The organism is Stagnihabitans sp., assembly GCF_964946895.1.
The window spans coordinates 1-44181 of record NZ_CBBQHX010000035.1 but is presented as its reverse complement, the minus strand read 5'-3'; the positions used below and the strand labels follow the sequence as shown (position 1 = coordinate 44181).

The window sequence follows — 44181 nt, the reverse complement described above, 5'->3', positions numbered from 1 at the left end:
TTCGATGGGGCGCGGCGGTTTGACGGGCTGGTGCCGGACCTTGACAAGCATTGCGCGCGGGTCAACCGATCCGCCGAGGCGCTGATGATCACGCCGACCTGTGCGACCGAGGACATGATGGCCATCATCCGCGAGGGGCTGTCGGATTTTGCGCCGGGGCGGGCGGTGTATATCCGGCCGATGTACTGGGCGCTGCATGGGTCTGATCTGGGCGTTTCGCCGGAAGCCGGGGCGACGGGATTTGCGATTGCGCTGGAGGAATGTGCGATGCCGCATGCCTCTTATGCCACGACGCTGACCCGGACGCGGTTTCGCCGTCCGGTGCTGGAGGACGCGGTCTGCAACGCCAAGGCCGGCTGTCTGTACCCCAACAACGCCCGCATGCTGACCGAGGCCAAGGCCAAGGGCTTTGGCAACGCGCTGGTCGCCGATGCGCTTGGCAATCTGGCGGAAAGTGCGACGGCGAATGTGTTTGTGGTGAAGGATGGCGTGGTGTTCACGCCGGTGGCCAATGGCACCTTCCTGTCGGGCATCACCCGCGCCCGCCACATTGCCAACCTGCGCGCCGATGGGGTGGAGGTTGTGGAGACCGTGCTGACCTTCGAGGATGCGCACCGGGCCGACGAGATCTTCCTGTCGGGCAATTTCGCCAAGGTGACGGCGGTGGCGGAGTTTGACGGGACCTTGTATCCGCACCGCCCGATGACGGAGCGGGCGCGGGCGCTGTACATGGACTGGGCCGCCGGCACGCGGCTTTAGGCGTCGGAGCGGGGGTTTCACACCCCCGCGCCCCCGTGGGATACTTGGACCTGGATGAAATGGGGGCGTTCGGCAAGGCTTGTCTAAAGGCTGGCCCTTGGGCGATAAGGGCCGCGAAGGAGACGAACATGCGCAAGTTTCTGGTCGTGCTGGATGACACGCGGGAGTGTCTGAATGCGATGCGGTTTGCCGCGCTTCGGGCCGCGCATACCGGGGGCGGGGTGCAGATCTTGTCGATCATCTCTCCAGACGAGTTTCAGGGCTGGATCGGGGTGGCCGATCTGATGCGGGCCGAGGCGCGCGAGCGGATCGAGGCGCATTTCGAGGTCTATGCCAAATGGATGCGGGACCGGCAGGGGGTGAACCCCGAGCTGGTGATCCGCGAGGGCGATCCGGAGACCGAGATTCTGGCGCAGGTGCGCGAGGACTCGGAGGTGGGCGTGCTGGTGCTGGGCGCCAGCCATGAGAAATCCGGGCCGGGGCCGCTGGTGACCGCGCTGACCCGCAGCGCGGGGACGCTGCCGGTGCCGATCACGATCGTGCCGGGCGACATGAGCAAGGAGCGGCTGGAGAGCATCACCTGAGGTGGCCCGCGCGCCAGCCGGTCTGGGCCTGGCAGTTCCAACCGTGCCGCGGGTTCGGGCGCCTGTCCCGCAGGCCAGCACAGCGTTTTCAGCAGGGCGGCCATGCGCGTTTGGCGGTTTTGCACCGGCCGCATCAGGCGCATATCCCCGGCGGGAGGAAGGACAAAAGGAACCATCATGTCCGACCTGAAGCATCGCAAATCCGCCGTGGTTGACGTCCCCGGCCTGGCCTATTTCACCCGGGACGCCGAGAAGCCCGCACCGGCGGCAGGGGCCCTGCCCGCTGCCCCACTGACGGCGCTGGAGCAGATGTACGGGTATTTCGAAGGCTGAGGTCCAGTTTGGAATCGGTCCAACCTTGACTCGGCGGCCCCCGAAGCGCATATCCGACAGGAACAGTCAGGAGTTTGCCATGTTCATCCAGACCGAATCCACGCCCAACCCGGCGACCCTGAAATTCCTGCCCGGCCTTGCCGTTCTGGAGGTGGGGACCGCCGATTTCCCGACCGCCGAGGCTGCGGGCAAGTCGCCGCTGGCCAAGCGGATCTTTGCGGTGAACGGCGTGACCGGGGTCTTCATGGGCCTTGATTTCGTCACCGTCACCAAGGCTGAAGGCATTGACTGGCAGCACATCAAGCCGGCCATTCTGGGGGCCGTGATGGAGCATTACCAGTCGGGCGCCCCGGTGATTGAGGGCGAGCAGGCGCAGGCCCATGTGGAAACCGATGGGCCGGATGGCGATATCATCAACCAGATCAAGGAATTGCTGGACACGCGGGTGCGTCCGGCCGTGGCGCAGGATGGCGGCGACATCACCTTCCACGGCTTTGACCGGGGCGTTGTATACTTGCACATGAAGGGCGCTTGCGCCGGATGCCCCTCGTCCACGCTGACGCTGAAGATGGGGATCGAGAACCTGCTGCGCCACTATATCCCGGAAGTGACCGAGGTGCGCCCGGTTGCCGCCTGATCCCATCGTTCTGGCGTTCGACTCATCGGCGGCACATTGTGCCGCCGCTTTGGTGTCTGGCGGCACGGTTCTGGCGCATCAGGTCGAGGCGATGGAGGTGGGTCAGGCCGAGCGTCTGATGCCGATGCTGGAAGAGATGCTGGCCAAGGCCGGGGTGGGCTGGCGCGACCTGGCCTGTCTTGGCGTGGGCACCGGGCCGGGGAATTTCACCGGGGTGCGGATTTCGGTTGCGGCGGCGCGCGGGCTGGCTTTGGGGCTTGGCGTGCCGGCGGTGGGGGTGACCGCGCTGGAGGCCATGGCCTATGGCCGTGCCGGTCCAAGGCTGGTGACGCTGGATGCCCGGCGCGGCGCGGTCTATGCGCAGGTGTTTGACGGCGGCGCGGCCGTGGCCTGCACGCTGGACACCTTGCCACAGGCCGCGCCGGGGGTGATCTGCATCGGCCATCGCGCGGCAGAGGTCGCGGCTTTGGTCGAAGGTGTGGTGGCAGAGCCTGCCCTGCCGCTGACCGTGGCGATGGCGCGGATCGCCGTGGCGCGGCGCGGGACGGCGGACCGCCCTGCCCCGTTCTACCTGCGGGGGGCCGATGCGGCACCGCCGACAGACCCGCCGCCGGTGATCCTGCCGTGACGCCGGCCCAGATGGCCCGGTTGCATGCGGCAAGCTTCGTGCTGCCGGCACCCTGGTCAGAGGGGGAAATCGCCTCGACCCTGGCCAGCCCGTTCAGCTTTGCGCTAACCCGCGACACCGGCTTCCTGCTGGGGCAGGTGGTGGCCGGAGAGGCCGAACTGCTGACCATCGCCGTCGATCCCGCCGCCCGCCGCCAAGGCACCGGGCGCGCGTTGGTGGCGGCGTTTGTGACCGAAGCCAAGGCGCGCGGGGCCGAAACCGCGTTTCTGGAGGTGGCCGAGACCAACGCCGCCGCGCGGTCGGTCTATGCCGCGGCAGGTTTCACGCAAACCGGCCGCCGCAAAGGGTATTACCGGGGTGCGGGGCAGATCGTCGATGCCATCCTGATGGGCCGCAGTCTGTAGCCCTTTGCCGTTTCGCCTTCTCCAAATATCCCCGGGGAGGTCTGGAGGGGCAGGCAGCCCCTCCAGCCTTGGCCAAGCGGGCCAACCGCTCAAGGCTTGAACTTATGATCAAAAATGCGACAGCGGCGACGCAGATTCCTGTTGACCGCCAGCACCCCATCGGACCTAAATCAGCCACGACCGCCCGCGATTGGCCATGTTGAGTCTGGCCATGGACAGGGTGCACGCATTTGACAACCGGGAGACTGACATGACCCTGATGAAACGCTTGCTGGGCGCTTCGGCCGCACTGGCGCTGAGCGCCGTGGCTGCCTTGGCAGAGCCCGCCATCATCTATGACCTTGGCGGCAAGAACGACAAGAGCTTCAACGAAGCCGCCTTCAACGGGGCGCAGCGTTGGGCCAAGGAAACCGGCGGCACCTTCAAAGAGCTGGAAATGCAGAACGAAGCCCAGCGCGAACAGGCTTTGCGCCAGCTGGCCGAAGCCGGGGCCAACCCGATCGTGATGACCGGCTTTGCCTTCGGTGACGTTCTGAACACCGTGGCGCCGGACTATCCGAAAACCAAGTTCGCGATCATCGACATGGTGGTGGATCAGCCGAACGTGAAATCGGTGGTCTTCACCGAAGAGCAAGGCTCGTATCTGGCGGGCGTGATGGCGGGCATGGCGTCGAAGTCGGGCGTCGTGGGCTTCATCGGCGGCATGGACATTCCCTTGATCCGTCGCTTTGGCTGCGGCTATGCGCAGGGTGTCAAGGCTGTGAAGCCGGATGCGACCGTGATCCTGAACATGACCGGCACCGATCCGTCGGCGTGGAACAACCCGGTCAAGGGTGGCGAGATTGCCAAGTCGCAGATCAGCCAGAAGGCTGACGTGATCTATGCGGCGGCGGGCGGCACCGGTGTGGGCGTTCTGCAGGCGGCGGCCGATGGCGGCATCCTGTCGATTGGCGTCGACAGCAACCAGAACTACCTGCACCCCGGCCAAGTGCTGACCTCGATGGTCAAGCGCGTCGACAACGCGGTCTATGAAGCCTTCAAGGAAGGCGCTGACCTGAAGCCGGGCGTCAATGTCATGGACCTCAAGGCCGGTGGCGTGGACGTGGCGATGGACGACAACAACGCCAAGCTGGTCACCCCCGAGATGAAGGCCGCCGTCGATGACGCCGCTGCCAAGATCAAGTCGGGCGACCTGAAGGTGCACGACTACATGGCCGACAACACCTGCCCGGCAGGCACGTTCTAATGGCCGAACAGGCATTCGGGGGGCGGCAGGCAACTGCCGCCCCTTCTTCGACTTACGCCATTGAACTGAAGGGCGTGTCGAAGTCTTTCGGTTCGGTGCAGGCCAACCGCGACATCAACATCGCCGTGCCGCGCGGAACGATCCACGGCATCATCGGCGAGAATGGCGCGGGCAAGTCGACGCTGATGTCGATCCTGTATGGATTTTACAAAGCCGACGCCGGTGAGATTTTCATCAACGGCCAACTGACCGCCATCCCCGACAGCCAGAGCGCCATCCGCGCCGGCATCGGCATGGTTTTCCAGCATTTCAAGCTGGTGCAGAATTTCACGGTGCTGGAGAATGTGATTCTTGGCGCCGAAGATGGGCCGCTGCTCAAGGCGTCTTTGGTGCGGGCGCGGGCCGAACTGGAGGCGCTGAGCCGGGAATATGACCTGGATGTGCATCCCGATGCGGTGATTGAAGAGCTTTCGGTCGGCCACCAGCAGCGGGTGGAGATCTTGAAGGCGCTGTACCGGCAGGCCGAGATCCTGATCCTGGATGAGCCGACCGGGGTGCTGACGCCGGAAGAGGCGGACCATCTGTTCCGCATTCTGGCAGGCCTCAAGGCGCGGGGGCGGACGGTGATCCTGATCACCCACAAGCTGCGCGAGATCATGGAGACGACGGACAACGTCAGCGTCATGCGGCGCGGCACGATGGTGGGGACGGTGCAGACGGCGCAGACGTCTCCGGAAGCGCTGGCGGAGCTGATGGTGGGGCGCAAGGTTCTGCTGGAGGTCGAGAAGACACCGGCCACGCCGGGGCGCGAGGTGCTGCGGGTGGAAAACCTGTCGGTGCGCGCCGATGGGGTGGACCGTTTGAAGGGCGTCAGCTTTGCCATCCGGGCGGGCGAGATTTTGGGCATCGCGGGGGTGGCGGGCAATGGCCAGTCGCAACTGCTGGAGGCTTTGGGCGGGATCGCTGCGGCCTCGGGCCGGATCGTGATGAACGGGGTGGACCTGCCCCTGAAGGGCCACAAGGCCAATGGCCAAAGCCGCCGGGCGGCCGGGATTGCCCATGTGCCGGAGGATCGGCAGGCTTTGGGGCTGATCATGGATTTCGCGGCTTGGGAGAACGTGGCCTTTGGCTATCACAACGCGCCGGAATACCAGATCAACGCGGTGTTCATGGACAACGCGGCGCTGAAGGCGGACACCGAAAAGAAGATGGCGACGTTTGACGTGCGGCCACCAATCCCGACGCTGCCGGCCAAGAGTTTCTCGGGCGGGAACCAGCAGAAGATCGTGGTGGCGCGCGAGATCGAGCGCAACCCGGACCTGCTGCTGGTTGGCCAGCCAACGCGGGGCGTGGACATTGGCGCGATTGAGTTCATTCACAAGCAGATCGTGGCGTTGCGCGATGCCGGCAAGGCGGTGCTGCTGGTGTCGGTGGAGCTGGACGAGATCATGAGCCTGTCAGACCGGATTCTGGTGATGTTTGACGGCAGGATCATGGGCGAGCGCGACCCGGAGACGACGAACGAGCGCGAGTTGGGCCTGTTGATGGCTGGCATGACCGGAAAGAAGGACGCCTGAGATGGAGAAGTTGCCGCGTTGGGCGGATGTGGTGCTGGTGCCACTGATCTGCCTGATCATCGCCTTCCTGATCTCGGGTCTGCTGATCTGGTTCATCGGGCAAGATCCGGCGCAGGCGTTGCAGATCATGGTGCAGGGATCGCTTGGGTCGACCTATGCCTGGGGATACACGCTGTATTACGCGACGAACTTCATGTTCACCGGGCTGGCCGTGTCGATTGCCTTTCAGGCGAGCCTGTTCAACATCGGGGGCGAGGGGCAGGCGACGCTGGGCGGGTTGGGTGTGACGCTGTGCTGTCTGTTCATTCCCTGGCCGCATTGGACGCTGGCGCTGCTGGGCTCGATTGCCGCCTCGGCGCTGTTCGGGGCGGCCTGGGCCTTCCTTCCGGCGTGGCTGCAGGCCAAGCGCGGCAGTCATATCGTGATCACCACGATGATGTTCAACTTCATCGCCTATGCCTTGATGAACTATGTGCTGGTCAATCTGCTGCGGCCCTTGGGCAGCATGGACCCGGCCTCGGCCCGGTTTCCCGCCGTGGTGAACCTGCCCAAGCTGGGGGAGATATTGGGGCTGGTGGGGATTCCGTTTTCCACCAAGAACCCGGCCAATATCAGCCTGCTGATCGCCTTGGCGAGTGCGGTGGGGATCTGGGCGCTGATGTGGCACACGCGGCTGGGCTATGCGCTGCGGGCGTTTGGCAAGTCTGAGAAGGCGGCGGTTTATGCCGGGATTGATCCGGTGAAGATCACGCTTTACGCGCTGGCCTTGTCGGGCGGGCTGTCGGGCATGATGGCGATCAACGCGGTGCAGGGGGAAGCGCACCGGCTGTTGCTGAATTCGGTCGAGGGGGCGGGGTTCATCGGGATTGCGGTGGCGCTGATGGGGCGCAACCATCCGTTCGGGATTGTGCTGGCCTCGATCCTGTTCGGGTTCCTGTATGAGGGCGGGTCGCAGCTGGCGCTGGGGACCTCCATTCCGCGTGAGGTGATCACCGTTCTGCAGGCCTTGGTGATCCTGTTCACCGGGGCGCTGCCGTATATGGTGCAAAAGCCGCTTGAGAAGCTGTTTGCCAAGCGGGGGGGCAAGTGATGGATCTTTCCAGTTTCCTGCAAATTCTGGACTCGACGATCCGACTGGCGACGCCCCTGCTGTTCGCCTGTCTGGCCGGGCTGTATTCCGAGCGGTCCGGGGTGTTTGACATCGGGCTGGAGGGCAAGATGCTGGTGGCGGCCTTTGCGGCGGCGGCGGCGTCTTATGCGACCGGGTCGGTCTGGGTCGGCGTGGCGGCGGGGATTGGCGCCTCGCTGCTGTTTGCCGCGATCCACGGGCTGGCGAGCATCACCTTCCGGGGCAATCAGCTGATTTCGGGGGTGGCGATCAATTTTCTGGCCTCGGGGTTGACGGTGGTTCTGGGGACCAGCTGGTTCAATCTGGGCGGGCAATCGCCGCCCTTGGTGGGCGGCATGCGGTTCGAGGAAGCGCCGATCATGACCGCGCTGGGTCTGCCGCCGAACCCCTGGGTGGAGCTGGTGCTGGGCCATTCGGTGCTGGTCTATGTGGCGTTGGCGATGGTGCCGTTGACCTGGTGGATCTTGTACCGGACGCGCTTTGGTCTGCGGCTGCGGGCCGTGGGCGAAAATCCGGCGGCGGTGGATACGGCCGGCGTGTCGGTGACGGGGCTGCGCTATTCGGCGGTGGCGATCACCGGGGTGCTGTGCGGGCTGGCCGGGGCTTACATGTCGATGGGGCTTTCGGCAGGGTTTTTGAAAGAGATGACGGCGGGGCGGGGGTATATTGCCCTTGCCGCGTTGATATTTGCCAAGTGGCGGCCGTGGTATGCGCTGGCGGCCTGCATGCTGTTTGGCTTGCTGGACGCGGTGGCGATCCGGTTTCAGAACATTGATCTGGGGTTTGTCGTCATTCCGGTGCAGTTCACCCAGGCGCTGCCCTATATCCTGACGGTGATCATTCTGGCGGGCTTCGTCGGCAAGGCCGTGCCGCCCCGGGCCGGAGGAGAGGCTTATGTCAAAGAGCGTTGAGATCATCCGGGAACGGGCCGGGTCCGAACCTGTCAAGCTGGCGCTGATCCTGGGATCTGGCCTGGGGCATCTGGCGCATGCGGTGGAGGGGGTGGCCATTCCCTACGGCGATCTGCCAGGCTTTCCGCATGTGTCCGTCTCGGGGCACAACCCAAGCCTTCATGTTGGAAAACTGGAAGGTGTCAGGGTTGCCGTGTTGGGTGCGCGGGAACATTATTACGAAAAAGGCAACCCGGCGGCGATGCGGGTGGCGTTGGAGACGGTGAAGGCGCTGGGGGCAGAGACGCTGATTGCCACCAACGCGGCCGGGTCGATGCGCGAGGATATCCGGCCGGGCGATCTGATGCTGCTGTCGGATCACATCAACTTCTCAGGCCTCAATCCGCTGATCGGAGAGCCGACGGATGCGCGCTTTGTGCCGATGAAGGATGCGCATGATCCGGGGGTGCGGGCGGCGCTGAGGGCTGCGGCGCAGGCGGTGGGCGTGGCGCTGCCGGAAGGGGTTTACGCCTGGTACTCGGGCCCCAGTTTCGAGACGCCGGCGGAGATCCGGGCGATCCGGATTCTGGGCGGGGATGCGGTGGGGATGTCGACGGTGCCGGAGGTGATCCTGGCGCGGTTTCTGGGCCTGAAGGTGGCGGCGATTTCCACCATCACCAACATGGCGGCGGGTCTGTCGGACGAGAAGATCAGCCACGAACACACCAAGGCCATGGCACCGCTGGGGGCTGCCAAGCTGGAGCGGATCTTGCGGGATTATCTGCGGCAACTGGGCTGACACCGGACCTGTGCGGCGCGCTTAAACCCGACCGGGTTATTCGTGATTTCCTCAAAGATTTGAGGGACATGCGAGGCTTTTGGGTGCAAAATGCGCCCGATTGGATAGCTTGGGCGAAAAGCGGTGCGGAAGCGTTTGACTTAGGCCGAAAACCTGCGCAAGCGTGAGGGAAACAGGCACCCTCTCCTTCAGCAGCTTTCCCGGGCACAATGCAGCTTTACCTTCCCATCGCCGAAGTCTCGGTGAACATCTTTGTCCTTTTGGGGCTGGGTGGGCTGGTCGGCTTTCTGTCGGGCATGTTCGGCGTGGGCGGCGGGTTTCTGATCACGCCTTTGCTGATGCTGATCGGCGTGCCGCCGGCGGTGGCGGTGGCGACCGGGGCCAATCAGGTGGTGGCCTCTTCGATTTCCGGCGTTCTGGCGCAGTTCAAGCGGCGGGCGGTGGATGTGCGGATGGGGATCGTGCTGACGGTGGGGGGGCTGTGCGGGTCAACCTTCGGCGGCTGGGTCTTTGACCTGATGAACCGGCTGGGGCAGATCGACCTTTTTGTGCAATTGTCCTACGTGCTGTTTCTGGGCCTGATTGGCGGGATGATGCTGGTGGAAAGCGTGCGCGCGCTGCGCCGCACCGGCAAGGCCCCCGTGCGGCGCGGCCGGGTGCATGGCTGGGTGCATGGCATGCCGATCAAGATGAAGTTCCGCGCGTCGGGGCTGTATATCTCGGTGCTGCCGCCGCTGCTGGTGGGGGGCGCGGTGGGCTTCTTGTCGGCCATCATGGGGGTTGGCGGCGGGTTCATCATGGTGCCCGCGATGATCTATCTTCTGGGGATGCAGACCAAGGTGGTGATTGGCACCTCGTTGTTCCAGATCACCTTCGTGACGGCCTATACCACGCTGGTCCATGCGGTGACGCACCATACGGTGGACATGATGCTGGCGCTGCTGCTGATTGTCGGCGGGGTGATCGGCGCGCAGATTGGCGCGCGGGTGGGCGTGAAGCTGAAGGCAGAACAGTTGCGGATCCTGTTGTCGCTGCTGGTGCTGGCGGTGGCGGTGAAGATTGCCTTTGACCTGCTGCTGACGCCGAGCGAGTTGTATTCGATCACGAAGGTGGTGGGATGATCCGGGTTCTGCTGGCCCTTGTGGTGCTGCTGGCCGGGCCGGTCCGGGCGGAAGAGATCGTCTCTGGGGTCAGCCAGTCGGGGGTGTCGATCACCACGAATTTCGACGGCACGGCGATTTTGGTCTATGGCGCCGCGATCCGCGATGCGCCGGCACCGGAGTGGCCGCTGTTGCAGGTGATCATCACGGTCGAGGGCCCCTCGGCCCCCTTGGTGGTGCGGCGCAAGGAGCGGGTGGCGGGGATATGGCTGAACCGGGGCGCGGTGCAGATCGCCTCGGCGCCCAGTTTCTATGCGGTGGCGACGACCGGGGATATCGGTGACATCCTGTCGCCGGAAGAGGACGCCAAATACCACGTGTCGATCCCGCAGACGATCAAGGCGGCGGATCAGGGCGGCGGGTCCGCCGAAGATCAGGGCCAGTACATCGCGGCCTTGCAGCGCATCCGGGCGGTGGCGGGGTCCTATCGGCTGTCGCAGGATTCGGTGCTGCTGCTGCGGCAGTCGCTGTTTCGCACCGACATCACCCTGCCGGCCAATCTGGTGGAAGGCCTGTACAAGGTGCGGATCTTCCTGACGCGGGGCGGCAAGGTCGTGGACATGCAGGACAGCCAGATCGACGTGGAAAAGACCGGGCTGGAGCGGATGCTGTACAAGCTGGCGATGGAGCAGCCGCTGGCCTATGGCGTGCTGTCGCTGCTGATGGCGCTGCTGGCGGGGTGGGGCGCGTCAGAGCTGTTCAAGCGGGTCAGGCTGTGAGGCATGGCGCCCGCCTTGGGACCTTTTTCAACGCGGATCCGGGGTGGCCCGGGCAAGGACCTGCGGGAAGGCGCGGTTGAGGGTGATGCCGCGGGCGGCGTTCATCAGCATGAGGGCGGCCCACAGGCCCTGATTGCCGAAGGTGGGGACCAGAAGGGCTAAGGCCGTGGCATAGCAGCCGGCCACCAGCAGGGCCGCATTGCGCATGATGTGGGTCATCAGGGCGCCGATGAAGATACCGTCATAGATCCAGCAAGCCGCACCGATCAGCGGGGCTGCGATCAGCCAGGGCAGAAGCTGCAGCGCCTGGGCCTGCACGTCGGGCGCGTTGGTCATCAGCTGGATGGCGAGGTAGCCGCCCAGCGCGAAGCTGAGCGACAGCAGGACTGCGCCACCGTAGCCCCATTGCATGGCCATGCGCGCGGCGCGGTTCAGGGCCTTGGGGTCTTTGGCGCCCATGGCCTGACCGATCAGCGACTCGGCCGCGAAGGCGAACCCGTCAAGCGCGAAGGCCATGATTGACAGGAATTGCAGCAGGATGGCGTTGGCGGCGAGGGTGGTGTCACCGAACCGGGCACCAAGGAAGACGAAGGTGGTGAAGGAGAGTTGCAGGATCACCGTGCGGATCAGGATGTCGCGGCTGGCCGAGAAGGTGCGGCGCAGCGCCTCGGGGTTGGCGAGGCGTTTCAGTGCGGCGCGCAGGGGGGCCAGCGCCGCCCGCGCGAGGTAGAGGCCCAGCGCAAGGCCGGTCAGTTCGGCGATCAGGCTGGCGGTCGCCACTCCGCCGACGCCCCAGCCGAGGCCGATGACGAAGGTCAGGTCAAGCGCCATGTTGAGGCCGTTTTGCCAAAGCTGCAGCAGGAGGACGGCGCGGGTCCGCTCGGTTCCCACGAAGTAGCCGGTCAGGGCATAAAGGCCGATGGTGGCGGGGGCGGCCCAGATGCGGATGTTCAGGAAGGTGAGGGCGAGACCTTCAACCTGCGGCGAGGCGGGGGAAATCTGGAAGGCGAGGGCGAACAGCGGGGCGTGGAAGGCGATCAGGGTCAGGCCAACCAGGCCCGCGATCAGGAGGGCGCGCAGCAGGGTGGCGGAGAGGTCCACCGCGTCACCCGCGCCCTTGGCTTGGGCGGCGAGACCGGACGTGCTCATCCTGAGGAAGCCGAAGGCCCAGTAAAGGGTGGAGAGGATGGTGGCACCAAGGCCCACGGCGCCGATGGGGGCCGCCTGGCCGAGGTGGCCGATGACAGCGGTGTCGACCGCGCCCAGAACGGGCACGGTCGCGTTGGACAGCACGATGGGAATGGCGATGGTCAGGATGCGGCGGTGGGTCAGCTGCATCAGGGTTCGGGCATCAGGAAATGCGCGGTGGCGGCGGCGAAGGGTTTGGCGTGGTTGTCCTGCCAGGCCGCGATATGGACCGAGGCGTAGCGGCGGCCGGAACGGGTGACGGTGGCGCGGGCATAGGCATCGCGCGGCAGGCCGGAGCGCAGGTAATCCACCGTGAAGGTGATGGTCTTGGGCAGGGCGGGAAAGGTTTCCGAGGCGGGGTCGATGCGGCCCGCCTCCATATCCTCCCACTGCGAGGTCCAGGCGAGGGTGATGATGGCGGTCACCTCAAGGAAGGCGGCCGTGGCGCCGCCGTGCAGGGCCGGGATCAGCGGATTGCCGATCAACGAGGGGTGGAAGGGCAGGATCGCGGTCAGTTCATCCCCGCGCCGATCAAAGCGGGCGCCGAGGAAGTTGATGTAGGGCACACCGGCGACAAGACGGGCAAGAGCGGCCTCGCGCCGGGATTTGACGACCTCGATCGGCTCGGGGGGGCGGCGGGTCATGGCGCGACCTCGGCCCGGGGGCGTTCCAGCGAGAAGGTGCCGGTGCCCATGGCGACGGGGCGGCTTTCATCGGCATCGGTGGCCACGACGCGGATGAAGGCGACGGTGCGGGTGACGTGGTGGCATTCGGCGCGGGCGGTGATCGCCTGACCGGGGGTGGCGGGGCGCATGTAGTCGATGCGCAGGTCCAGCGTGGCGGTGGAGGCGGGGGCCGAGGGGTGGCACATCACCGAAGCGCCCGAGGCCGTGTCCATCAGGGCGGAAATCGCACCGCCGTGCAGGACACCGGTGGAGGGGTCACCGACAAGGCGCAGGTCATAAGGCATGGTGATGGTGGCCCTGCCCTCTCCCATGTCCAGCAGTTGCATGCCAAGGCTTTGCGCATGGGGCAGGGTTTGCATGAAGGCCTTGGCCAGGGTCAGTCTGTCACTTGGGATTTCGGGCATGTCCGCCTCCGGTTGCGCCATTTTCCCCGGGGCGCGGGCAAGCGCAAGGGGCGATTGTTGCGCAGGGCGGCGCTTGACCTTAGGGTAGGGGCAAGGAGGCCAAAGGTGACGGAAACCCGGCTGAGCTTCAAGGACATGTGCACGCGGTTCGGGGTCACGCCCCGGACGCTGCGGTATTACGAGTATATCGAGCTTCTGGCCCCCGAGAAGGTCGGCCGACAGCGCTTTTACGGCCAGCGCGAGGTGGCGCGGATGGTGCTGATCCTGCGCGGGCGGCGCTTTGGCTTCAGCCTTGAGGAAATCCGGCAATGGCTGGAGATCTACGCGGCCGAGGGCACCAAGGTGCAGCTGGAAACCTGGCTGCAGATGGCCGACCGCCAATTGGGCGCGCTGGAGGCGCAGGCGGTGGAACTGGTTCATACCATTGAAGATTTGCGCAACCTGCGGCAAACAGCGGCCGAGGAACTGGCCCGGATGAAGTGACGCGACGTTACGTTGACGTTCACGTCAACCGCTCTGGCATTCGCCGGACGCTGAGGCCAGTTTAGGCAAAACAACCCGGACCACAGGCCGATGACAGACACATTTTCCATTCGCCAGATGTGCGATACCTTCGACGTGACCCCGCGCACCCTGCGGTTTTACGAACAGAAGGAACTGCTGAGCCCCCAACGCCAGGGCACGCGGCGCCTGTACGCCAAGCGGGATCGCGCACGGCTGACGCTGATCCTGCGCGGCAAGCGGTTTGGCTTCAGCCTTGAGGATATCCGGCAGCTGCTGGAGATGTATGACCGCGACGGCAGCGAAAGCCAGATGCAGCGGACCTATGCGCTGGCGCAGGATCGTCTGGCGCAGATGCAGGCCCAGCGCGCGGAACTGGACGTGGCAATCGAGGAATTGCAGGCCGAGATTGCCAAGGGGGCGGCGATGATCGCGGGTTTCCGTCAGGCGGCGGAATAGGAGGGGCGATGACCTACACGGCGCCGCTGCAAGACTATGCGTTTTTGCTGCATCAGGTGCTGAAGGTGCAAAGCCTGCAGAGTCCGGGCTATGCCGATCTGGACCCGGGCTTTACCGGTGCGGTGCTGGAGGAAGCGGGCAAGCTGGCGGCCGAAGTGCTGGCGCCGCTGAACGCGGTGGGCGACCGCGAGGGCTGCCGGCTGGAGACTGGCGTGGTGCGCACGCCGGCGGGGTTCAAGGCGGCGTTTGACACGCTGCGGAGCGGCGGCTGGACCGCGCTGGACTGCGGGGTTGAATTTGGCGGGCAGGGTTTGCCCTATCTGATGCACACCGTGGTGAACGAGCCCTTCGTGTCCGCCAACATGGCGCTGAACATGTATCAGGGCCTGACCCACGGCGCCTATTCGGCCCTGCTGGCGCATGGCACGGCAGAGCAGAAGGCCTATTACCTGCCCAAGCTCGCCTCGTGCCAATGGACCGGCACGATGAACCTGACCGAGCCGCAGTGTGGCACCGATCTGGGTCTGATCCGCACCCGCGCGGTGCCAGAGGGCGCAGCCTGGCGGATCACGGGCAGCAAGATCTTCATCTCGGCCGGGGATCATGACATGGCCGAGAATGTCGTGCATCTGGTGCTGGCCAAGGCACCGGGTGGCGGCGAAGGCACCCGCGGGATCAGCCTGTTCGTGGTGCCCAAGGTGCTGGCGGACGGCACACGCAATGCGGTCAGCGTGGGCAAGCTGGAAGAGAAGATGGGCATCCACGGCTCTGCCACCTGCGCGATGCAGTATGACGGCGCGCTGGGCTGGCTGGTGGGCGATCTGCACAAGGGCATGCGCGCGATGTTCACCATGATGAACGAGGCGCGGCTGGGCGTTGGCCTGCAGGGCTATGCGGTGGCCGAGGCGGCCTATCAGGCGGCCCGCAGCTATGCGGCAGAGCGGGTTCAGGGCCAGGTGCCCGGCGGAGCTGGCCCCGCAGCCCTGATTGCCCATCCCGACATCCGCCGCAGCCTGATGGACCAGAAAGCCTTCATCGAGGGCGCCCGGGCGCTGACCTTCTGGGGCGCTTCGCTGATCGACCGGGCGCATCACGGCGATGCGGCGGCCGAGGGGCTGGTGTCCCTGCTGATCCCGGTGATCAAGGGCCACCTCACCGACAAGGGGTTCGAGGCCACGGTGCAGGCCCAGCAGATCTGGGGCGGCCATGGCTATGTCGAAGACAACCCGGCCAGCCAGTTCGTCCGCGATGCGCGGATCGCGATGATCTACGAAGGTGCCAATGGCGTGCAGGCGCTGGATCTGGTCGGCCGCAAGCTGGCCTCGGACGGCGGCAGGGCGATGCAGTCCTTCCTTGCGATGGTCTTGGCCGAATCGGCGGCGCCTGACGCAGATCCCGCGCTGGAGGGCCTTGCCGCGCCGCTCAACCTCGCAGGCCGGCAGGTGCAGGAGGCCTTGGGCTACTTCCTGTCGGTTTCGGACACCTCGCCGAATGATGCGCTGGCCGGGTCCACCGATTTCCTGCATCTGATGGGGCATGTGAGCCTGGGCCTGATGTGGTTGCGCATGGCGCGGGCGGCAGCGCCCGAGGCCGAGGGCAACGCGTTCCTGCGCGCCAAGCTGGTCACCGCCCGCCATTACATGACCCGCCAGCTTCCGGCCTGTGCGCTGCACCTTGCCCGCATCGTCGCGGGGGGTGAAACCGTTATGGCGTTGGACGCCGAAGCCTTCTAGCCTGCCCCAGATCGCCGCCCTGCCGCCCGAGGACCCCATGCCCAAACGCTTCCGCCTGACCCGCCGCTTTCCTGTCGCCATGACGGAAGACGGCTACCGCCGCCTCAAACGCTTCTCGGCCGAGGCGGGGCTGGATGATGGCGAGGCGCTGTCCTTCCTGTTCGAACATTTCGACAGCGTGACCGATCTGGAAACCCTGACCCACCGCCTGCGCCTGTTCAATCTGGAGCTGGACGAGCGCAAACGATGACACGATGGCGGCTGGCCGTGGCAGCCCGTGGCAGGGCGCGTTGGATCGTGATGAAATGAAGGCGTTCCACCCTGCCCCGAGGCTCCGTTTTGGCTATCCGTCATGTCGAGGCAGGGCTTCACCCAGGGCGGTCATCGGCTTCCCAGCCTGTACCGCCCGACAAGACTCGCAGGGATAGGTTAATTCTGGATTAACTTCATTCAGGTGCAAATATCCTCCGGGGGTCCGGGGGTGGAAAACCCCCGGCGCCGGGCCGGGGCGCAACGACAGGAGAGCTGCGATGAAGCTTTACGGGTTTGGGGAAAGCGGCAATGCCTACAAGGTGGCGCTGATGCTGACCCTGACGGACACGCCGTTTGAGCTGGCGCTTGTCCCCTTCTTCACCGGAGGCACCCGCACGCCGGAGTTCCGTGCCATCAACCCGATGGGCGAGGTGCCAGTGCTGGTCGATGGTGAGGTGACACTCAGCCAATCGGGCGTCATGCTGGAATATCTGGCGGAACTGAGCGGCCAGTTCGCCGGACGTGACCCGGGCGAGCGGCGCGAGGTGTTGCGCTGGCTGTTCTGGGACAATCACAAGCTGTCGGCCAATGCCGGCACGCTGCGGTTCCTGATGAATTTCCTCGCCCCCGACAAGCGGCCGGAGGCGGTGTTTCCCTTCCTGCAGGGGCGCCTGAAGGCCGCGTACCGGGTGCTTGACGATCATCTGGCCAGCCGCGCGTGGATCGTGGGCGCGGCACCGACGGTGGCCGACCTGTCCTGCTGTGGGTACCTGTATTACCCCGAGCCCTTCGGGTTTGACCGGGCCGACTGGCCCAACATCGCCACCTGGCTGGATCGGATTGCGGCCTTGCCGGGCTGGCGGCACCCCTATGACCTGATGCCGCGTGCCTTTCCTGCCCCATGAGGTGATCCGATGACCGAAGCATTCATCTATGACGCGATCCGTTCTCCGCGTGGCAAGGGCCGGGCCGACGGGGCCTTGCAGGAGGTCACCGCACTGGCGCTGTCGGCGCAGATGCTGGACGCGCTGGCGGACCGCAACGGCATCCACGGGCCGGTGATCGAGGATGTGATCTGGGGCAATGTCACGCAGATCGGCGAACAGGGCGGGTGTCTGGCGCGGTCGGCCGTGCTGGCCTCGGGGCTGGACGAGGCTATCCCGGGCCTGTCGATCAACCGCTTCTGCGCCTCGGGGCTGGAGGCGGTCAATCTGGCGGCCAATCAGGTGCGGGGTGGAGCCGGGCAGGCCTATATCGCCGGCGGGGTCGAGATGATGGGGCGGGTGCCGATGGGATCAGACGGGGCGGCGATTGCCGTGGACCCGTCTTTGGCGATGAAAACCTATTTCGTGCCGCAGGGGATTTCGGCGGATATCATCGCGACGGAATATGGCTTCACGCGGGATCAGGTGGACGCGCTGGCGGTGCAAAGCCAGCGGCGCGCCGCTTTGGCCTGGGCTGAGGGACGGTTTGAACGGGCTGTCGTGCCGGTGCGCGACCGCAATGGCCTGCTGATCCTGGACCGCGACGAACACATGCGTCCGGCGACCGACATGCAGACGCTGGGCGCGTTGAAACCCGCGTTTGCCGAGATGGGCGAGGGCATGCCGGGTTTCGACAAGGTTGCCCTGATGAAATACCCGCATCTGGAGCGGATCCGGCATGTGCACCACGCCGGCAACTCCAGCGGGATTGTCGATGGCGCCGCCGCTGTGCTGGTCGGGGATGCGGCATTTGGCCAGCGGCTGGGGCTGCGTCCCCGCGCCCGCATCCGGGCCACGGCGCGGATCGGCACCGATCCGACCATCATGCTGACCGGACCGGTGCCGGTGACGCAGCGCATTCTGGCCAACGCCGGACTGACCGCCCGCGACATCGACCTGTTCGAGGTCAACGAGGCTTTTGCCGCCGTCGTCTTGATGTTTCAGCAGGCCTTCGAGGTGGATCCGGCCCGGGTCAACGTGAACGGCGGTGCAATCGCGATGGGGCATCCTTTGGGGGCGACGGGTGCGATCATTCTTGGTACGCTTCTGGATGAGATGGAGCGACAGGACAAGGCGCTTGGCCTTGCCACGCTGTGTGTCGCTTCGGGCATGGGGGCCGCGACAATCTTGGAACGGGTGTAGTCATGCCGGAGCGCGCCTTTCACCAGTTGGGAGAGGTGTTGACCAAGGCCCTGATCACCGGAGACTTCTGGTTGTATCAGTCGATCCTGACTCTGCCTGTGCGGTTCGCGCCGAAGGACGGCAAGGCCTATGTCCTGTCGGATGTTCCAGCCCTGCACGCGGACTTCGATCTGTATGTCTCGATCATCAAATTGCATGGTGTGACGGATATTTACCGGCAATTTCTGGGCTTTGAACAGGTTGATGCGGACACGGTCTGGGTGCGCAGCGCGACGCATATTCTGGTGCGCGCCCGGCTTCTGGCCGACCCGTTCGAAACCCGGATGCGGTTGCGCCGGGAGGCGGACGGCTGGCGGATTGCCGAGATCGAAAGCTCGGAAGGGCATCTGAACTGGACGCTGGGGCGGGCCGTGGTGACACCGCAAGGCAAGTTCGAACCAAGGGACTAGGAGAATCACATGCCCAAACTGGATCTGACCAAAGTGCCGGTGAAGACCGGTTCGATCTATCCCGAACCCTATGCGGCGATGATGGCGGGGCGATCCAGCCTGCGTCTGGGCGATGCCGGGGGGCTGACGCAGTTCGGGGCCAATCTGGTGATCCTGCAGCCGGGCGCGGTGTCAAGCCTGCGGCACTGGCATCTGAACGAGGACGAATTCGTCATGGTGACCGAAGGCGCCTGCATCCTGCTGCAGGATGAGGGCGAGGTGCCGATGGTGGCCGGGGAGTGCGCGGCCTTTCCGGCGGGATCGACCAACGGGCATTGCTTTGTGAACCGGACCGACAAGGTGGCGACATTTCTGGTGGTGGGCACAAGGGCCCCGTCGGAAGTGGCGACCTATTCGGACGTGGACATGCAGATCCACATCGGCGGCGGCAAGGCGCGCTTCACCTACAAGGACGGCTCTGACTGGACGGGGCCGCGTTGATGCCGAAACTGCCTCCCCAACCGGTGCAGCAGGTCAGGGGCGTCGCCCATCCGGTGCTGGGGGGCGGCTTGGGCGATTATGCCTGTCAGCTTTTGTCCGACCCCGGCGGGCTGACGCAGTTCGGGGCATTTCTGGAAATTCTGCCGCCGGGGGCGAAATCTTCGTTCCGGCATTGGCATGAGGGCGAGGATGAGATGGTGGTGATGCTGGAGGGAGAGGTCATCTTGGTTGAAGACACCGAAACCCCGCTGCGGCAGGGCGATGTTGCCTGTTGGCCTGCGGGTCTGGCGGTGGGGCATTGCCTGCACAACCGCGCAACCACCGCGGCGCGGTATCTGGTGATCGGGACAAGGGCCAGCCGGGATGTGATCCATTATCCCGACCACGACCTGATCACCCGCAAAGAGGGCAGCGCGCGGACCTATTTTCATGCCGATGGGAGCCTGCGGTGACCGATTCTGCGAGCATCATGCAGACCTATCTGGACGAGGTGTCGACCGCCGTTCTGAAGAACGACTGGGAGAGCTACCGCAAGGGCATCAGCCTGCCCTGCGCTGTGGTCAGCCATGACGAAACCAAGATCGTCTCGACCGAAGAGGCCCTGCGGGCGGGGTTCGACGATTTCCGCCGCACCCTGCGCATTCAGCGGGTGACCGACTATATCCGGCTGGTCGAACAGGCCACGCGTCTGGACGAGGACCTGATATCAGCCTCGTATATCACGCATGTCATTTCAGGCGGGCAGCGGATCCTGCCGCCGTTCCGGTCGAACATGACGTTGCGGCTGGTGGAGGGACGCTGGTGCGCGACCTCTGTCACCAACGGGCTGGCCAACAGCCGCTGGCGACTGCTGCACCGAGGAACACTCGACGATGGGGAAGGACTGGTGGGATGATGGATTTCCGGTATGGCGTCGATCCCGATGGCGTGGCCACGATCACGTGGGATGTGCCGGGGCGGTCAATGAACGTGATGTCGATGGCGGGCTTTGCCGAGCTGGAGGCTTTGGTGGACCGGGCCTTGGCGGATGGCGGGGTGAAGGGCGTGATCCTGACCTCGGGCAAGAAGGATTTCGCCGGGGGGATGGATCTGAACGTCATCGCCCAGATGCGCGAGGGCGGGGCCGAGGCGGTGTTCGCCGGCGTGATGGCAACCCACGCCCTGCTGCGCAAGATCGAGCGGGCGGGGATGGATCCCAAGACGCTGAAGGGGGGAAAGCCGATTGTCTGCGCGATGCCGGGGACGGGGCTTGGCATCGGCTTTGAACTGCCTTTGGCCTGTCACCGCATCATCGCCGCCGACAACCCCAGGGCCAAGATCGGCCTGCCCGAGATTCAGGTGGGCATCTTTCCCGGTGCGGGTGGCACGACGCGGCTGGTGCGCAAGCTGGGCGTGATGGTGGCGGCCCCCTTCCTGATGGAGGGCAAGCTGTGCGACCCCAAGTCTGCCCGGATGGAGGGGCTGATTGACGAGGTGGTGCCGCCCGAGGCGCTGCTGGCGCGGGCGAAGGACTGGGTCCTTGGCGCGAAAGAGGCGGATCTGGTAAAGCCTTGGGACCTTAAAGGATACAAACTGCCGGGCGGGGCGCCCTATCATCCGGCGGGCTACATGACCTTTGTCGGGGCCAATGCGATGATCCTGGGACGCACGCAGGGGGTTTATCCGGCGGCCAAGGCCCTGTTGCAGGCGGTCTATGAGGGCGCGCTGGTGCCGTTTGACGTGGCGCTGCGGGTCGAGGCGCGGGCCTTGACCGGGGTGCTGCTGGACCCGACCTCCGCAGCCATGATCCGCAGCCTGTTCATCAACAAGGAGGCGCTGGAGAAAGGCGCCCGCCGCCCTGCCCTGCCCGATCAGTCGGTGCGCAAGCTGGGGGTGATCGGTGCGGGGATGATGGGGGCCGGGATCGCCTATGTCGCCGCCCATGCCGGGATCGCGGTGGTGCTGGTGGACAGCACCGCGGAGGCGGCAGAGCGCGGCAAGGCGCATGCGGCGGATCTGTTGGAAAAGGGTGTGCAACGTCGAAAATTGACGGTCGGGACCAAGGCCGACGTGCTGGGGCGCATCCTGCCAACGGCGGATTATGCCGCTTTGGCCGGCTGCGATCTGGTGGTGGAGGCCGTGTTCGAAGACCCCAAGGTGAAGGCCGAGGTGACGGCGCGGGTCGAGGCCGTGGTGGGGGCGGATTGTGTCTTTGCCACCAACACCTCGACCCTGCCGATCTCTGGCCTTGCGCGGGCTTCGGTTCGGCCGGATCAGTTTGTCGGCATCCATTTCTTCTCACCGGTCGACAAGATGGCCTTGGTGGAGATCATCAGGGGCAAGCAAACTGGCGACGGCGCCGTGGCCAAGGCACTGGATTTCGTGCGGGCTTTGAAGAAGACGCCGATCGTGGTGAACGACGCCCGCTTCTTTTACGCCAACCGCTGCATCATTCCCTACATCAACGAAGGCATCCGCATGGTGGCCGAAGGGGTGGAGCCGGCGCTGATCGAGAACGCGGCGCGGCTGGTGGGGATGCCGGTGGGGCCTTTGCAACTGGTCGATGAAACCTCGATCGATCTTGGCGTGAAGATCGCCAAGGCGACCAAGGCGGCGATGGGGGACGCCTATCGCGACGGAGCGGTGGATGCGGTGCTGTTTGCGCTGGCCGATCAGGGCCGGATGGGGCGCAAGGCCAAGGCCGGGTTTTACGCCTATGATGACGCGGGCAAACGGCTGGGCCTGTGGCAGGGTCTTGCGGCACAGTGGCCCGTGGCCAAGGCGCAGCCCGATCTGGTGACGGTGCAGCACCGGCTTTTGATGATCCAGGCGCTGGAGGCGGTTCGGGCGCTGGAAGAGGGCGTCTTGACCGACCTGCGCGAGGGCGATGTCGGGGCCATCCTTGGCTGGGGCTTTGCGCCGTGGTCGGGCGGGCCGTTCAGCTGGCTGGACCGGATCGGCGCGGCCAAGGCGGTGGCGATTTGCGATGGGCTGGTGGACCTTGGGCCGCGCTTTGCGGTGCCAGCGCTGCTGCGCGACCTTGCCGCCCGGGGTCAGGGCTTTTATGCGCGGTACGGTGGCCTGACAAAAGCGGCCTGATCGGCACGGCGCAGGCCCTGCCCGGTCTCTTCGGCGATCAGGGTTGCCACCAGATGCCGGGCCGCGGCCAGCGGCAGGGTGGGACGGCCGGGTGCGGTCAGCAGCAGGCGGATCAGGTCAAGCTCTGGCGTCTCGATGCCCTCGACCGCGATGATCAGGCCGGGGCCGGCCTGCACCAGACCGGGGCGTGACAGGCGCATGGTCAGGATGGGGTCGGACCTGTCGGGCACATGGGCGGCAATCCCGCGCCAGCCTTCCAGCGCTGCGGCGGGCAGCAGGGCCAGCGCCTCGCCGGTGAAGGGCAAGGCGTAGGGGGTCTGGACCAGAACCGGCTGACCGGGCGGCAGCAGAACCGCCGCCTCATTGCCAAGCGCGCCTTCCGGGAACAGCACGCCCCACAGCGCGGCCCGCGTCTCGGGCTGCAGGGCGACGAGGGGGGACAGGCCCTGATCGCGGGTGACAAGAAGATCGCCGGGGGCCAGATCCGCCATGGGCACCCAGCCGGTGGCGGTCAGAACCGGTGTTGCGGCGTAAAGCCCGCAGGCCAGCGCCGCGCGGCCCCTGAGGACGAAGGAAAGTGTCAGATCGTGACGGCCCATGATCGGCTAGCCCTTTTGTTCAGGACCATGAAAGCCGGTGGCGGGGGCACCGCTGCGGGCGGAATGTGGCCGGGGGACGGCGTTTGGCTAAAATGCCGGGGGATCGAAGGCGTAGCCGAAGCGCGCGATATCCTCGGCGCACAGGGTGGCAATCAGCGCGGCGCTGGCATCGGAATAATAGGGTCGCCAGTCGCGCCCGCGATCCGAGACATTGGCGCGGGGCAAAGGGGTCAGGCGAAAGCCCAGATGCGCTTCGAACGGGGCGAGGTCGGTGTCGAGATGCTCGACCCGGGCGAAAAGGCTGGCGCGCTCCTGCCCGAACCGGTCGCGCAGATAGGCACCATAGGGCCACAGCGCCAGGGACGTGCTGGTCTGCGGATGGCTGAGGAATTCGTCAAAGCCGTGGCTTTTGGCAAGGCCCACGGCAGGATGGGCGAAATGCTGATCGCGCAGCCAGTGGTAGTAGCTGACCGCCCGGTCCCAGGGGTTGCGCACGAGGGTCAGGGTGAAGAACCGCGCAACCTCTTCATCGGTGGCAAGGCCCGCGATGTCGGACAGGGTGGAATGCTTCCAAAGCCGTCCGCGCGCCTTGACCCCGGCGATGCGGCCCTTGCGGGCACGGGCCTTGGGGGTGTCGCCAATCAGGATGTCGTCCGCCATCGCCCGCGCCTCTAGGGCCAGGGTCAGCGCGGTGCCGCCGGTCTTGGGGATGTGGATGAAGATGAAGCGGCGCCCGCGCGACAGGATCATGGGCCGGCTCGGGTTGGTGCGGCGGCTGCCTTCGGCGGGGATATTTGGGCCCGTGTGAAAAGGGAAAACGGCGTTTTCAGACTTGCGCAAATATCCCCCGCGGAGCGTCTTGGACCGATGCGGGGGGCGCGGGGTGTCATGGGGTCAGACCGAGTTGGGCAGCACGTGGCCGTCCAGATGGGCGAAAAGGTTATCGACGGCCATCATGCCCATCGCCTCGCGCACCTCAAGCGCTGCGGTGCCGAGGTGGGGGAGGAGGGTGACATTCTCCATCGCCATCAGGGCCGGCGGCACGCGGGGTTCGAATTCATAGACATCAAGGCCTGCGGCGGCGATCTGGCGGGCTTGCAAGGCGGCGATCAGGGCGGCTTCGTCGACAACGTCGCCACGGGCGATGTTGACCAGGATGGCATGCGGGCGCATCTGCGCCAGTTCGGCGCTGGAGATCAGGTGGTGGGTCGCCGGGCCGCCGGGGACGGCGATGACGACAATATCCGCCTGCAGCACCTCGGACAGCGGCCGTTGCGAGGCGGGCAGGCCGGGGTCGATGGGGGAACGGTTGTGGAAAATGACCGGCATGCCAAAGCCGAAGTGGCAGCGACGGGCAATGGCCTTGCCGATGCGTCCCATGCCGATGATGCCGACGGTCCGCCCCGTGACATGCAGCCCCAGCATTTGCGTGGGGTGCCAGCCCGTCCATTGTCCGGCACGCAACAGACGCTCGCCTTCGCCGGCGCGGCGGGCGGTCATCAGGATCAGGGTCAGGGCGATGTCGGCGGTGGCGTCGGTGACGGCACCGGGGGTGTTGGTGACGGCAACGCCGGCGGCGCGGGCGGCGGCAACGTCGATGTGGTTGTAGCCGACGCCGAAGTTGGCCAGCAGTTTGGCGCGCGGCTGCGGGACGTCGGCAAAGACTTCGGCGCGGAACAGATCGCCCAAGGTGGGCAGGACGGCATCATGATCCTGCAAGGCGGCGCGGAGGGCGGCGGCATCAAGCGGCGTCGGCTCGTCGCGATACGTGACGTCGAACCGGGTTCGGGCACGGGCCACGACGGTGTCAGGCAGGCAACGGGTGATCAGGAGTTTCAAAAGAGCTTTCCTCCGATGGGAACCTCGTGTCCCGGGCCAATCAGAACAACCTGCCCCCCGGCATCGGGCAGGCCAAGGACCAGAACTTCGGACAGAACCTTGCCAATCTGGCGGGGCGGGAAGTTCACCACCGCCAGCACCTGTCGCCCGACCAAGGTTTCGGGCGTATAGTGGGCGGTGATCTGGGCGGAGGAGCGTTTCTCGCCCAATTCGCCGCCGAAATCGACCCAGAGTTTGTAGGCGGGCTTACGCGCCTCGGGGAAGGGTTCGGCGCGGGTGATGCGGCCGACGCGGATATCAACCTTTTCAAAGTCGCTGTAGGTGATTTCCGGGGCGGTCATTTGCCAAGTTCCCGGCCGCGTTCGGCTGCGGCGTGGACGGCGCGCACCATCAGCGGCGGCAGGCCGGTGGCGGGATCCATCAGATGTGCCAGCGCCGCTGCGGTGGTGCCACCGGGTGAGGTGACGTTGATGCGCAGCTGGGCCGCGGTGTCGGGGGACCGGTAGGCCAGCTCCCCTGCCCCGCAGACCGTGGCGCGGGCGAGTTTCATGGCGACGTCGGGCAATAGGCCCTCGGCCACGCCAGCGGCGGCCAAGGCTTCGATCAGATGGAAGACATAGGCCGGACCAGAGCCCGAGACGCCGGTGACCGCATCAATCTGATGCTCGCCCTCCAGTTCGACAACCTCGCCCACCGCCTGCATCAGCGCCTTGGCCAAGGGCAGGCCCGGAAGACCAGCCGCATTGGCGCAGATGCCGGTGATGCCACGGCCCACCATGGCGGGGGTGTTGGGCATGGTGCGCACAATCGGGGTGCGGTCGCCCAAGGCAGCCTCGAACGTAGCGATCGAGGTGCCTGCGGCGATGGAGATAAAGAGGGTGGTGCCATTGCCCAAGGCCTGCAGGGCGGGCAAGGCCGTGCCCATCATCTGCGGTTTCACCGCCAGAAGCGCCACGGCAGGTGCCGGGGGCACGCCCTCGTTCAGATGCACGCCAAGCGATTTCAGCCAGTCGGTCGGGTTCGGCTCGATCACCCAGACGGCAGCGGCAGGGACCCCTGCGGCCAGCCAGCCCGTCAACAGGGCGGTGCCCATCTTGCCGCATCCCAACAGAACCAACCCGTCACGGGCCACTTTATCCAGCATCTTAGCCTCCGCACTTTCGGGGGCAGGCTAGAGCGGTTTCCAGCAAGGGGAAACTGGTTTTCGGGGAAAAGCGCGAAAAACCAAGGCCTCAGGCGCGGCCATAGGCCTCTGCGATGGCAACCTTCAGGGCAGATTGCGGCGTGTGGTCCGACCATGCAACCAACTGGAAGGCGGGATAGAACCGCTCACACGCCAGCACGGCGGAAGAAATCAGGTGGTCGATCTGTTCAGGTGCCGCAATCTGGCCGCCGGTCAACGCCAGACCATAGCGCCACACCATCAACTTCTGATCGGCCCAATAGGTGAAGGCACCGGTCCAGACCATATCATTGCAGCGATTCAACAGATCATAGAGCTGCAGGTGGCGGGCCTCGGGCGGCTCCATCTCGAAGGTGCAGATCAGGCGCAGGGTTTCATCCTGCGGCGACCATGCGAGGGTGAGCGAATAGGTCCGCCACTGCCCCTCGACGGCCATGGCGATCTGGTTGTCGGTGACCCGATCAAATTCCCACGCATGATGCGCGGCAAGGGTTTCAACCACATCAATCGGATGCAGATCGTCTGACGTCATGAAATCTTCCGCGAGTGACATGCCCGGCCTCATAATGATGCCACCGTTGGGCCTGGACCCACTAGCGGCTGGGTGTCTGGCAAGGAACAGCGATACCTGACGCATTCCTTACTAGATATAGTGAGACGCTGGGGGAAGCCTGTAAAGCGATTTGTGCGGAAATCTTCTGTGGACAAGATTACTGCGGCAAATTCGGCCGGGATTGCCAGAAAACCAGCACTGGCCCTGCAGCCACGCACATCGCATTTGCAGCCCCGAGCCTTGCGCCACGGCGGGCCAAAGCGCATCTTTGACGCATTAAGCAAAGGAGGACATGCATGTCCCGACTTCCCACCTATTTCATCTCGCATGGCGGCGGGCCGTGGCCCTGGATTGCCAACATGCGCACCATGCTCAAGACGCTGGAAGTCTCGCTGGCGCGGATGCCAGAGGAAATCGGCGAGGTGCCGAAGGCGATCTGCATGGTCTCTGGCCATTGGGAGACGCCGGGCTTTGCGGTGATGACCGCAGCGCATCCGGGCATGGTCTATGATTACGGTGGCTTTCCGCCCGAGACCTACAAGATCGTCTACCCCGCCCCGGGCGCGCCCGAGATTGCCCTGCACACGGCCGACCTGATCAAGGCCGCTGGCCTGCCGGTCAGCCTTGACCCCAAGCGCGGCTTTGATCACGGCACCTTCGCCCCGGCCTATGTGATGTATCCAGAGGCCAATGTGCCGATCTATCAGGTGTCGCTACAGCACGGCTATGATCCGGCCGCGCATTTCGCCTTGGGGCGGGCCTTGGCCCCGCTGCGGGAGGACGGCGTGCTGATCGTGGGTTCGGGCCTGTCCTACCACAACCTGCGCCTGTTCGGACCGGGCGCCAAGGTCCCTTCGGCGGCGTTTGACGCCTGGTTGGCCGAGACGATGGCCAAGACGGGCAAGGCGCGGACCGATGCACTGCTGCACTGGGAAACCGCCCCCTACGCACGGGTCTGCCATGCGCAGGAGGACCATCTGGTGCCGCTGTTTGCGGCGCTTGGTGCTGCGGAGGACGATCCAGCGACGATGGTCTATCACGACGCCAATGTCTTTGGCGGGGTGACCGCATCAAGTTACAAGATCGGCTGAGACCGGGCCCAATGGCCCATCTGGTGCCAAGCAAATGGCCCGCGCCCTTTCGGATGCGGGCCATTCTATCTGCCGGGGAGGGCAGATCAGGATTCGTAGTTGTCTTCCGCCGCAACGCGGGCCTTGTCAGCTGCGCCCTTGGCGGACGGATCGCGGTCAACGAACTCGATGATCGCCATCGGAGCCATGTCACCATAGCGGAAGCCAGCCTTCAGAACGCGGACGTAACCGCCCTGACGTTCCTTGTAGCGCGGGCCGAGAATGGCGAACAGACGCTCGACATACTGGTCTTGCTTCAGCGAAGCAGCGGCCTGACGGCGGGCGTGCAGGTCGCCGCGCTTGGCCAGCGTGATCAGCTTTTCGATGATCGGACGCAGTTCCTTGGCTTTCGGCAAGGTGGTCTTGATCTGCTCATGCTCGATCAGCGAGCCGCACATGTTGGCGAACATCGCCTTGCGGTGTTCGTGGGTGCGGTTAAGACGGCGATGGCCGGAACCATGGTTCATGATGTTCTCCTAGAACGTGTTTTGCTTTGTCTGGCGGGACCTACGTGCGGCCCCGCTCTCCTTGGGCTTTCGCCAGATGTTCCCCGGAGGTCCGGGCATTTTCAGTCAGGTGCGTGGTTCCACGCACCCTGTTCTTAGAACTGGTCTTCGAAACGCTTGGCCAGGTCTTCGATGTTTTCCGGCGGCCAATCTTCGACTTCCATGCCCAGATGCAGGCCCATGCCCGACAGCACTTCCTTGATTTCGTTCAAGGACTTGCGGCCGAAGTTCGGGGTGCGCAGCATTTCGGCTTCGGTCTTCTGGATCAGATCGCCGATGTAGACGATATTGTCGTTCTTCAGGCAGTTGGCCGAACGGACCGACAGTTCCAGCTCGTCAACTTTCTTCAGCAGCAGCGGGTTGAATTCCAGACCCGCATCCTCGACGCCCTTGCCAGCCGACTCGGGCTCTTCGAAGTTCACGAAGACGGCGAGTTGGTCTTGCAGGATGCGCGCGGCATAGGCCACGGCGTCATCGGGGGTCAGCGAGCCGTCAGTTTCCACCTTCAGCGTCAGCTTGTCATAGTCCAGCACCTGGCCCTCACGGGTGGGCTGCACTTCGTAGGACACTTTCTTGACCGGCGAGAAGATCGCGTCGATCGGGATCAGGCCAATCGGCGCATCTTCCGGACGGTTCTTGTCGGCAGCGACATAGCCTTTGCCGGTGTTCACGGTCAGTTCCATGAACACGTCAGCGCCATCGTCCAGGTGGCAGATCACGTGGTCACGGTTCAGGATCTCGATGCCCGAGGATTCGGAAATGTCACCAGCGGTGACAACGCCCGGACCCTTGGCGGAAATCGACAGGCGCTTCGGGCCTTCGACGTCCATCTTAAGGCGCACGCCCTTCAGGTTCAGCACGATATCGGTGACGTCTTCACGCACACCAGCAACGCTGGAGAATTCGTGCAGGACGTTGTCGATTTGCACAGAGGTGATCGCAGCCCCTTGCAGCGAGCCCAACAGCACGCGGCGCAGCGCGTTGCCCAGGGTCAGGCCGAAGCCACGTTCCAGCGGTTCGGCGACAAGGGTCGCGGTCCGCTGCGCATCAGGACCAGCTTTGACAGCCAGTTGTTGCGGTTTGATCAGTTCCAGCCAGTTCTTGTGGATCATGCTTTCGCCTCCATACTTGCCCGCTGCCTATGGTCCGAATGACAGCAGACGCCCGAGGATCTTCATTCAAGTTCAAACGACGAAATCGGGCCGCGCGCAAAGGCACGGCCCGACCAGATGGAAAATCGCTTAGACGCGACGGCGCTTCGGCGGACGGCAGCCGTTGTGCGCCAAGGGCGTCACGTCGCGGATCGAGGTGATGTTGAAGCCAACAGCCGCCAGAGCGCGCAGAGCCGATTCACGACCCGAACCCGGGCCTTGCACTTCGACTTCCAGCGTCTTCACGCCATGCTCTTGCGCCTTCTTGCCAGCGTCTTCAGCGGCCATCTGCGCGGCATAGGGGGTCGACTTGCGCGAACCCTTGAAGCCCATCGTGCCAGCAGACGACCAGGAGATCGCGTTGCCCTGCACGTCAGAGATCAGGATTTTGGTGTTGTTGAAGGACGAGTTCACATGAGCAACGCCAGCGGCGATGTTCTTGCGCTCTTTCTTCTTGGTACGGGCCGCAGCCTTTGTGGTATCACGTGCCATATCTGTGCGCCCCTCTTATTTCTTCTTGCCGGCGATCGGCTTGGCCGGGCCCTTGCGGGTGCGCGCATTGGTGTGCGTGCGCTGGCCGCGAACCGGAAGACCTTTGCGGTGACGCAGGCCGCGATAGCAGCCGAGGTCCATCAGGCGCTTGATGTTCATCGAGACTTCGCGACGCAGGTCGCCCTCAACCGTGAAGTTGGCGTCGATGTATTCGCGGATCGCGAGCACTTCGGCGTCGGTCAGCTGGTTGACGCGGCGCGCGCGGTCAATCTTGAGAGCTTCGCAGATCAGCTCGGCGTTATGGGCGCCAATGCCTGCAATGTACTGAAGCGAGATCGGGACGCGCTTCTGAGTGGGGATGTTAACGCCAGCAATACGTGCCACGCGTGATTTCCTTTACGTTGCGGTTCCGTCTTGCCAGAACCTTTTTTCACAACCCGGAAGAGAGACTCTTCCGAAACGATAACCCGCCGCGAACTGATTCCGCAGCGGGACGCCGTGCAATATGGGCTTTTCCGACAGGCGTCAAGGGCCGCAAGGGCCTTTTCAATGCTTGTCAAGAACTTTCGAAACGGCAGCCGCAACCGCGTCCATTTCCGCCAGACCATCGACTGTCGAAAGCTGACCCTTGGCGTAGTAGTAACCGATCAGCGGCGAGGTATCGCGGTAGTAGGCCAGCATGCGGGTCCGCAAGGCCTCTTCGGTGTCGTCAGCCCGGCGCTTCATGTTGGTTCCGCCGCAGGTGTCACAGACGCCCGCCACCTTGGTCGGGTGATTGGTGTCGTGATAGACCGCGCCGCAATTGCCACAGGTGTAGCGACCGACGATGCGCTGCTTGAGCACCTCGTCATCCACCCGGATCTCGATCACCGCATCAAGGGTCTGGCCGACATGTGCCATGACAGCCGCCAAGGCATCTGCCTGCTTGAGCGTGCGCGGAAAGCCGTCGAAGATGAAGCCACCCGCCGGATGCGACGTGGTCAGCTTTTCCTCGATCAGGCCCACCACGATGTCATCCGTCACCAGATGCCCCGCATCCATGACCGCCGCCACCTTCTTGCCCATCTCGGTACCCGAGGTGCGCGCCTCGCGAAGCATATCCCCGGTGGACAACTGCACCATCTGCCGCTCGTCCACCAGGCGCTTCGCCTGCGTGCCCTTGCCTGCGCCGGGCGGGCCAAGAAGAATGATATTGGTCATCGGGTAGGCTCTCCTCGTATGTCGTGACGCGCCTGCTCAGCGACGAGCGGGCGCCTTGGGCGTGGTGGACCGCTTGCGACCCCGCAGTTGCGACCGTTCAATCAGGCCCTCGTACTGGTGGGCCAGCATGTGAGACTGGATCTGATTGATTGTATCCATGGTCACGGAAACGACAATCAGAACCGAAGTCCCGCCAAAATAGAACGGGATGTTGAACTGCGACCGCAAAATCTCTGGCAGGAAACAGACGGCGGCCAGATAGGCGCTGCCTACCACGAGGACGCGGTTCACGACATAGTCAAGATAGTCCTGCGTCTTTTTGCCCGGGCGGATGCCGGGGATGAAGCCGTTCTGGTTCTTCAGGTTCTCGGCCACGTCATCGGTCTTGAAGGACACATTGGCGGTGTAGAAGTAGGCAAAGAACACGATCATAGCACCCTGGAACAGCAGATAGAGCGGCTGGCCGGGACCCATGAAGGCCAGGATCGTCGCCATGATCGGCGAAGTTTGCGCACCCGAGAAGGTCGCAAGGGTCGAGGGCAGAAGCAGCAGCGACGAGGCGAAAATCGCCGGGATGACGCCGGCCGGGTTCACCTTGATCGGCAGGTGCGAGGAGCCGCCGTCATAGATCTTCATGCCAACTTGGCGACGGGGATACTGGATGTGGATCTTGCGCAGTGCGCGCTCCATGAAGACCACGAAGCCGATGACGGCAACCACCAGCAAGATCGCGCCAACCACGACCCACCACGGAAAAATGCCCGAGCGACCCTGTGACAGGAATTGTGCAAGTGCACCGGGGATTTCCGCGACGATGCCGGTGAAGATGATCAGCGAAACACCATTGCCGATGCCGCGCGCGGTGATCTGCTCACCCAGCCACATCAGGAACATCGTGCCGCCGACCAGCGTGATCACGCACGAGACCTTGAAGAACAGGTCGGGGTTATGGGCCAAGCCGCCCGCCGCGATAGAGGCGGCAATCGCCCAGCCCTGAAAGGCGGCGAGGCCCACGGTGGCATAGCGGGTGTATTGGTTGATCTTCTTGCGACCTTGATCGCCCTCTTTCTTCAACTGCTCCAGCGCCGGGATCATCGACGCGAGCAGCTGGATGATGATGGAGGACGAGATATAGGGCATCACGCCAAGCGCGAAGATGCCCATGCGCTTCAAGGCGCCGCCGGTGAACAGCGACAGCATGCCGCCAAGGCCTTGCCCCTGCCCTTCCATGAAGTTCTTGAGCGCAGTCCCGTCGATGCCCGGCACCGGAATGAACGTGCCCAGTCGATAGACGACCAGCACGAGGATCGTAAACAGGATGCGCTGGCGCAGGTCTGTCGCCTTGCCCAAAGCGCCCCAGCTTAGGTTCGCCGCCATTTGCTCTGCTGCGGATGCCATGGTCGGACCTTCTCCGTTGGTGATTTGAAGTACGCCGCCGAACCGGTGTTTCCGGACGGCGGCGCGGGAAAACAAGGCAGATGTAAGCGGTCTTGACGCCGCTCACAAGGCGTTATGCAAGCGGAACCTTGCGAACCGACTTGCCATGCGGCGGCAGCGGCGTTGCAACGGTCAGCGTCCCACCGGCAGCGGCCACAGCTTCCACGGCCGAGGCCGACGCGCCGGTGACTTCCAGCGTCACCTTGGTGGTGATGGTGCCTTTGGCCAGGATCCGGATGCCGTCATGCTTGGCCTTGGTCAGGCCAGCCGCGACCAGCGCGTCTTCGGTGATGACTGCCGAGGCATCCAACTTGCCGAGACCGATGAACTTCTCGATCAGGCCCAGGTTGATGACGGCGAATTCTTTTGCATTCGGCTTGGTGAAGCCACGCTTCGGCAGGCGCCGATACAGCGGCATCTGGCCGCCTTCGTAGCCGCCCAGTGCCACGCCCGAACGGGACTTTTGACCCTTGATACCACGGCCAGCCGTCTTGCCCTTGCCCGAACCCGGACCACGCGCAACACGCTTCTTGGTCTTGCTTGCACCGGGATTGTCGTGCAGTTCATTCAGTTTCATGTCGCATACTCCTATGCCGGAACTGCCCCTGCTGCGACGGCGAGGGCAAACGCGGCGATTGATGATTCTTGCGGCGATAGGACGCCACCGGGGGCGTATAGGGGCGGACGCCCGGATGATCAAGCATCATGTGAACGGGCGGACGGCACAGCCCTCCGCCCCGACCGAGGCTGGGTGTTCACATCAGGCGGACACCGGCCACACAAAGCTCGGCTGCAGGCCGCCGAACACTGGTCGGCCGTCGTGCGGAGCGGGGTAACCCTTCGTCTCGTCCCAGAAGGCGTGGTAGGTGGCTTTCGGGAACTTGGCGTCGTCGTAGCCCATCACATTCGGCACGGCCACGCGGATCCGGTGTTGCTTGTCGTCCAGCAGAAGGACGGCCCCGCAATCGGTGCAGAGGCAAATCTCCAGCGCACCGTTGGGATTTTGCGCGTTGAACGGGACCCGCTTGATCTTTTCGGGGTGGTCGACCTTGAGGTCGGCATAGTTGAAGAAGGCCACGTGGGTCGTGTGCTGGCCGGTCACGGCCTTGAAGACATTGCAGTGGCACTCGTGGTTGTCGATGGGCTCGGCATTGGTGGTCACATGGACATGGGCACAACCGCCCGTATATTTGTCGTTCATAAATTCCTCCCTGAAAGCTCCACACTTTGGTGGTATGCCCCCACACTTTAGCATGGGTTTTCCGTGAGGAAATATCGCTTTCACGCCAGCAAAAGCAAAAACGCCCCACCTTGCGGCGGGGCGTCTTGTCGGCGGCGTCTTGGGGCGCGAACCCCAGGACTTAGCCGCGCTCTTCGATGATCTTCACCAGGTGCGCGATCGAATTCACCATGCCGCGGATCGAGGGAGTATCCTCAAGCTCGCGGGTGCGGCGGATCTTGTTCAGGCCCAGACCCTTGAGGGTCGCGGTTTGAACGGCCGGGCGGCGGGCAGCGGACGCATATTGCTGCACGACGATGGTTTTCTTGGCGGTCATGATCAGGCCTCCACAGCTTCAGCGGTCTTGCCGAGGATCTCGGCCACTTTCTTGCCGCGGCGAGCCGCGACTTGACGGGGCGAGGTCTCTGCTTTCAGACCGTCGATGGTGGCGCGGATCATGTTGTAGGGGTTGGTCGAACCGATCGACTTAGCCACCACATCCTGCAGACCCAGCATTTCGAACACGGCGCGCATCGGGCCGCCGGCGATGATGCCGGTACCCGCTACGGCGGTGCGCATCACGACTTTACCGGCGCCATGACGGCCTTCCATGTCGTGGTGCAGGGTGCGGGCATCCTTCAGCGGCACGCGGATGAGCGAGCGCTTGGCCTGCTCGGTCGCTTTGCGGATCGCTTCCGGAACTTCCTTTGCCTTGCCTTTGCCGAAGCCAACACGGCCGCGCTGATCGCCCACAACCACCAAAGCTGCAAAGCCGAAGCGCTTGCCGCCCTTCACGGTCTTGGACACGCGGTTGATCGCGACCAGACGGTCAGCGAACTCCGGGGTTTCTTCCGGGCGATTGTCGCGGCGATCGCCACCACGATTGCCACGGTCGTCCCGGCGGTTTTCACGTTCTGCCATTTTTATCTCCTCAGAACTTCAGGCCGCCTTCACGGGCAGCGTCGGCCAAAGCCTTGATCTTACCGTGAAAGAGGAAACCGCCGCGATCGAAGTAGCACACTTCAACACCGGCCTTGAGAGCACGCTCGGCGATGGTCGCGCCAATCTTGGCGGCCGCCTCGACGTTGTTCTTGCCCACGAAGCCCAGTTCCTTCTCAAGCGAAGAAGCCGAAGCCACGGTGACACCCTTCACATCGTCGATCAACTGGACCGAGATGTTCTTGCTGGAGCGGTGAACCGACAGGCGAAGACGCCCAGCAGCCACCGACTTGATGCGGTTCCGAACGCGCGTACGGCGCTTGAGGAACAGCTCTCTTTTATTCGTTGCCATTTCTCTTGCCCCTTACTTCTTCTTGCCTTCCTTGCGGAAGACGAACTCGCCCTTGTAGCGGATGCCTTTGCCCTTATAGGGCTCGGGCTTCTTCCAAGCGCGGATGTTCGCGGCGACCTGGCCAACAAGCTGTTGGTCAATGCCTTCCACAGAGATTTCGGTTTGCTTCGGTGACGCGACGGTAACGCCTTCCGGAACCTCGAAGATCACTTCGTGGCTGAAGCCCAGTTGCAATTGCAGGTTCTTGCCCACCATTGCAGCGCGGTAGCCCACGCCTTGGATTTCCATTTCCTTCTTGAAGCCGGCGGTCACGCCGACAACCAGATTCGCAATCATCGAGCGGCTCATGCCCCACTGCGAGCGGGCCCGCTTGGACATGCCACGCGGGGTGACTTTGACAGCATCGTTTTCGATGGTCAGCGTCACGTCGTCACCTGCGGTGAAGCTGCGGGTGCCTTTCGGCCCTTTGACTTCGATGGTCTGGCCAGAGATCGAGGCCGACACGCCCTTGACCAAGGCGACGGGTTTTTTGCCGATACGAGACATTCTACCCCTCCCCTTAGAATACGGTGCAAAGCACTTCGCCGCCAACATTGGCAGCGCGTGCATTTGCATCCGTCATGACGCCCTTGGGCGTGGACAGGATCGCAACCCCAAGACCGTTCCGAACAGCGGGAACGTCCTTGATCGAGTTGTAAACGCGGCGGCCCGGCTTGGACACGCGTTTGATCTCACGGATGACCGGAGTGCCTTCGAAGTACTTCAGGCTGATGGTCAGTTCGCCTTGACCGTTGTCGGTCGTGGCAGATTCATAGCCGCGGATGTAGCCTTCAGCGGCCAGCACATCCAACACCCAGGCGCGCAGCTTGGAAGCCGGCGACTTGACGGTGGATTTGCCACGCATTTGAGCGTTGCGGATACGGGTCAGCATATCGCCGAGGGGATCGTTCATCATCATCTTTCAGCGCTCCCCTTACCAGCTCGACTTGACCATGCCGGGGATCTGGCCGAACGAGGCGAGATCACGCAGCATGATACGGCTGAGCTTGAGTTTGCGGTAATAGGCGTGCGGGCGGCCGGTCAGCTGGCAGCGGTTGTGGATGCGGGTCGCAGACGAGTTGCGCGGCAGGGCAGCCAGTTTGGCAGTTGCCTTGAAGCGCTCTTCGATCGGCTTGGTTTGGTCGTAGATCACCGTCTTCAGTGCGGCGCGTTTCACTGCGTGCTGTTGCACGAGCTTGGCGCGCTTTACTTCGCGGTTCACCATGGATTTTTTGGCCATTGTTGGATTCCTCGCGATCAGGACGTGAAGGGCATTTTGAAGTGCTTGAGCAGCGACTTCGCTTCTGCATCGGTCTTGGCATTGGTGCAGATGATGATGTCCATGCCCAGAATCTCATCGACCTTGTCGAAGTTGATTTCCGGGAACACGATCTGCTCTTTCAAGCCCATCGCGTAGTTGCCACGACCATCGAACGACGTGCCTTTGACGCCGCGGAAGTCGCGGACGCGCGGCAGCGCGATGGTGATCAGGCGGTCGAGGAATTCATACATCCGGTCACCCCGGAGGGTAACCTTGCAGCCCAGCGGCATCAGTTCCCGAACCCGGAAGCCCGCGATGGACTTCTTGGCGTGGGTGATGACGGCCTTTTGACCGGCAATCAGGCTGAGTTCTTCAGCAGCCTGTTTGACCTTCTTGGTGTCCTTGACGGCTTCGCCAACGCCCATGTTCAGGACGATCTTGTCCAGCTTGGGGATCTGCATGTCGTTCTTGTAGCCGAATTCGGCTTTCAGAGCGGCGCGAATGGTCGCGGCATATTCTGCCTTCAGACGCGGGGTATAGGTGGCTTGGTCGAGCATCAGATCGCCTCCCCGGTCGACTTGGCATAACGGACCTTCTTGTCGCCTTCGATACGGAAGCCGACGCGGGTCGCTTTGCCATTGGCATCAATGAGCGAGAGGTTGGACAGGTCGATCGGCATCGCCTTCGGCACGCGGCCGCCTTGCGAGGTCGGCGATTGCTTGGTGTGACGCACCGAGACATTCACGCCTTCAACGATGGCCTGATTGTCCTTGGGGGACACGACAGAGATCTCGCCCTGCTTGCCCTTGTCCTTGCCGGTCAGAACGACAACCTTGTCGCCTTTTTTCAGCTTAGCGGCCATCAGAGCACCTCCGGAGCCAGCGAGATGATCTTCATGAAGTTCTTGGCGCGCAGTTCACGGACAACCGGCCCGAAGATACGCGTGCCGACCGGTTCACCCTGATTGTTCAGGATGACGGCTGCATTGCGGTCAAAACGGATGGTGGTGCCGTCTTCGCGACGAACTTCCTTGGCGGTGCGGACGACGACGGCCTTGCGGACGTCACCCTTCTTCACACGACCTTTCGGAATTGCCTCCTTGACCGACACCACGATGATGTCGCCCACGGATGCATAGCGGCGGTGCGAACCGCCCAGAACCTTGATGCACTGAACTCGGCGAGCGCCAGAGTTATCAGCAACATCCAGATTGGTCTGCATCTGGATCATTTAGTATTCTCCGACCTTTGAGAGCGGAATGCCCCCAGGGTTTCGTTTCAGTTCAAGACGAAGGGCACTCACGCAGTCGCGTCAGTGACAACCGTCCAGCGTTTCGACTTCGAAATCGGGGCGCATTCCTCGATGCGGACCGTGTCGCCTTCCTTGAACTGGTTCAAGGCGTCGTGGGCACGGTACTTCTTGGACTTGCGGATGGTCTTCTGCAGAACGGGGTGCTTGAAGCGGCGTTCGACCAGAACAGTGATGGTCTGCTCGTTCTTGTCGGAGGTGACAACGCCTTGAAGGATACGCTTGGGCATGTGTCTCTCCTTATTTCGCGGCTTCGGCGGCTTTTTGGGCCAGCACGGTACGGACACGAGCAACATCCTTGCGGACCTTGCCAATGCGCGAGGTGTTCGTCAGTTGGTTGGTCGCTGCCTGGAAGCGCAGATTGAACGCTTCCTTCTTCAGCGCGACAAGCTGATCACGCAGCTGGTCGGGGGTCTTGGCCTTGAGTTCCTGGGCGTTCATACGCCTTTTCCTTTTCCGTTCACCAGACGGCCCCGAGGGTAACCGTGGATCTGGTGGGTCAATGACAAACCAGCGATTCTGGCAAAGCCGGAACCGCTGGATGAGGCGCAATACAGGAGGTGGGAGGGTGTGGCAAGGGGGAAGTGTGGGTCTACAACTCGCCACCACACTTGTCTACGGTAAGCGAGAAGAACGCCCTCCAGAAGGTTCCAAAGAAACTGTTACCGCGTCGGATCGTCACTGCAACAAACGTTGGATTCGATTTCCCGGTCTTTTCAAGAACAAACGGCAAAACCTGACCGATAAAGGTGTTGCAGACATTTTGACCGATTAAGGAACCCTCTGCATCCAAGTTGGGAAGCGTATCCGCTTGGAGTGCCATGTATATTCCCTCTCCATGCGTATTGTCCGACAACCAACCGGTGTCGATCAGTTTGATAGCGGCCGTCTCAGCTTTATGCAGTGATGGCCATACGAAAAGCCACACAACTAGCCCAATGGCGACAAGTGCCACCGTGATCAGCACTTTTTTCCGCAAACAAGTTGCTCCTCAAATTCTATCGCTTCACCAGCAGCAAATTACCTATCGGAAGCAGGTCCCTCACGGCCACTCATAGTTGAAACTGACCGAGATGCGCTCTTCCTCGGACATGTTCATCGGCACCTCATGCCGCAGCCAGCTTTCCCACAGCAGAACCTCACCCACATTTGGCTTTACATAGACGAAGGGCTGCAACTCCTGCGGCGCCTTCTTGGACCGCAGGGGCGCGATCATCATCATCGGCAGGCGGGGGTCTTCCAGTTTGAGGGCCGAGGTGCCCTTGGGCATCGAGACATAGGTCGTTCCGGAAATCACCGAATGCGGGTGGATGTGGCTGGCGTGCATGCCACCTTCGGGCAGAATGTTGATCCAGAACGAGGCGCATTTCAGCTTCCGCTCGCCCAGTTCAAAGCCCAGATCCTTGACGAAAGCCGCCACGTGATTGTCCAGCGCCTTTTCCAGATCGGCGAAGATCGGGAAACGCCAGGGCAGGTCGTTGAGGGAAGCGTAAGAGGTATAACCGGGATAGCCGTTCTCCTCGCACCACTTCTGACCCGCCTCGTCATCCTCGGCAATCGCCTCGCAGGCGGCTTTCAACGCGTCATAGTCGATCCGCTTCTTGCCCAGTTCCTTCAACTCGGCGCGGTAAAGGCGGGTGACGAACAGCGAGGATATTTCGGCCATGTCATGCTCCTTAAGCAAAAGGCCCCACCGTCACCGGAGGGGCCAATCTTCATGCAGGGTGCGTGCTGGCACGCACCGCTTTTACCAGTCTTCGCGTTGAACGACGCGGGTCAGGACCGGAAGCTTCATCGCGCCAAGACGCAGGGCTTCACGGGCGATTTCTTCGGACACGCCGTCGATTTCGAACATGATGCGGCCCGGCTTCACCTTGGCTGCCCAGTAGTCGGTCGAGCCCTTACCGGAACCCATCCGAACTTCCACAGGCTTTGCCGAGACCGGAACGTCCGGGAAAATCCGGATCCAGACACGGCCTTGACGCTTCATGTGGCGGGTGATCGCGCGGCGGGCCGCTTCGATCTGACGGGCCGTCACACGCTCCGGTTCGGTCGACTTCAGGCCGAACGAGCCGAAGTTCAGCATGTAGCCGCCCTTTGCCTCGCCGTGGATACGGCCCTTGAACTGCTTGCGGAACTTAGTGCGCTTAGGTTGCAGCATTTGTTTTCTCCCTTAGGCGCGTTCGCGGCGAGGCTGACGCGGTGCGGCGCCTTCCTGCGATTCAGCCTGACGACGGTCATGGGCTTGCGGATCATGCTCAAGGATTTCGCCTTTGAAGATCCAGACCTTGACGCCAATGATACCATAGGGCGTCATCGCTTCAGACAGGGCATAGTCGATGTCGGCGCGCAGCGTGTGCAACGGAACGCGGCCTTCGCGGTACCATTCGGTACGGGCGATTTCCGCGCCACCCAGACGACCCGAGACGTTGACCCGGATGCCCAAGGCGCCAATGCGCATCGCGTTCTGCACGCCGCGCTTCATGGCGCGACGGAAAGAGACGCGGCGTTCCATCTGCTGGGCGATCGACTCGGCAACGAGTTGAGCGTCCAGTTCCGGCTTGCGCACTTCGACGATGTTCAGGTGCAGTTCGGACTTGGTGAACACGGCAAGCTTCTTGCGAAGCGTTTCGATGTCCGCGCCCTTCTTGCCGATGATCACGCCCGGACGGGCGGTGTAGATCGTCACGCGGCACTTCTTGTGCGGACGTTCGATGATCACCTTCGAGATGCCGGCAGCCTTGCACTCTTCATGCACGAAAGCGCGCATCTTGAGGTCTTCCAGCAGCAGGTTGCCGTAGTCTTTCGACTCGGCGAACCAGCGGCTGTCCCAGGTGCGGTTAACCTGCAGGCGCATGCCGATCGGATTGACCTTCTGACCCATTATGCAGTCTCCCCGACTTGGCGGACCTTGATCGTGATTTCAGAGAACGGCTTCATGATCTTGCCGAAACGACCGCGCGCCCGCGGACGGCCACGCTTCATCACCAGGTTCTTGCCAACCCAGGCTTCGGCAACGATCAGGCTGTCGACGTCGAGGTTGTGGTTGTTTTCCGCATTGGCGATCGCCGATTGCAGAACCTTCTTCACTTCACCCGCGATCCGGCGCTTGGAGAAGGTGAGGTCGGCCAGAGCCTTGTCCACCTTCTTGCCGCGGATCAGACCGGCGACGAGGTTCAGTTTCTGGTCCGAGGTGCGCAGCATCCGGCAGATGGCCTGAGCTTCGTTGTCCGCCACGCGGCGCGGATTCTTTTCCTTACCCATGGCTTATTTCCTCTTCGCTTTCTTGTCGGCGGCGTGGCCGTAGTAGGTGCGGGTCGGCGAGTATTCGCCGAACTTCTGGCCGATCATCTCTTCGGTCACGGCGACCGGGATATGCTTCTTGCCGTTGTAGACGCCAAACGTCAGGCCAACGAACTGCGGCAGAATGGTGGAGCGACGCGACCAGATCTTGATCACATCGTTTTTGCCCGACGCGCGCGAGGTTTCTGCCTTCTTCAGCAGGTAACCGTCGACGAACGGGCCTTTCCAGATAGAACGTGCCATGGATTAGCGCCCTTTCTTCGCGTGACGCGAACGGACAATAAGCTTGTCCGAGTGCTTATGCTTGCGGGTCTTGTTCCCCTTGGTGCCCTTGCCCCACGGCGTAACCGGGTGGCGGCCACCAGAGGTCCGGCCTTCACCACCACCATGCGGGTGGTCGATCGGGTTCATCGCAACACCGCGGACGGTCGGACGAACACCAAGGTGGCGCATACGACCGGCTTTACCGAAGTTCTGGTTGGAGTTGTCGGGGTTCGACACGGCACCGATGGTGGCCATGCATTCCTGACGGACCATCCGCAGCTCGCCCGACGACAGGCGGATCTGAGCGTAGCCACCGTCACGACCAACGAATTGGGCGTAGGTGCCGGCAGCGCGCGCCAGCTGGCCGCCCTTGCCTTGCTTCAGCTCCACGTTGTGGACGATGGCACCGATCGGCATGCCCGAGAAGGGCATCGCGTTACCGGGCTTCACGTCAACCTTGGACCCGGCGACGACGGAGTCGCCAACGGCCAAACGCTGCGGAGCGAGGATGTAGGCTTGTTCGCCGTCCGTGTAGCGGATCAGGGCGATGAATGCGGTGCGGTTGGGATCGTACTCGATCCGCTCAACCACTGCCGGCATATCAAATTTCGTGCGCTTGAAATCGACGACACGGTAAAGGCGCTTGGCGCCGCCACCCTTGTGCCACATCGTGATGCGTCCGGTATTGTTCCGGCCACCGGTCTTGGTCAAACCCTCGGTAAGGGATTTGACCGGACGGCCTTTGAACAGATCCGAACGGTCGATCAGAACCAACCCGCGTTGGCCAGGCGTCGTCGGCTTATACGACTTAAGTGCCATGCTCTCTGTCTTCCGTTAGGGGGACCTGAGGTTTCAGGTCCGGGTGTGTAGGGCGCCGAAGCTCCCCAAGGGTAATCTGGCGTAGCGGTAACCACGTGGACCCAGACTGTCGTATGAAAATCCATGGCCCCGGAAACCCGGGGCCATGGAGATTCGCGGCTTACTATCAGAGGCCCGTGGAGACGTCGATAGTGTTACCTTCTTCGAGGGTAACATAAGCCTTCTTCTTGTCGCTCCGCTCGCCGGCACGGCCGCGGAACTTCTTGGACTTGCCCTTGGTGATGGTGGTGTTAACCGCCTTCACCTTGACCGAGAAGATCGCCTCGATGGCTTCCTTGATCTGCGGCTTGGTGGCATCCATCGCAACCTGGAACACGACCGCGCCATTTTCCGAGGCCATGGTGGCCTTTTCGGTGATGACGGGCTTCTTGATCAGGTCGTAGTGTTCGGGTTTCGCGCTCATTTCAGACGAGCCTCCAGAGCTTCGATACCTGCTTTGGTGATCACCAGGGTGTCACGCTTCAGGATATCATAGACATTCGCGCCCATCGTCGGCAGCACGTCAACGCCTTCGATGTTGCGGGACGCCAGAGCGAAGTTCTCGTTCACCGACGCACCGTCGATGACCAGAACACGCTTCCAGCCACGTTCCTGCACCGACTTTGCGAGGTAAGCGGTCTTGGCATCGGCGAGGGACGCCGTGTCAATGATCACCAGCTCGCCGGCTTTCGCCTTGGCGGACAGGGCGTGGCGCAGCCCCAGAGCACGGAACTGCTTGGGCAGCGAATGCTCGTGGCTGTGCGGATGTGGGCCCTTGGACGTACCACCGTGACGGAAGGTCGAGACCTTCTTGGAACCGTGGCGAGCGCCGCCGGTGCCCTTCTGGCGATAGATCTTCTTGGTCGAGTACGACACTTCGGCCCGAGTCAGCGTGGAGTGCGTACCGGCTTGCGCCTTAGAACGCTGCCAACGCACGACACGGTGCAGGATGTCAGCGCGCGGCTCAAGGCCGAACAGCGCTTCGTCCAGTTCGATGGTACCAGCGTCGGCCCCATCCAGCGTGATGACGTTCAGTTTCATGCTTCACCCCCAACCGCTGCAGCAGGTGCAGCAGCACGAACCGCGGCCGGAACCGGCAGACCCGCAGGAGCAGCCTTCTTCACAGCGTCCTTGATCGTGACCCAACCGCCGGCATGACCGGGGACAGCGCCTTTGATCATCAGAAGGCCGCGCTCGGCATCCGTGCGCACGACCTGCAGGTTCTGCGTGGTCGAACGGACGGCGCCCATGTGGCCAGCCATCTTCTTACCCTTGAACACCTTGCCGGGGTCCTGGCATTGGCCGGTCGAACCGTGCGAACGGTGCGAAACCGACACACCGTGCGAAGCCCGCAGACCGCCGAAGTTGTGCCGCTTCATGGCACCCTGGAAGCCTTTACCCGAGGAGGTCCCGGCGATGTCCACGAACTGGCCAGCGAGGTAATGGTCAGCGGTGATTTCCGCGCCAACGTCGATCAGGCAATCCGGGGTCACGCGGAATTCCGCGATCTTCTTCTTCGGGGCCACGTTGGCCTTGGCGAAGTGACCGCGTTGAGCTTGCGTCACATTCTTGGCCTTGGCCGTGCCTGCGCCAAGCTGAACGGCCGAATAGCCATCCTTCTCAACGGTACGCTGCGCCACGACCTGGAGGTTGTCGAGCTGAAGAACGGTCACCGGAACCTGGGTGCCGTTTTCAAGGAACAGCCGGGTCATGCCCAGCTTCTTTGCAATAACGCCAGAGCGCATGGTGTCCGCTCCTTACACTTTGATTTCGACGTCGACGCCAGCAGCGAGGTCGAGCTTCATCAGCGCGTCCACGGTCTGCGGGGTCGGATCGACGATGTCGAGAAGACGCTTGTGCGTCCGGATTTCCCACTGGTCGCGCGACTTCTTGTCGATGTGCGGACCACGGAGAACCGTGAATTTCTCAATCTTGTTCGGCAGCGGGATCGGCCCGCGGACCTGTGCGCCCGTGCGCTTGGCCGTGTTAACGATTTCCTGCGTGCTGGCATCCAGAACGCGGAAGTCGAAGGCCTTGAGCCGAATGCGAATGGTTTGACCTTGCATTGCTTTTTCCTTCGGAACGTAAGCGGGGCATCACGCCCGACTCATAGGTTCACATTTGTGGTGGTCGCTAGTCGTATGTGGTGCGCCCCTATAAGGGCGCACCACAAGGTTGTCACTTGATAATTTTAGAGACGACGCCTGCGCCGACGGTGCGGCCGCCTTCGCGGATGGCGAAGCGGAGTTTTTCTTCCATCGCGATGGGCGCGATCAGCGTGACGTTGAACTTCAGGTTGTCGCCCGGCATCACCATCTCGGTGCCGG

65 protein-coding genes are annotated in these 44181 nt (G+C 63.4%); 25 read left to right on the top strand and 40 right to left on the bottom strand.

The window, feature by feature from the left end; genetic code table 11:
* From AC1Y2B_RS18625 to AC1Y2B_RS18565, 13 genes are all read left to right on the top strand, one after another.
* The coding region (locus AC1Y2B_RS18625; RefSeq protein WP_482254619.1) for a branched-chain amino acid aminotransferase at nt 1-759 on the top strand (759 nt) is incomplete at its 5' end.
* Between the two features lie 128 nt (nt 760-887).
* The gene (locus AC1Y2B_RS18620) at nt 888-1343 is read left to right on the top strand and encodes a universal stress protein (RefSeq protein ID WP_482254618.1); all 456 of its coding nucleotides are present in this window, start codon (nt 888-890) and stop codon (nt 1341-1343) included.
* Between the two features lie 177 nt (nt 1344-1520).
* Nucleotides 1521-1676: a hypothetical protein gene (locus AC1Y2B_RS18615; protein WP_482254617.1), complete on the top strand. Its 156-nt coding sequence runs from the start codon at nt 1521-1523 to the stop codon at nt 1674-1676.
* A gap of 79 nt (nt 1677-1755) precedes the next feature.
* Entirely contained in the window at nt 1756-2313 is a 558-nt protein-coding gene (locus AC1Y2B_RS18610; RefSeq protein WP_482254616.1) for a NifU family protein, read from the top strand.
* Nucleotides 2303-2941 (top strand): tRNA (adenosine(37)-N6)-threonylcarbamoyltransferase complex dimerization subunit type 1 TsaB, encoded by a 639-nt coding sequence (tsaB, locus tag AC1Y2B_RS18605; protein ID WP_482254615.1) that lies wholly within the window; start codon nt 2303-2305, stop codon nt 2939-2941. Before AC1Y2B_RS18610 ends, tsaB begins: the two co-directional genes overlap by 11 nt.
* Nucleotides 2938-3345, top strand: coding sequence for a ribosomal protein S18-alanine N-acetyltransferase (rimI, locus tag AC1Y2B_RS18600; RefSeq protein ID WP_482254614.1), 408 nt, complete (start codon nt 2938-2940; stop codon nt 3343-3345). The genes tsaB and rimI overlap by 4 nt, the downstream gene beginning before the upstream one ends.
* Nucleotides 3346-3595: 250 nt before the next feature.
* On the top strand, nt 3596-4591 hold the full coding sequence (locus tag AC1Y2B_RS18595) for a BMP family lipoprotein (protein ID WP_482254613.1): 996 nt from the start codon (nt 3596-3598) through the stop codon (nt 4589-4591).
* Entirely contained in the window at nt 4591-6168 is a 1578-nt protein-coding gene (locus AC1Y2B_RS18590) for an ABC transporter ATP-binding protein (RefSeq protein WP_482254612.1), read from the top strand. The genes AC1Y2B_RS18595 and AC1Y2B_RS18590 overlap by 1 nt, the downstream gene beginning before the upstream one ends.
* Before the next feature lies 1 nt (nt 6169).
* Nucleotides 6170-7258 carry an ABC transporter permease gene (locus AC1Y2B_RS18585; protein WP_482254611.1) on the top strand — a complete coding sequence of 363 codons (1089 nt, stop codon included), beginning with the start codon at nt 6170-6172 and terminating at the stop codon, nt 7256-7258.
* Nucleotides 7258-8208, top strand: a complete 951-nt coding sequence (locus AC1Y2B_RS18580) for an ABC transporter permease (protein WP_482254610.1) — start codon at nt 7258-7260, stop codon at nt 8206-8208. The genes AC1Y2B_RS18585 and AC1Y2B_RS18580 overlap by 1 nt, the downstream gene beginning before the upstream one ends.
* Nucleotides 8192-8986: a purine-nucleoside phosphorylase gene (locus AC1Y2B_RS18575; protein ID WP_482254609.1), complete on the top strand. Its 795-nt coding sequence runs from the start codon at nt 8192-8194 to the stop codon at nt 8984-8986. The genes AC1Y2B_RS18580 and AC1Y2B_RS18575 overlap by 17 nt, the downstream gene beginning before the upstream one ends.
* Before the next feature lie 209 nt (nt 8987-9195).
* A complete protein-coding gene (locus AC1Y2B_RS18570) occupies nt 9196-10107 on the top strand; it encodes a sulfite exporter TauE/SafE family protein (RefSeq protein ID WP_482254608.1) in 912 nt (303 codons plus the stop codon).
* Nucleotides 10104-10865 carry a TIGR02186 family protein gene (locus AC1Y2B_RS18565; RefSeq protein WP_482254607.1) on the top strand — a complete coding sequence of 254 codons (762 nt, stop codon included), beginning with the start codon at nt 10104-10106 and terminating at the stop codon, nt 10863-10865. Before AC1Y2B_RS18570 ends, AC1Y2B_RS18565 begins: the two co-directional genes overlap by 4 nt.
* Nucleotides 10866-10892: 27 nt before the next feature.
* Here AC1Y2B_RS18565 and AC1Y2B_RS18560 read toward each other — a convergent pair whose 3' ends face one another.
* The 3 genes from AC1Y2B_RS18560 to AC1Y2B_RS18550 are packed head-to-tail and all read right to left on the bottom strand — an operon-like array spanning nt 10893 to nt 13143.
* On the bottom strand, nt 10893-12203 hold the full coding sequence (locus AC1Y2B_RS18560) for an MATE family efflux transporter (RefSeq protein WP_482254606.1): 1311 nt from the start codon (nt 12201-12203) through the stop codon (nt 10893-10895).
* Nucleotides 12203-12697 (bottom strand): PaaI family thioesterase, encoded by a 495-nt coding sequence (locus AC1Y2B_RS18555; protein ID WP_482254605.1) that lies wholly within the window; start codon nt 12695-12697, stop codon nt 12203-12205. The genes AC1Y2B_RS18560 and AC1Y2B_RS18555 overlap by 1 nt, the downstream gene beginning before the upstream one ends.
* Nucleotides 12694-13143: a PaaI family thioesterase gene (locus AC1Y2B_RS18550; protein WP_482254604.1), complete on the bottom strand. Its 450-nt coding sequence runs from the start codon at nt 13141-13143 to the stop codon at nt 12694-12696. Before AC1Y2B_RS18550 ends, AC1Y2B_RS18555 begins: the two co-directional genes overlap by 4 nt.
* Before the next feature lie 105 nt (nt 13144-13248).
* On the opposite strand from AC1Y2B_RS18550, the gene AC1Y2B_RS18545 reads away from it, so the two are divergent.
* From AC1Y2B_RS18545 to AC1Y2B_RS18495, 11 genes are all read left to right on the top strand, one after another.
* Nucleotides 13249-13626 (top strand): MerR family transcriptional regulator, encoded by a 378-nt coding sequence (locus AC1Y2B_RS18545; protein WP_482254603.1) that lies wholly within the window; start codon nt 13249-13251, stop codon nt 13624-13626.
* Nucleotides 13627-13716: 90 nt separating this feature from the next.
* Nucleotides 13717-14103, top strand: coding sequence for a MerR family transcriptional regulator (locus AC1Y2B_RS18540; RefSeq protein ID WP_482254602.1), 387 nt, complete (start codon nt 13717-13719; stop codon nt 14101-14103).
* An 8-nt stretch (nt 14104-14111) separates the two neighbouring features.
* Nucleotides 14112-15836, top strand: coding sequence for an acyl-CoA dehydrogenase (locus tag AC1Y2B_RS18535; protein WP_482254601.1), 1725 nt, complete (start codon nt 14112-14114; stop codon nt 15834-15836).
* A gap of 37 nt (nt 15837-15873) precedes the next feature.
* Nucleotides 15874-16086 carry a hypothetical protein gene (locus AC1Y2B_RS18530; RefSeq protein ID WP_482254600.1) on the top strand — a complete coding sequence of 71 codons (213 nt, stop codon included), beginning with the start codon at nt 15874-15876 and terminating at the stop codon, nt 16084-16086.
* A 280-nt stretch (nt 16087-16366) separates the two neighbouring features.
* Nucleotides 16367-16993, top strand: a complete 627-nt coding sequence (locus AC1Y2B_RS18525; protein WP_482254599.1) for a glutathione S-transferase family protein — start codon at nt 16367-16369, stop codon at nt 16991-16993.
* 9 nt (nt 16994-17002) lie between these two features.
* Nucleotides 17003-18214 carry an acetyl-CoA C-acetyltransferase gene (locus AC1Y2B_RS18520; RefSeq protein WP_482254598.1) on the top strand — a complete coding sequence of 404 codons (1212 nt, stop codon included), beginning with the start codon at nt 17003-17005 and terminating at the stop codon, nt 18212-18214.
* A 2-nt stretch (nt 18215-18216) separates the two neighbouring features.
* Nucleotides 18217-18663, top strand: a complete 447-nt coding sequence (locus AC1Y2B_RS18515; protein WP_482254597.1) for a hypothetical protein — start codon at nt 18217-18219, stop codon at nt 18661-18663.
* A 9-nt stretch (nt 18664-18672) separates the two neighbouring features.
* Complete coding sequence (locus tag AC1Y2B_RS18510; protein WP_482254596.1) at nt 18673-19143, top strand: cupin domain-containing protein; 471 nt, start codon at nt 18673-18675, stop codon at nt 19141-19143.
* On the top strand, nt 19143-19595 hold the full coding sequence (locus tag AC1Y2B_RS18505) for a cupin domain-containing protein (protein ID WP_482254595.1): 453 nt from the start codon (nt 19143-19145) through the stop codon (nt 19593-19595). Before AC1Y2B_RS18510 ends, AC1Y2B_RS18505 begins: the two co-directional genes overlap by 1 nt.
* Nucleotides 19592-20038 carry a hypothetical protein gene (locus AC1Y2B_RS18500; RefSeq protein WP_482254594.1) on the top strand — a complete coding sequence of 149 codons (447 nt, stop codon included), beginning with the start codon at nt 19592-19594 and terminating at the stop codon, nt 20036-20038. The genes AC1Y2B_RS18505 and AC1Y2B_RS18500 overlap by 4 nt, the downstream gene beginning before the upstream one ends.
* Nucleotides 20035-22221, top strand: coding sequence for a 3-hydroxyacyl-CoA dehydrogenase NAD-binding domain-containing protein (locus tag AC1Y2B_RS18495; RefSeq protein ID WP_482254593.1), 2187 nt, complete (start codon nt 20035-20037; stop codon nt 22219-22221). Before AC1Y2B_RS18500 ends, AC1Y2B_RS18495 begins: the two co-directional genes overlap by 4 nt.
* Here AC1Y2B_RS18495 and AC1Y2B_RS18490 read toward each other — a convergent pair.
* The 6 genes from AC1Y2B_RS18490 to AC1Y2B_RS18465 form a co-directional block, all read right to left on the bottom strand.
* Nucleotides 22185-22820, bottom strand: a complete 636-nt coding sequence (locus tag AC1Y2B_RS18490; protein ID WP_482254592.1) for a Hint domain-containing protein — start codon at nt 22818-22820, stop codon at nt 22185-22187. The genes AC1Y2B_RS18495 and AC1Y2B_RS18490 overlap by 37 nt on opposite strands.
* Before the next feature lie 87 nt (nt 22821-22907).
* Entirely contained in the window at nt 22908-23570 is a 663-nt protein-coding gene (locus AC1Y2B_RS18485) for a sulfotransferase family 2 domain-containing protein (protein WP_482254591.1), read from the bottom strand.
* Nucleotides 23571-23714: 144 nt separating this feature from the next.
* Nucleotides 23715-24659 (bottom strand): 2-hydroxyacid dehydrogenase, encoded by a 945-nt coding sequence (locus AC1Y2B_RS18480; protein ID WP_482254590.1) that lies wholly within the window; start codon nt 24657-24659, stop codon nt 23715-23717.
* Nucleotides 24656-25000 carry a tRNA-binding protein gene (locus AC1Y2B_RS18475; protein ID WP_482254589.1) on the bottom strand — a complete coding sequence of 115 codons (345 nt, stop codon included), beginning with the start codon at nt 24998-25000 and terminating at the stop codon, nt 24656-24658. Before AC1Y2B_RS18475 ends, AC1Y2B_RS18480 begins: the two co-directional genes overlap by 4 nt.
* Nucleotides 24997-25803 (bottom strand): pyrroline-5-carboxylate reductase, encoded by an 807-nt coding sequence (gene proC / locus AC1Y2B_RS18470; RefSeq protein WP_482254588.1) that lies wholly within the window; start codon nt 25801-25803, stop codon nt 24997-24999. The genes AC1Y2B_RS18475 and proC overlap by 4 nt, the downstream gene beginning before the upstream one ends.
* Nucleotides 25804-25891: 88 nt before the next feature.
* Nucleotides 25892-26395, bottom strand: coding sequence for a type III secretion system chaperone family protein (locus AC1Y2B_RS18465; protein WP_482254587.1), 504 nt, complete (start codon nt 26393-26395; stop codon nt 25892-25894).
* A gap of 296 nt (nt 26396-26691) precedes the next feature.
* Between AC1Y2B_RS18465 and AC1Y2B_RS18460 the strand changes: the two genes are divergently transcribed.
* Nucleotides 26692-27486, top strand: a complete 795-nt coding sequence (locus tag AC1Y2B_RS18460) for a DODA-type extradiol aromatic ring-opening family dioxygenase (protein WP_482254586.1) — start codon at nt 26692-26694, stop codon at nt 27484-27486.
* A gap of 86 nt (nt 27487-27572) precedes the next feature.
* Here the strand turns inward: AC1Y2B_RS18460 and rplQ are convergent, their stop codons facing one another.
* From rplQ to AC1Y2B_RS18305, 31 genes are all read right to left on the bottom strand, one after another.
* A complete protein-coding gene (gene rplQ, locus AC1Y2B_RS18455) occupies nt 27573-27992 on the bottom strand; it encodes a 50S ribosomal protein L17 (protein ID WP_482254585.1) in 420 nt (139 codons plus the stop codon).
* 134 nt (nt 27993-28126) lie between these two features.
* Nucleotides 28127-29143 carry a DNA-directed RNA polymerase subunit alpha gene (locus AC1Y2B_RS18450; protein WP_482254584.1) on the bottom strand — a complete coding sequence of 339 codons (1017 nt, stop codon included), beginning with the start codon at nt 29141-29143 and terminating at the stop codon, nt 28127-28129.
* A gap of 129 nt (nt 29144-29272) precedes the next feature.
* A complete protein-coding gene (gene rpsK, locus AC1Y2B_RS18445) occupies nt 29273-29674 on the bottom strand; it encodes a 30S ribosomal protein S11 (protein WP_482254583.1) in 402 nt (133 codons plus the stop codon).
* Nucleotides 29675-29689: 15 nt separating this feature from the next.
* Entirely contained in the window at nt 29690-30058 is a 369-nt protein-coding gene (gene rpsM / locus AC1Y2B_RS18440) for a 30S ribosomal protein S13 (RefSeq protein ID WP_478008132.1), read from the bottom strand.
* A gap of 162 nt (nt 30059-30220) precedes the next feature.
* Nucleotides 30221-30874 carry an adenylate kinase gene (locus AC1Y2B_RS18435; protein ID WP_482254582.1) on the bottom strand — a complete coding sequence of 218 codons (654 nt, stop codon included), beginning with the start codon at nt 30872-30874 and terminating at the stop codon, nt 30221-30223.
* A 36-nt stretch (nt 30875-30910) separates the two neighbouring features.
* Nucleotides 30911-32272 (bottom strand): preprotein translocase subunit SecY, encoded by a 1362-nt coding sequence (secY, locus tag AC1Y2B_RS18430; protein ID WP_482254581.1) that lies wholly within the window; start codon nt 32270-32272, stop codon nt 30911-30913.
* Between the two features lie 112 nt (nt 32273-32384).
* The gene (rplO, locus tag AC1Y2B_RS18425) at nt 32385-32888 is read right to left on the bottom strand and encodes a 50S ribosomal protein L15 (protein WP_482254580.1); all 504 of its coding nucleotides are present in this window, start codon (nt 32886-32888) and stop codon (nt 32385-32387) included.
* A gap of 183 nt (nt 32889-33071) precedes the next feature.
* Nucleotides 33072-33512 (bottom strand): GFA family protein, encoded by a 441-nt coding sequence (locus AC1Y2B_RS18420; protein ID WP_482254579.1) that lies wholly within the window; start codon nt 33510-33512, stop codon nt 33072-33074.
* A 160-nt stretch (nt 33513-33672) separates the two neighbouring features.
* A complete protein-coding gene (rpmD, locus tag AC1Y2B_RS18415) occupies nt 33673-33867 on the bottom strand; it encodes a 50S ribosomal protein L30 (RefSeq protein WP_482254578.1) in 195 nt (64 codons plus the stop codon).
* 2 nt (nt 33868-33869) lie between these two features.
* Nucleotides 33870-34451 carry a 30S ribosomal protein S5 gene (rpsE, locus tag AC1Y2B_RS18410; protein ID WP_482254577.1) on the bottom strand — a complete coding sequence of 194 codons (582 nt, stop codon included), beginning with the start codon at nt 34449-34451 and terminating at the stop codon, nt 33870-33872.
* A gap of 10 nt (nt 34452-34461) precedes the next feature.
* Nucleotides 34462-34821 carry a 50S ribosomal protein L18 gene (gene rplR / locus AC1Y2B_RS18405; RefSeq protein ID WP_482254576.1) on the bottom strand — a complete coding sequence of 120 codons (360 nt, stop codon included), beginning with the start codon at nt 34819-34821 and terminating at the stop codon, nt 34462-34464.
* Between the two features lie 12 nt (nt 34822-34833).
* Nucleotides 34834-35367 carry a 50S ribosomal protein L6 gene (gene rplF / locus AC1Y2B_RS18400; protein WP_482254575.1) on the bottom strand — a complete coding sequence of 178 codons (534 nt, stop codon included), beginning with the start codon at nt 35365-35367 and terminating at the stop codon, nt 34834-34836.
* 13 nt (nt 35368-35380) lie between these two features.
* A complete protein-coding gene (gene rpsH / locus AC1Y2B_RS18395) occupies nt 35381-35779 on the bottom strand; it encodes a 30S ribosomal protein S8 (RefSeq protein WP_482254574.1) in 399 nt (132 codons plus the stop codon).
* 15 nt (nt 35780-35794) lie between these two features.
* The gene (rpsN, locus tag AC1Y2B_RS18390) at nt 35795-36100 is read right to left on the bottom strand and encodes a 30S ribosomal protein S14 (protein WP_482254573.1); all 306 of its coding nucleotides are present in this window, start codon (nt 36098-36100) and stop codon (nt 35795-35797) included.
* Between the two features lie 17 nt (nt 36101-36117).
* Complete coding sequence (gene rplE / locus AC1Y2B_RS18385; protein ID WP_482254572.1) at nt 36118-36678, bottom strand: 50S ribosomal protein L5; 561 nt, start codon at nt 36676-36678, stop codon at nt 36118-36120.
* Nucleotides 36678-36983 (bottom strand): 50S ribosomal protein L24, encoded by a 306-nt coding sequence (rplX, locus tag AC1Y2B_RS18380; protein WP_482254571.1) that lies wholly within the window; start codon nt 36981-36983, stop codon nt 36678-36680. Before rplX ends, rplE begins: the two co-directional genes overlap by 1 nt.
* Nucleotides 36983-37351 carry a 50S ribosomal protein L14 gene (rplN, locus tag AC1Y2B_RS18375; RefSeq protein ID WP_091302592.1) on the bottom strand — a complete coding sequence of 123 codons (369 nt, stop codon included), beginning with the start codon at nt 37349-37351 and terminating at the stop codon, nt 36983-36985. The genes rplX and rplN overlap by 1 nt, the downstream gene beginning before the upstream one ends.
* Before the next feature lie 68 nt (nt 37352-37419).
* On the bottom strand, nt 37420-37659 hold the full coding sequence (rpsQ, locus tag AC1Y2B_RS18370; protein WP_477999928.1) for a 30S ribosomal protein S17: 240 nt from the start codon (nt 37657-37659) through the stop codon (nt 37420-37422).
* A gap of 10 nt (nt 37660-37669) precedes the next feature.
* Nucleotides 37670-37870, bottom strand: coding sequence for a 50S ribosomal protein L29 (gene rpmC, locus AC1Y2B_RS18365; protein ID WP_482254570.1), 201 nt, complete (start codon nt 37868-37870; stop codon nt 37670-37672).
* A 151-nt stretch (nt 37871-38021) separates the two neighbouring features.
* Nucleotides 38022-38408 carry a hypothetical protein gene (locus AC1Y2B_RS18360; protein ID WP_482254569.1) on the bottom strand — a complete coding sequence of 129 codons (387 nt, stop codon included), beginning with the start codon at nt 38406-38408 and terminating at the stop codon, nt 38022-38024.
* 63 nt (nt 38409-38471) lie between these two features.
* Nucleotides 38472-39095, bottom strand: coding sequence for a TIGR02466 family protein (locus tag AC1Y2B_RS18355; RefSeq protein WP_482254568.1), 624 nt, complete (start codon nt 39093-39095; stop codon nt 38472-38474).
* A gap of 81 nt (nt 39096-39176) precedes the next feature.
* On the bottom strand, nt 39177-39590 hold the full coding sequence (gene rplP / locus AC1Y2B_RS18350) for a 50S ribosomal protein L16 (RefSeq protein WP_482254567.1): 414 nt from the start codon (nt 39588-39590) through the stop codon (nt 39177-39179).
* Between the two features lie 12 nt (nt 39591-39602).
* Nucleotides 39603-40313, bottom strand: a complete 711-nt coding sequence (gene rpsC, locus AC1Y2B_RS18345) for a 30S ribosomal protein S3 (RefSeq protein ID WP_482254566.1) — start codon at nt 40311-40313, stop codon at nt 39603-39605.
* Complete coding sequence (rplV, locus tag AC1Y2B_RS18340) at nt 40313-40693, bottom strand: 50S ribosomal protein L22 (protein ID WP_482254565.1); 381 nt, start codon at nt 40691-40693, stop codon at nt 40313-40315. Before rplV ends, rpsC begins: the two co-directional genes overlap by 1 nt.
* Before the next feature lie 3 nt (nt 40694-40696).
* Nucleotides 40697-40975 (bottom strand): 30S ribosomal protein S19, encoded by a 279-nt coding sequence (gene rpsS, locus AC1Y2B_RS18335; protein WP_482254564.1) that lies wholly within the window; start codon nt 40973-40975, stop codon nt 40697-40699.
* Nucleotides 40976-40978: 3 nt separating this feature from the next.
* On the bottom strand, nt 40979-41815 hold the full coding sequence (gene rplB / locus AC1Y2B_RS18330) for a 50S ribosomal protein L2 (protein WP_482254563.1): 837 nt from the start codon (nt 41813-41815) through the stop codon (nt 40979-40981).
* Nucleotides 41816-41981: 166 nt separating this feature from the next.
* Entirely contained in the window at nt 41982-42278 is a 297-nt protein-coding gene (locus AC1Y2B_RS18325) for a 50S ribosomal protein L23 (RefSeq protein WP_482254562.1), read from the bottom strand.
* The gene (rplD, locus tag AC1Y2B_RS18320) at nt 42275-42895 is read right to left on the bottom strand and encodes a 50S ribosomal protein L4 (RefSeq protein WP_482254561.1); all 621 of its coding nucleotides are present in this window, start codon (nt 42893-42895) and stop codon (nt 42275-42277) included. Before rplD ends, AC1Y2B_RS18325 begins: the two co-directional genes overlap by 4 nt.
* Complete coding sequence (gene rplC / locus AC1Y2B_RS18315; protein WP_482254560.1) at nt 42892-43599, bottom strand: 50S ribosomal protein L3; 708 nt, start codon at nt 43597-43599, stop codon at nt 42892-42894. The genes rplD and rplC overlap by 4 nt, the downstream gene beginning before the upstream one ends.
* Before the next feature lie 12 nt (nt 43600-43611).
* Nucleotides 43612-43920, bottom strand: coding sequence for a 30S ribosomal protein S10 (gene rpsJ / locus AC1Y2B_RS18310; RefSeq protein WP_482254559.1), 309 nt, complete (start codon nt 43918-43920; stop codon nt 43612-43614).
* 112 nt (nt 43921-44032) lie between these two features.
* A partial coding sequence (locus AC1Y2B_RS18305) for an EF-Tu C-terminal domain-related protein (protein WP_482254620.1) occupies nt 44033-44181 on the bottom strand: 149 nt, incomplete at its 5' end.

What these genes read in the sequence shown, in the direction of transcription:
- AC1Y2B_RS18620 (WP_482254618.1), top strand. Translation starts at nt 888, where the DNA reads ATGCGCAAGTTTCTGGTCGTGCTGGATGACACGCGGGAGTGTCTGAAT.
- AC1Y2B_RS18615 (WP_482254617.1), top strand. Translation starts at nt 1,521, where the DNA reads ATGTCCGACCTGAAGCATCGCAAATCCGCCGTGGTTGACGTCCCCGGC.
- AC1Y2B_RS18610 (WP_482254616.1), top strand. Translation starts at nt 1,756, where the DNA reads ATGTTCATCCAGACCGAATCCACGCCCAACCCGGCGACCCTGAAATTC.
- AC1Y2B_RS18595 (WP_482254613.1), top strand. Translation starts at nt 3,596, where the DNA reads ATGACCCTGATGAAACGCTTGCTGGGCGCTTCGGCCGCACTGGCGCTG.
- AC1Y2B_RS18590 (WP_482254612.1), top strand. Translation starts at nt 4,591, where the DNA reads ATGGCCGAACAGGCATTCGGGGGGCGGCAGGCAACTGCCGCCCCTTCT.
- AC1Y2B_RS18585 (WP_482254611.1), top strand. Translation starts at nt 6,170, where the DNA reads ATGGAGAAGTTGCCGCGTTGGGCGGATGTGGTGCTGGTGCCACTGATC.
- AC1Y2B_RS18580 (WP_482254610.1), top strand. Translation starts at nt 7,258, where the DNA reads ATGGATCTTTCCAGTTTCCTGCAAATTCTGGACTCGACGATCCGACTG.
- AC1Y2B_RS18575 (WP_482254609.1), top strand. Translation starts at nt 8,192, where the DNA reads ATGTCAAAGAGCGTTGAGATCATCCGGGAACGGGCCGGGTCCGAACCT.
- AC1Y2B_RS18570 (WP_482254608.1), top strand. Translation starts at nt 9,196, where the DNA reads ATGCAGCTTTACCTTCCCATCGCCGAAGTCTCGGTGAACATCTTTGTC.
- AC1Y2B_RS18565 (WP_482254607.1), top strand. Translation starts at nt 10,104, where the DNA reads ATGATCCGGGTTCTGCTGGCCCTTGTGGTGCTGCTGGCCGGGCCGGTC.
- AC1Y2B_RS18560 (WP_482254606.1), bottom strand. Translation starts at nt 12,203, where the DNA reads ATGCAGCTGACCCACCGCCGCATCCTGACCATCGCCATTCCCATCGTG.
- AC1Y2B_RS18555 (WP_482254605.1), bottom strand. Translation starts at nt 12,697, where the DNA reads ATGACCCGCCGCCCCCCCGAGCCGATCGAGGTCGTCAAATCCCGGCGC.
- AC1Y2B_RS18550 (WP_482254604.1), bottom strand. Translation starts at nt 13,143, where the DNA reads ATGCCCGAAATCCCAAGTGACAGACTGACCCTGGCCAAGGCCTTCATG.
- AC1Y2B_RS18540 (WP_482254602.1), top strand. Translation starts at nt 13,717, where the DNA reads ATGACAGACACATTTTCCATTCGCCAGATGTGCGATACCTTCGACGTG.
- AC1Y2B_RS18535 (WP_482254601.1), top strand. Translation starts at nt 14,112, where the DNA reads ATGACCTACACGGCGCCGCTGCAAGACTATGCGTTTTTGCTGCATCAG.
- AC1Y2B_RS18530 (WP_482254600.1), top strand. Translation starts at nt 15,874, where the DNA reads ATGCCCAAACGCTTCCGCCTGACCCGCCGCTTTCCTGTCGCCATGACG.
- AC1Y2B_RS18525 (WP_482254599.1), top strand. Translation starts at nt 16,367, where the DNA reads ATGAAGCTTTACGGGTTTGGGGAAAGCGGCAATGCCTACAAGGTGGCG.
- AC1Y2B_RS18520 (WP_482254598.1), top strand. Translation starts at nt 17,003, where the DNA reads ATGACCGAAGCATTCATCTATGACGCGATCCGTTCTCCGCGTGGCAAG.
- AC1Y2B_RS18515 (WP_482254597.1), top strand. Translation starts at nt 18,217, where the DNA reads ATGCCGGAGCGCGCCTTTCACCAGTTGGGAGAGGTGTTGACCAAGGCC.
- AC1Y2B_RS18510 (WP_482254596.1), top strand. Translation starts at nt 18,673, where the DNA reads ATGCCCAAACTGGATCTGACCAAAGTGCCGGTGAAGACCGGTTCGATC.
- AC1Y2B_RS18505 (WP_482254595.1), top strand. Translation starts at nt 19,143, where the DNA reads ATGCCGAAACTGCCTCCCCAACCGGTGCAGCAGGTCAGGGGCGTCGCC.
- AC1Y2B_RS18495 (WP_482254593.1), top strand. Translation starts at nt 20,035, where the DNA reads ATGATGGATTTCCGGTATGGCGTCGATCCCGATGGCGTGGCCACGATC.
- AC1Y2B_RS18490 (WP_482254592.1), bottom strand. Translation starts at nt 22,820, where the DNA reads ATGGGCCGTCACGATCTGACACTTTCCTTCGTCCTCAGGGGCCGCGCG.
- AC1Y2B_RS18485 (WP_482254591.1), bottom strand. Translation starts at nt 23,570, where the DNA reads ATGATCCTGTCGCGCGGGCGCCGCTTCATCTTCATCCACATCCCCAAG.
- AC1Y2B_RS18475 (WP_482254589.1), bottom strand. Translation starts at nt 25,000, where the DNA reads ATGACCGCCCCGGAAATCACCTACAGCGACTTTGAAAAGGTTGATATC.
- proC (WP_482254588.1), bottom strand. Translation starts at nt 25,803, where the DNA reads ATGCTGGATAAAGTGGCCCGTGACGGGTTGGTTCTGTTGGGATGCGGC.
- AC1Y2B_RS18465 (WP_482254587.1), bottom strand. Translation starts at nt 26,395, where the DNA reads ATGTCACTCGCGGAAGATTTCATGACGTCAGACGATCTGCATCCGATT.
- AC1Y2B_RS18460 (WP_482254586.1), top strand. Translation starts at nt 26,692, where the DNA reads ATGTCCCGACTTCCCACCTATTTCATCTCGCATGGCGGCGGGCCGTGG.
- rplQ (WP_482254585.1), bottom strand. Translation starts at nt 27,992, where the DNA reads ATGAACCATGGTTCCGGCCATCGCCGTCTTAACCGCACCCACGAACAC.
- AC1Y2B_RS18450 (WP_482254584.1), bottom strand. Translation starts at nt 29,143, where the DNA reads ATGATCCACAAGAACTGGCTGGAACTGATCAAACCGCAACAACTGGCT.
- rpsK (WP_482254583.1), bottom strand. Translation starts at nt 29,674, where the DNA reads ATGGCACGTGATACCACAAAGGCTGCGGCCCGTACCAAGAAGAAAGAG.
- AC1Y2B_RS18435 (WP_482254582.1), bottom strand. Translation starts at nt 30,874, where the DNA reads ATGACCAATATCATTCTTCTTGGCCCGCCCGGCGCAGGCAAGGGCACG.
- secY (WP_482254581.1), bottom strand. Translation starts at nt 32,272, where the DNA reads ATGGCATCCGCAGCAGAGCAAATGGCGGCGAACCTAAGCTGGGGCGCT.
- rplO (WP_482254580.1), bottom strand. Translation starts at nt 32,888, where the DNA reads ATGAAACTGAATGAACTGCACGACAATCCCGGTGCAAGCAAGACCAAG.
- AC1Y2B_RS18420 (WP_482254579.1), bottom strand. Translation starts at nt 33,512, where the DNA reads ATGAACGACAAATATACGGGCGGTTGTGCCCATGTCCATGTGACCACC.
- rpmD (WP_482254578.1), bottom strand. Translation starts at nt 33,867, where the DNA reads ATGACCGCCAAGAAAACCATCGTCGTGCAGCAATATGCGTCCGCTGCC.
- rpsE (WP_482254577.1), bottom strand. Translation starts at nt 34,451, where the DNA reads ATGGCAGAACGTGAAAACCGCCGGGACGACCGTGGCAATCGTGGTGGC.
- rplR (WP_482254576.1), bottom strand. Translation starts at nt 34,821, where the DNA reads ATGGCAACGAATAAAAGAGAGCTGTTCCTCAAGCGCCGTACGCGCGTT.
- rplF (WP_482254575.1), bottom strand. Translation starts at nt 35,367, where the DNA reads ATGTCTCGTATCGGCAAAAAACCCGTCGCCTTGGTCAAGGGCGTGTCG.
- rpsH (WP_482254574.1), bottom strand. Translation starts at nt 35,779, where the DNA reads ATGATGATGAACGATCCCCTCGGCGATATGCTGACCCGTATCCGCAAC.
- rpsN (WP_482254573.1), bottom strand. Translation starts at nt 36,100, where the DNA reads ATGGCCAAAAAATCCATGGTGAACCGCGAAGTAAAGCGCGCCAAGCTC.
- rplE (WP_482254572.1), bottom strand. Translation starts at nt 36,678, where the DNA reads ATGCTCGACCAAGCCACCTATACCCCGCGTCTGAAGGCAGAATATGCC.
- rplX (WP_482254571.1), bottom strand. Translation starts at nt 36,983, where the DNA reads ATGGCCGCTAAGCTGAAAAAAGGCGACAAGGTTGTCGTTCTGACCGGC.
- rplN (WP_091302592.1), bottom strand. Translation starts at nt 37,351, where the DNA reads ATGATCCAGATGCAGACCAATCTGGATGTTGCTGATAACTCTGGCGCT.
- rpsQ (WP_477999928.1), bottom strand. Translation starts at nt 37,659, where the DNA reads ATGCCCAAGCGTATCCTTCAAGGCGTTGTCACCTCCGACAAGAACGAG.
- rpmC (WP_482254570.1), bottom strand. Translation starts at nt 37,870, where the DNA reads ATGAACGCCCAGGAACTCAAGGCCAAGACCCCCGACCAGCTGCGTGAT.
- AC1Y2B_RS18355 (WP_482254568.1), bottom strand. Translation starts at nt 39,095, where the DNA reads ATGGCCGAAATATCCTCGCTGTTCGTCACCCGCCTTTACCGCGCCGAG.
- rplP (WP_482254567.1), bottom strand. Translation starts at nt 39,590, where the DNA reads ATGCTGCAACCTAAGCGCACTAAGTTCCGCAAGCAGTTCAAGGGCCGT.
- rpsC (WP_482254566.1), bottom strand. Translation starts at nt 40,313, where the DNA reads ATGGGTCAGAAGGTCAATCCGATCGGCATGCGCCTGCAGGTTAACCGC.
- rplV (WP_482254565.1), bottom strand. Translation starts at nt 40,693, where the DNA reads ATGGGTAAGGAAAAGAATCCGCGCCGCGTGGCGGACAACGAAGCTCAG.
- rpsS (WP_482254564.1), bottom strand. Translation starts at nt 40,975, where the DNA reads ATGGCACGTTCTATCTGGAAAGGCCCGTTCGTCGACGGTTACCTGCTG.
- rplB (WP_482254563.1), bottom strand. Translation starts at nt 41,815, where the DNA reads ATGGCACTTAAGTCGTATAAGCCGACGACGCCTGGCCAACGCGGGTTG.
- AC1Y2B_RS18325 (WP_482254562.1), bottom strand. Translation starts at nt 42,278, where the DNA reads ATGAGCGCGAAACCCGAACACTACGACCTGATCAAGAAGCCCGTCATC.
- rplD (WP_482254561.1), bottom strand. Translation starts at nt 42,895, where the DNA reads ATGAAACTGAACGTCATCACGCTGGATGGGGCCGACGCTGGTACCATC.
- rplC (WP_482254560.1), bottom strand. Translation starts at nt 43,599, where the DNA reads ATGCGCTCTGGCGTTATTGCAAAGAAGCTGGGCATGACCCGGCTGTTC.
- rpsJ (WP_482254559.1), bottom strand. Translation starts at nt 43,920, where the DNA reads ATGCAAGGTCAAACCATTCGCATTCGGCTCAAGGCCTTCGACTTCCGC.